Origin of the sequence: Mesorhizobium sp. B2-6-4, assembly GCF_006441495.1 — a bacterium.
In the GTDB taxonomy this organism is placed as follows: Bacteria; Pseudomonadota; Alphaproteobacteria; order Rhizobiales; family Rhizobiaceae; genus Mesorhizobium.
Map to the genome: position 1 here is coordinate 112,945 of NZ_VFUE01000012.1, position 55,505 is coordinate 168,449.

General features: G+C 63.6%; 57 protein-coding genes, 1 tRNA gene and 1 pseudogene (2 of these 59 only partly in view). 36 read left to right on the forward strand and 23 right to left on the reverse strand.

What is annotated here, in order from left to right; genetic code table 11:
- Window positions 1-455, forward strand: the 3' portion of a protein-coding gene (locus FJ426_RS18065) for a heme ABC transporter permease (protein WP_140560555.1). It extends 310 nt beyond the left edge of the window; only the last 455 of its 765 coding nucleotides appear in the window; the start codon falls outside the window, past its left edge; its stop codon occupies window positions 453-455.
- Window positions 456-480: 25 nt separating this feature from the next.
- On the opposite strand, the gene FJ426_RS18070 is transcribed toward FJ426_RS18065, so the two are convergent.
- Window positions 481-1,539, reverse strand: coding sequence for a D-TA family PLP-dependent enzyme (locus tag FJ426_RS18070; protein WP_181172758.1), 1,059 nt, complete (start codon window positions 1,537-1,539; stop codon window positions 481-483).
- Window positions 1,540-1,725: 186 nt separating this feature from the next.
- On the opposite strand from FJ426_RS18070, the gene FJ426_RS18075 reads away from it, so the two are divergent.
- A complete protein-coding gene (locus tag FJ426_RS18075) occupies window positions 1,726-2,412 on the forward strand; it encodes a D-lyxose/D-mannose family sugar isomerase (RefSeq protein WP_140560557.1) in 687 nt (228 codons plus the stop codon).
- A gap of 93 nt (window positions 2,413-2,505) precedes the next feature.
- On the opposite strand, the gene FJ426_RS18080 is transcribed toward FJ426_RS18075, so the two are convergent.
- The 4 genes from FJ426_RS18080 to FJ426_RS18095 all read right to left on the reverse strand — a co-directional run bounded on the left by FJ426_RS18080 (window position 2,506) and on the right by FJ426_RS18095 (window position 5,636).
- Complete coding sequence (locus tag FJ426_RS18080; protein WP_140560605.1) at window positions 2,506-3,510, reverse strand: L,D-transpeptidase; 1,005 nt, start codon at window positions 3,508-3,510, stop codon at window positions 2,506-2,508.
- A 350-nt stretch (window positions 3,511-3,860) separates the two neighbouring features.
- Entirely contained in the window at window positions 3,861-4,355 is a 495-nt protein-coding gene (locus tag FJ426_RS18085; protein WP_246675573.1) for a hypothetical protein, read from the reverse strand.
- A gap of 151 nt (window positions 4,356-4,506) precedes the next feature.
- Window positions 4,507-4,580, reverse strand: a tRNA-Gln gene (locus FJ426_RS18090).
- A 123-nt stretch (window positions 4,581-4,703) separates the two neighbouring features.
- The gene (locus FJ426_RS18095; protein WP_140494126.1) at window positions 4,704-5,636 is read right to left on the reverse strand and encodes a lysylphosphatidylglycerol synthase domain-containing protein; all 933 of its coding nucleotides are present in this window, start codon (window positions 5,634-5,636) and stop codon (window positions 4,704-4,706) included.
- 427 nt (window positions 5,637-6,063) lie between these two features.
- Here FJ426_RS18095 and FJ426_RS18100 point away from each other — a divergent pair, with 427 nt between their 5' ends.
- A complete protein-coding gene (locus FJ426_RS18100; protein WP_140560558.1) occupies window positions 6,064-7,413 on the forward strand; it encodes a Ppx/GppA phosphatase family protein in 1,350 nt (449 codons plus the stop codon).
- A gap of 343 nt (window positions 7,414-7,756) precedes the next feature.
- Complete coding sequence (locus FJ426_RS18110) at window positions 7,757-8,554, forward strand: RlmE family RNA methyltransferase (protein ID WP_140494122.1); 798 nt, start codon at window positions 7,757-7,759, stop codon at window positions 8,552-8,554.
- 6 nt (window positions 8,555-8,560) lie between these two features.
- Here the strand turns inward: FJ426_RS18110 and FJ426_RS18115 are convergent, their stop codons facing one another.
- Complete coding sequence (locus tag FJ426_RS18115; protein ID WP_140494120.1) at window positions 8,561-9,982, reverse strand: MFS transporter; 1,422 nt, start codon at window positions 9,980-9,982, stop codon at window positions 8,561-8,563.
- A gap of 209 nt (window positions 9,983-10,191) precedes the next feature.
- Here FJ426_RS18115 and FJ426_RS18120 point away from each other — a divergent pair, with 209 nt between their 5' ends.
- From FJ426_RS18120 to FJ426_RS18140, 5 genes and pseudogenes are all read left to right on the forward strand, one after another.
- On the forward strand, window positions 10,192-10,437 hold the full coding sequence (locus FJ426_RS18120) for a type II toxin-antitoxin system prevent-host-death family antitoxin (RefSeq protein WP_140521745.1): 246 nt from the start codon (window positions 10,192-10,194) through the stop codon (window positions 10,435-10,437).
- The gene (locus FJ426_RS18125) at window positions 10,434-10,883 is read left to right on the forward strand and encodes a PIN domain-containing protein (RefSeq protein ID WP_140494116.1); all 450 of its coding nucleotides are present in this window, start codon (window positions 10,434-10,436) and stop codon (window positions 10,881-10,883) included. The genes FJ426_RS18120 and FJ426_RS18125 overlap by 4 nt, the downstream gene beginning before the upstream one ends.
- 137 nt (window positions 10,884-11,020) lie before the next feature.
- Window positions 11,021-12,523 (forward strand): IMP dehydrogenase, encoded by a 1,503-nt coding sequence (guaB, locus tag FJ426_RS18130; protein WP_140494114.1) that lies wholly within the window; start codon window positions 11,021-11,023, stop codon window positions 12,521-12,523.
- Complete coding sequence (locus FJ426_RS18135) at window positions 12,474-13,103, forward strand: hypothetical protein (RefSeq protein WP_140494112.1); 630 nt, start codon at window positions 12,474-12,476, stop codon at window positions 13,101-13,103. Before guaB ends, FJ426_RS18135 begins: the two co-directional genes overlap by 50 nt.
- Window positions 13,104-13,131: 28 nt before the next feature.
- A pseudogene (locus FJ426_RS18140) lies at window positions 13,132-13,416 on the forward strand (MAPEG family protein); the annotation flags it as partial.
- 50 nt (window positions 13,417-13,466) lie between these two features.
- Here the strand turns inward: FJ426_RS18140 and rnd are convergent.
- The 3 genes from rnd to FJ426_RS18155 form a co-directional block, all read right to left on the reverse strand.
- Entirely contained in the window at window positions 13,467-14,618 is a 1,152-nt protein-coding gene (gene rnd, locus FJ426_RS18145; RefSeq protein ID WP_140494108.1) for a ribonuclease D, read from the reverse strand.
- 75 nt (window positions 14,619-14,693) lie between these two features.
- The gene (locus FJ426_RS18150; protein ID WP_140557032.1) at window positions 14,694-15,938 is read right to left on the reverse strand and encodes an MFS transporter; all 1,245 of its coding nucleotides are present in this window, start codon (window positions 15,936-15,938) and stop codon (window positions 14,694-14,696) included.
- A gap of 99 nt (window positions 15,939-16,037) precedes the next feature.
- Entirely contained in the window at window positions 16,038-17,042 is a 1,005-nt protein-coding gene (locus FJ426_RS18155; protein ID WP_318012625.1) for a DMT family transporter, read from the reverse strand.
- Between FJ426_RS18155 and FJ426_RS18160 the strand changes: the two genes are divergently transcribed.
- Entirely contained in the window at window positions 17,042-17,908 is an 867-nt protein-coding gene (locus FJ426_RS18160) for a LysR family transcriptional regulator (protein WP_140560559.1), read from the forward strand. The genes FJ426_RS18155 and FJ426_RS18160 overlap by 1 nt on opposite strands.
- A 179-nt stretch (window positions 17,909-18,087) precedes the next feature.
- Window positions 18,088-19,878, forward strand: coding sequence for an aspartate--tRNA ligase (gene aspS / locus FJ426_RS18165; protein WP_181167403.1), 1,791 nt, complete (start codon window positions 18,088-18,090; stop codon window positions 19,876-19,878).
- A gap of 123 nt (window positions 19,879-20,001) precedes the next feature.
- On the opposite strand, the gene FJ426_RS18170 is transcribed toward aspS, so the two are convergent.
- Window positions 20,002-21,192, reverse strand: a complete 1,191-nt coding sequence (locus FJ426_RS18170; protein ID WP_140560560.1) for a hypothetical protein — start codon at window positions 21,190-21,192, stop codon at window positions 20,002-20,004.
- Window positions 21,193-21,504: 312 nt separating this feature from the next.
- Here FJ426_RS18170 and parC point away from each other — a divergent pair, with 312 nt between their 5' ends.
- Together parC and FJ426_RS18180 are read left to right on the forward strand one after the other, a co-directional pair.
- Window positions 21,505-23,757, forward strand: a complete 2,253-nt coding sequence (gene parC / locus FJ426_RS18175; protein ID WP_140557024.1) for a DNA topoisomerase IV subunit A — start codon at window positions 21,505-21,507, stop codon at window positions 23,755-23,757.
- Window positions 23,758-24,000: 243 nt separating this feature from the next.
- On the forward strand, window positions 24,001-25,200 hold the full coding sequence (locus FJ426_RS18180) for an AI-2E family transporter (protein ID WP_140515657.1): 1,200 nt from the start codon (window positions 24,001-24,003) through the stop codon (window positions 25,198-25,200).
- Here FJ426_RS18180 and FJ426_RS18185 read toward each other — a convergent pair.
- The 3 genes from FJ426_RS18185 to FJ426_RS18195 all read right to left on the reverse strand — a co-directional run bounded on the left by FJ426_RS18185 (window position 25,188) and on the right by FJ426_RS18195 (window position 27,584).
- Complete coding sequence (locus FJ426_RS18185; RefSeq protein WP_140560561.1) at window positions 25,188-26,084, reverse strand: DMT family transporter; 897 nt, start codon at window positions 26,082-26,084, stop codon at window positions 25,188-25,190. The two genes, FJ426_RS18180 and FJ426_RS18185, sit on opposite strands and share 13 nt — an antisense overlap.
- A 126-nt stretch (window positions 26,085-26,210) precedes the next feature.
- Window positions 26,211-26,975: an arginyltransferase gene (locus FJ426_RS18190; protein ID WP_140494092.1), complete on the reverse strand. Its 765-nt coding sequence runs from the start codon at window positions 26,973-26,975 to the stop codon at window positions 26,211-26,213.
- Window positions 26,976-27,113: 138 nt separating this feature from the next.
- Window positions 27,114-27,584 carry an RDD family protein gene (locus tag FJ426_RS18195; protein WP_140560562.1) on the reverse strand — a complete coding sequence of 157 codons (471 nt, stop codon included), beginning with the start codon at window positions 27,582-27,584 and terminating at the stop codon, window positions 27,114-27,116.
- Window positions 27,585-27,785: 201 nt separating this feature from the next.
- On the opposite strand from FJ426_RS18195, the gene sthA reads away from it, so the two are divergent.
- Window positions 27,786-29,174: a Si-specific NAD(P)(+) transhydrogenase gene (gene sthA / locus FJ426_RS18200; protein ID WP_140494088.1), complete on the forward strand. Its 1,389-nt coding sequence runs from the start codon at window positions 27,786-27,788 to the stop codon at window positions 29,172-29,174.
- 24 nt (window positions 29,175-29,198) lie between these two features.
- Here the strand turns inward: sthA and FJ426_RS18205 are convergent, their stop codons facing one another.
- Window positions 29,199-30,389: a TCR/Tet family MFS transporter gene (locus FJ426_RS18205; protein WP_140560563.1), complete on the reverse strand. Its 1,191-nt coding sequence runs from the start codon at window positions 30,387-30,389 to the stop codon at window positions 29,199-29,201.
- A gap of 80 nt (window positions 30,390-30,469) precedes the next feature.
- On the opposite strand from FJ426_RS18205, the gene FJ426_RS18210 reads away from it, so the two are divergent.
- Window positions 30,470-31,090: a TetR/AcrR family transcriptional regulator C-terminal domain-containing protein gene (locus FJ426_RS18210; RefSeq protein ID WP_140494084.1), complete on the forward strand. Its 621-nt coding sequence runs from the start codon at window positions 30,470-30,472 to the stop codon at window positions 31,088-31,090.
- Window positions 31,091-31,114: 24 nt separating this feature from the next.
- On the opposite strand, the gene FJ426_RS18215 is transcribed toward FJ426_RS18210, so the two are convergent.
- Window positions 31,115-31,774 carry an alpha/beta hydrolase gene (locus FJ426_RS18215; protein WP_140560564.1) on the reverse strand — a complete coding sequence of 220 codons (660 nt, stop codon included), beginning with the start codon at window positions 31,772-31,774 and terminating at the stop codon, window positions 31,115-31,117.
- Window positions 31,775-31,975: 201 nt separating this feature from the next.
- Here FJ426_RS18215 and FJ426_RS18220 point away from each other — a divergent pair, with 201 nt between their 5' ends.
- The gene (locus tag FJ426_RS18220; protein WP_140560565.1) at window positions 31,976-33,154 is read left to right on the forward strand and encodes an OpgC family protein; all 1,179 of its coding nucleotides are present in this window, start codon (window positions 31,976-31,978) and stop codon (window positions 33,152-33,154) included.
- Between the two features lie 15 nt (window positions 33,155-33,169).
- Here the strand turns inward: FJ426_RS18220 and FJ426_RS18225 are convergent, their stop codons facing one another.
- Window positions 33,170-34,246, reverse strand: coding sequence for a substrate-binding domain-containing protein (locus tag FJ426_RS18225; RefSeq protein ID WP_140560566.1), 1,077 nt, complete (start codon window positions 34,244-34,246; stop codon window positions 33,170-33,172).
- Window positions 34,247-34,410: 164 nt separating this feature from the next.
- Here FJ426_RS18225 and FJ426_RS18230 point away from each other — a divergent pair, with 164 nt between their 5' ends.
- Window positions 34,411-34,554 carry a hypothetical protein gene (locus tag FJ426_RS18230; RefSeq protein ID WP_140494076.1) on the forward strand — a complete coding sequence of 48 codons (144 nt, stop codon included), beginning with the start codon at window positions 34,411-34,413 and terminating at the stop codon, window positions 34,552-34,554.
- 64 nt (window positions 34,555-34,618) lie between these two features.
- Entirely contained in the window at window positions 34,619-34,768 is a 150-nt protein-coding gene (locus FJ426_RS31410; protein ID WP_181165119.1) for a hypothetical protein, read from the forward strand.
- Between the two features lie 15 nt (window positions 34,769-34,783).
- On the opposite strand, the gene FJ426_RS18235 is transcribed toward FJ426_RS31410, so the two are convergent.
- Window positions 34,784-35,149: a DUF423 domain-containing protein gene (locus tag FJ426_RS18235; protein WP_140521759.1), complete on the reverse strand. Its 366-nt coding sequence runs from the start codon at window positions 35,147-35,149 to the stop codon at window positions 34,784-34,786.
- Between the two features lie 36 nt (window positions 35,150-35,185).
- Window positions 35,186-36,439, reverse strand: a complete 1,254-nt coding sequence (locus FJ426_RS18240) for a multidrug efflux MFS transporter (RefSeq protein ID WP_140521761.1) — start codon at window positions 36,437-36,439, stop codon at window positions 35,186-35,188.
- 118 nt (window positions 36,440-36,557) lie between these two features.
- On the opposite strand from FJ426_RS18240, the gene FJ426_RS18245 reads away from it, so the two are divergent.
- Both FJ426_RS18245 and FJ426_RS18250 read left to right on the forward strand, forming a co-directional pair.
- The gene (locus FJ426_RS18245) at window positions 36,558-37,223 is read left to right on the forward strand and encodes a GntR family transcriptional regulator (protein WP_140494070.1); all 666 of its coding nucleotides are present in this window, start codon (window positions 36,558-36,560) and stop codon (window positions 37,221-37,223) included.
- A gap of 130 nt (window positions 37,224-37,353) precedes the next feature.
- The gene (locus FJ426_RS18250; protein ID WP_246670991.1) at window positions 37,354-37,587 is read left to right on the forward strand and encodes a DUF982 domain-containing protein; all 234 of its coding nucleotides are present in this window, start codon (window positions 37,354-37,356) and stop codon (window positions 37,585-37,587) included.
- 27 nt (window positions 37,588-37,614) lie between these two features.
- Here FJ426_RS18250 and FJ426_RS18255 read toward each other — a convergent pair whose 3' ends face one another.
- Both FJ426_RS18255 and FJ426_RS18260 read right to left on the reverse strand, forming a co-directional pair.
- Window positions 37,615-37,761 carry a hypothetical protein gene (locus FJ426_RS18255; protein WP_140560567.1) on the reverse strand — a complete coding sequence of 49 codons (147 nt, stop codon included), beginning with the start codon at window positions 37,759-37,761 and terminating at the stop codon, window positions 37,615-37,617.
- A gap of 80 nt (window positions 37,762-37,841) precedes the next feature.
- A complete protein-coding gene (locus FJ426_RS18260; RefSeq protein WP_140560568.1) occupies window positions 37,842-38,885 on the reverse strand; it encodes an aldo/keto reductase in 1,044 nt (347 codons plus the stop codon).
- 241 nt (window positions 38,886-39,126) lie between these two features.
- On the opposite strand from FJ426_RS18260, the gene ppk2 reads away from it, so the two are divergent.
- Window positions 39,127-40,047, forward strand: a complete 921-nt coding sequence (gene ppk2 / locus FJ426_RS18265) for a polyphosphate kinase 2 (protein WP_140560569.1) — start codon at window positions 39,127-39,129, stop codon at window positions 40,045-40,047.
- A 43-nt stretch (window positions 40,048-40,090) separates the two neighbouring features.
- On the opposite strand, the gene FJ426_RS18270 is transcribed toward ppk2, so the two are convergent.
- The 3 genes from FJ426_RS18270 to FJ426_RS18280 all read right to left on the reverse strand — a co-directional run bounded on the left by FJ426_RS18270 (window position 40,091) and on the right by FJ426_RS18280 (window position 42,932).
- Window positions 40,091-40,738 (reverse strand): dihydrofolate reductase family protein, encoded by a 648-nt coding sequence (locus FJ426_RS18270; RefSeq protein WP_140560570.1) that lies wholly within the window; start codon window positions 40,736-40,738, stop codon window positions 40,091-40,093.
- Between the two features lie 243 nt (window positions 40,739-40,981).
- The gene (gene hemB / locus FJ426_RS18275; RefSeq protein ID WP_140515685.1) at window positions 40,982-42,013 is read right to left on the reverse strand and encodes a porphobilinogen synthase; all 1,032 of its coding nucleotides are present in this window, start codon (window positions 42,011-42,013) and stop codon (window positions 40,982-40,984) included.
- A gap of 88 nt (window positions 42,014-42,101) precedes the next feature.
- Window positions 42,102-42,932 (reverse strand): DUF2066 domain-containing protein, encoded by an 831-nt coding sequence (locus FJ426_RS18280; RefSeq protein WP_140560571.1) that lies wholly within the window; start codon window positions 42,930-42,932, stop codon window positions 42,102-42,104.
- Between the two features lie 195 nt (window positions 42,933-43,127).
- On the opposite strand from FJ426_RS18280, the gene FJ426_RS18285 reads away from it, so the two are divergent.
- The 15 genes from FJ426_RS18285 to FJ426_RS18355 all read left to right on the forward strand — a co-directional run.
- A complete protein-coding gene (locus FJ426_RS18285; protein WP_140494054.1) occupies window positions 43,128-44,171 on the forward strand; it encodes an enoyl-CoA hydratase/isomerase family protein in 1,044 nt (347 codons plus the stop codon).
- Complete coding sequence (locus FJ426_RS18290; protein WP_140557009.1) at window positions 44,168-44,590, forward strand: DUF6163 family protein; 423 nt, start codon at window positions 44,168-44,170, stop codon at window positions 44,588-44,590. Before FJ426_RS18285 ends, FJ426_RS18290 begins: the two co-directional genes overlap by 4 nt.
- 237 nt (window positions 44,591-44,827) lie before the next feature.
- Entirely contained in the window at window positions 44,828-45,343 is a 516-nt protein-coding gene (locus FJ426_RS18295; protein WP_013896002.1) for a winged helix DNA-binding protein, read from the forward strand.
- Between the two features lie 350 nt (window positions 45,344-45,693).
- A complete protein-coding gene (locus FJ426_RS18300; RefSeq protein ID WP_140494050.1) occupies window positions 45,694-46,947 on the forward strand; it encodes a murein L,D-transpeptidase in 1,254 nt (417 codons plus the stop codon).
- A gap of 163 nt (window positions 46,948-47,110) precedes the next feature.
- Window positions 47,111-48,739 (forward strand): Na+/H+ antiporter, encoded by a 1,629-nt coding sequence (locus FJ426_RS18305; RefSeq protein WP_140560572.1) that lies wholly within the window; start codon window positions 47,111-47,113, stop codon window positions 48,737-48,739.
- 181 nt (window positions 48,740-48,920) lie between these two features.
- Entirely contained in the window at window positions 48,921-50,234 is a 1,314-nt protein-coding gene (glyA, locus tag FJ426_RS18310; RefSeq protein WP_140560573.1) for a serine hydroxymethyltransferase, read from the forward strand.
- A gap of 81 nt (window positions 50,235-50,315) precedes the next feature.
- On the forward strand, window positions 50,316-50,900 hold the full coding sequence (locus FJ426_RS18315; RefSeq protein WP_140560574.1) for a hypothetical protein: 585 nt from the start codon (window positions 50,316-50,318) through the stop codon (window positions 50,898-50,900).
- A gap of 139 nt (window positions 50,901-51,039) precedes the next feature.
- Entirely contained in the window at window positions 51,040-51,519 is a 480-nt protein-coding gene (gene nrdR, locus FJ426_RS18320) for a transcriptional regulator NrdR (RefSeq protein ID WP_010915593.1), read from the forward strand.
- Between the two features lie 2 nt (window positions 51,520-51,521).
- Window positions 51,522-52,646, forward strand: coding sequence for a bifunctional diaminohydroxyphosphoribosylaminopyrimidine deaminase/5-amino-6-(5-phosphoribosylamino)uracil reductase RibD (gene ribD, locus FJ426_RS18325; protein ID WP_140560575.1), 1,125 nt, complete (start codon window positions 51,522-51,524; stop codon window positions 52,644-52,646).
- An 11-nt stretch (window positions 52,647-52,657) separates the two neighbouring features.
- Window positions 52,658-53,275, forward strand: coding sequence for a riboflavin synthase (locus FJ426_RS18330; RefSeq protein WP_140556999.1), 618 nt, complete (start codon window positions 52,658-52,660; stop codon window positions 53,273-53,275).
- 49 nt (window positions 53,276-53,324) lie between these two features.
- Window positions 53,325-53,627 carry a DUF1778 domain-containing protein gene (locus FJ426_RS18335; RefSeq protein WP_140556998.1) on the forward strand — a complete coding sequence of 101 codons (303 nt, stop codon included), beginning with the start codon at window positions 53,325-53,327 and terminating at the stop codon, window positions 53,625-53,627.
- A gap of 2 nt (window positions 53,628-53,629) precedes the next feature.
- Complete coding sequence (locus FJ426_RS18340) at window positions 53,630-54,142, forward strand: GNAT family N-acetyltransferase (protein ID WP_140556996.1); 513 nt, start codon at window positions 53,630-53,632, stop codon at window positions 54,140-54,142.
- Between the two features lie 187 nt (window positions 54,143-54,329).
- Entirely contained in the window at window positions 54,330-54,824 is a 495-nt protein-coding gene (ribH, locus tag FJ426_RS18345; RefSeq protein ID WP_140494037.1) for a 6,7-dimethyl-8-ribityllumazine synthase, read from the forward strand.
- A complete protein-coding gene (nusB, locus tag FJ426_RS18350) occupies window positions 54,821-55,321 on the forward strand; it encodes a transcription antitermination factor NusB (protein ID WP_140494035.1) in 501 nt (166 codons plus the stop codon). The genes ribH and nusB overlap by 4 nt, the downstream gene beginning before the upstream one ends.
- Window positions 55,318-55,505 carry the 5' portion of an MFS transporter gene (locus FJ426_RS18355; protein WP_140521779.1) on the forward strand. It continues 1,027 nt past the right edge of the window, so the window shows 188 of its 1,215 coding nt (coding positions 1-188); its start codon is at window positions 55,318-55,320; its stop codon lies off the right edge, out of view. The genes nusB and FJ426_RS18355 overlap by 4 nt, the downstream gene beginning before the upstream one ends.

Here is a 55,505-nt window from a genome sequence, read left to right on the forward strand (position 1 = left end):
TAGGTGCCGTCTTCACCGCGCTGGCGCTGGTCACCGGTTCGATCTGGGGCAAGCCGATGTGGGGCACCTGGTGGGTGTGGGACGCGCGGCTGACTTCGGTTTTCGTGCTGTTCCTGATGTATCTCGGCATCATCGCGCTGACCCGCGCGCTCGATGATGCCGGCCGCGCCGCCTGGGCCGCCGCCATCATCACGCTGGTCGGCTTCATCAACATCCCGATCATAAAATTCTCGGTCGATTGGTGGAACACGCTGCATCAGCCGGCCTCGGTGTTCCGCATGGGCGGATCGACCATCGACCCCTCGATGCTATGGCCGCTGCTGGTGATGGCCATCGGCTTCACGGTGCTGTTCTTCGCGCTGCACCTGATGGCGATGCGTACCGAAATCCACCGGCGGCGGGTGATTGCGATGCGCAGGGTCGCGGCCCGGCAGGCTGAGCGTCAGCCGGCTTGAATCACCCGCGGCCTGGCCAAAGAAGTCATCCCATCCGCCCACGTGCGGCCACCGGCAGGGTTTCCAGCACCGTCTCGCCGTCGATCAAATTGACCTCATTGAACAGGTTGGTGACGACGCAGCAATGGTCGGGCACCACGCGCACGCGCTCGCCGATGCGAAGCTTGCCATCGCCTGAGAGCGTGACCGTGCCGTGTTCCTCGCTCAGGCCCGTCACCCGCGCTCCCGCAACGCCGAGCAACTCGCCGAAATCGGCGAGCCCCAGCGTATCGCTCGACAGCGCCTTGCTGCCGGCGTCGAGGATGGCACGCGTCCGCGTCGGATGGCTGACCACGGTCGACAGCACGCTCAGCGCGCAATCGTCGAGGCTGCCGACGCCCTTGGCGACCTGGTAGCGGTCGAGATAGATGTAGGTGCCGGGGCGGTATTCCGTGACGACGCTGTCTTCGCCCGAGCGCCACATGTCGGGCGTGCCGCCGCTGGAGATGCGCGCGCAGGCGAGACCGCAGGCGGCCAGCGCCTGCCTGGCGCCGGCGAGCCAGGCTTCGGCCTCCCCCGCACGGCCCGCGGCCGGATAGGTCATCAACCCGCCGAAGGCGAGGCCCTTTGCCGTCTCGATCTGTCTTGCCAGGCCAACCGCTTCACCGGCCGTCTGCACGCCGCAGCGCCCCATGCCGGTGTCGCATTCGACCAGCACCGGCAGGGGATGGCCGGCATCGGTGAAGGTGGCGGCCAAGCCTTCGATCGTCTCCATGCTGTCCGCCGTCACCGACAGGGTGACGCGCCCATGCAGCGCCTTCAGCCGCTCCAGCTTGGCGCGGCCAAGGATGTTGTAGGGGAGAAAAATGTCGGTCAGCCCGGCATCGGCCATCACCTCGGCCTCGCCGATCTTCTGGCAGGTGATGCCGACCGCGCCCGCCGCCACCTGCTTCTTCGCCCAATAGGGCAGCTTATGCGTCTTGATGTGCGGCCTGAGCTTCAACCCGTGGCGGTCGGCATGCGCCTGCGCGCGGGCAATATTGGCTTCGGCGCGCGCGGCGTCGATCAGGATCGATGGCGTATCGAGGTCGTGAATGGTCGGCATCATCTGTCACCCTGTGGAATCCGCAGGGGTTATGGCCCTGAAAGCGCCTTATGTCACGCGGCCAGCCGAGCGGATCCGTGGTTCCATGCGTCCGCGCTGCAAGCCGGGGCGAGGCAATACGGATCGACACCGCATCGTCGTTCGGCTATGCGATTTGTCGGAAAAGTCGACACGAGGACCACGATCATGAAACGCTCCGCCATCAACGACATCATCCGCGAAGCCGACGCTTTCATCCGCTCGTTCGGTTACATCATGCCGCCCTTCGCCTACTGGTCGCCGGAAGAGATGAAGGCGCGCCAGGTCGATTCTTCGGCCATCTTCACCTCGCGGCTCGGCTGGGACATCACCGATTACGGCCAGGAAAAATTCAAGGAGCTTGGCCTGTTCCTGTTCACAGTGCGCAACGGCCGCTACGAGGACATGAAGAAAGGCATGGGCATGCTCTATGCCGAGAAGATCATGATCTCGCGCAAGGACCAGCTCTCGCCGATGCACCGCCACAACATCAAGGCCGAGGACATCATCAACCGTGGCGGCGGCAAGCTGGTGCTGGAACTGTTCATGCACGATCGCGACGGCGGCATCGATCCCAAGGCCGAGGTGTCGGTGCCTGTCGACGGCACCATCCACCGGTTGCCGGCGGGCGGGCTGCTGAAGCTTGATCCGGGCCAGAGCGTCACGCTGCTGCCCGGCGTCTGGCATGCCTTCTGGGCCGAAGGCAAGGACGTACTGATCGGCGAGGTGTCGACCGTCAATGACGATCTCACCGACAATGTATTTCGCGAGCCGATCGGTCGCTTCTCCAACATCGACGAGGACGTCGCCCCGCTGCACCTGCTGGTGTCCGATTATGAGAAGTGGCTGGGGTGATTTCGCCGTGAATCGAGGCGCCGGCCGGCTGACGGCAAGGCCGGCAGCGCCTCAATGGCAGCAGCCAAGTGAAAGTGAGTCCCCCGGTTGCCTCTACGGCGATCCCTGGTCGATCGATCCCACCGCTTCGCCGGTGAAGATGACCTTCGTGCCCTCGTGCACTTCGGAGGCGAGGTCTTCGGCGTCCCAATTGGTCAGCCTGATGCAGCCATGCGAGAAGGTTTTCCCGATCTTGCTCGGGTCCGGAGTCCCGTGAATGCCGTAACTTTCGATGGACAAATCGATCCAGACCGATCCCACCGGATTGTTTGGCCCGGCGGCGATCTTGAAGGGGCGTTTGGTCCTGACTCCCTTGAAGGCGAAGTCGGGATCGTAGTGATAGGTGGGGTTGTGCACCACGCGTTTGACCTCTGCCTGGCCGCTCGGCGCCGGCTTCTCCTGGCTGCCGATCGAGGCGGGGTACACCGCAAGCACTTTGCCGGACGGGTCGAGCACGCGAAGCTGGCGCGCGCCCTTGTCGACCTCGACCTCAGCAACACCCGCGGGCGGATCGCCTCGGGTGACGGCAGGCACCAGCACCTTTTGCCCGGCCTTCCTGAAGCCGACGCCAGGGTTGAGCCGTTGAAGCAACTGTTGGCTGACGTGGAAGCGCTCCGCTATTTTTTCCGCCGCGTTGTGGTAGCCGAGCCTGCGCAGGCGGGCCATTTTCTCCATGCGCGCCGGAATTCGCCTGGTAAACGGTCCGCGCACATCCTTGCGCGTCAGCTCGTACGTCTCGAGCGCCGGGCTCGGGGAGGTCGCGACCAGCTTGTCCCAGGTCTGGCGGGTGAGCTTACCATCGGCGGGCAGCCCGTTGGCTGCCTGAAACGCCCGGACCGCCTTGGCGAAGTTCTCTGCTGCGCGGCCGTCGATCAGGCCCGGCGAGAAGCGCGCGCGATCCAGAAGGATCTGTGCCTTCAGCACGGTCGCACTGACGCCTTTTGCTTCGCTGTCGTCGAATTGCGCGTTGTTGACGGCTGCGACGTCCAGCTTTGCCGCCGCCGATACGTCACATGCCATGGCGAGCACGACAGCCGCGACGAGAAGGAGCCTGGTCATCGACGTCACACTCCTGCATGAGCACCTGCTTCTATGACGTTGCAGGGCCGATCTGGTTCCATTCCCCCCTGCATTTGAGCCGCGATCACCGACCGCCAGTATGAGGAATACGGATCGGGACGTCCGGCGGTCGCGCGGATGCATGTGATGATAGACTTAACGGCAAGAACTCGGCGCCGGCTGCACGCTCGTCCTGCACAGGCATGACGAGCTGATTGGTACATCCATCTTGGCCAACCTTGCTTGCAGCGCCGGCAACGCCTCGCTTCGCCGCGCCGTGTCAGGCATTCCACCAGCCCGTGCAGCGCCTATGGCAACGCCGGGCTCACCCGCACCGGTGTCGAACGCCATTAACTGCCAGGCCTGGCCTTGTTTTGTTTGCGGGCATAGACGACGCATGCGTCGACGGCGCTGACACACAGCCCATCGCGGCGGTTTGGAAGGTTGTTGTCGCCCGCATAGGCGACCTCAGCCACACGGCCATCGACGATGCGAACCTGTGTGTTGCAATAACCTCCCGGAGCGACATTCAACGACCCGCCGACGGAAGGGATGGGGCCCACCGCGAAGGTAGGAAGCACGACATTGACATTGCCCCGCTGCACCGCGCGCTCATAGCTCCAGATTTGCCCCGATGCTCCTTCGTCGGCGGTGGCGGTGGGGAACCCCGCGCACATTCGCAGGTCCGCTTCGCTGAGGCCGACCATTTCCTTTTGGGCGGCAGCCGTTGTGGGATCCTCTTTCGCAAGCTTGGACGTATCGTCGGGAACGACGCAGGACCAGAGCGCGCCCGTGCCGGTGAGAAGAAACAGGATAGCCGGTAGTCGAATCCCGCGAGACGCCAAAACCGCTCTCCGATCTGCTGGATTGTTCGCCCGCCCTTCACCGAGGTAAGAGGCCGCCCCGATATTTCAACCCGTGATGATCGGGCTGCCTGTTCGATCGCGAGACGGCGGATCAGGCTGGTTGGTCTGGTGCGGACGGTGGGAGTGAAGCTGGCTGGGGAACCTGGATTCGAACCAGGACTAACGGAGTCAGAGTCCGTGGGTCTACCGTTAACCTATTCCCCAGCAGGCGAGGTCATAAACCGCGCGGGCCGAGCGGGCGAACCGCTGTGAGCGCTGCCTTGTAGCCGCCAGCAGAAAATAGTCAAGCCTGCCGGTGTTTCAATTGTGATGTTTCGGCGCGGCTTTTCAATTGCCTGTCCGCCCGAACTGCGAGCGCTCGAAATAGAGCACGATGCCCAGGCCCAGAAACAGCGGGACGATGAGATAAAACAGCCGGAATACCAGCAGGGCCGCCAGCACGCCCACGGGGTCCATGTCGGAGAGCCCGGCCAGGAACACCACCTCGAACACGCCCAGCCCACCCGGCGCGTGCGAGATCTGCGCGATCGAGAAGGAGACGAGGAACACGCCGAGCACCACGAAATAGCCGGGGTTATGGGTCCCGGGGAGGGCAAAGAAGATGATCGCGGCTGCCGCCAGGAGTTCGATCGGGCCGATCAGTAATTGTCGCGCCACGATCGGCAGGGCCGGATAGTGAATCTGAAAGCTGCCGATCTTCAGCGGCCGCAGATGCAGCCAGCTGCCGAAGATATAGGCGGCGACGACGGCAAGCATGACGATGCCCGCAGCCCGCGACAGGCCGTGATGGGCTATGCCGGAGAAGCGGTCGATGATCTGCGGTTCGAGCACCAGAACGAGGCCGGAGGCAAGTACCGTCGACAGCACGAAGGTAATCCAGCAGATCGCCACCAGCACGCCGACGTCCTGTCCGCTCAATCCCCTCGTGCCATAGGCGCGATAACGGATGACGGCGCCCGAAAACACCGAGCCGCCGATATTGTGCGACAGCGCGTAGGTGGTGAAGGAGCACAGCGTGACGAACAGCCACGACACGCGTTTGCCGATATGCAGGAGCGCGATGTGGTCGTAGCCGGCGAGCGAGGCATAGGCGACAACCGAGCTCAGCCCCGCGAGGATCCAGCCGCGGGCCGGGATCGCCGCAATACCGTCCCAGACATCATCCAGCGAAATGCCGCGCAATTCGTGCCAGAGCAGCAGGAGCGAGAAAATCACCGCCCCGACGCCGACGACCGGCCAGAAATAGCGTCTCCAGTTCATTGCCTGACTGCCATGCGTTGCGGGCCCGTTGCCTTCGCTGTCATTGCGGGAAAGCGGTCGGCGATTCCGATCGCTTTGCCCCCTCTATTTCAGAGATGCCTCATCGAAGCCGGCTATTCAACCGCCGGCCCTTGCCGCCATGGCAAGCCGCAATCGTTATCGTCGTCGAGAGGCGGAAAATCGACAGCCGAGCGGGAATATCGGCCCGGCCATGCGACCGTCCCCACACGCATTTGTGCTGAAAGTCGCTGTTTACCCCCACTTTGCGTAAGACGCGGCAGCGGGCGGTTTGCGGACAGCCCGGCAAAATTCGTGCCACGCGGCACTTGGTGATCCGGGCCGGCGCTGTTAGTCTGGCGGCAACTTGAAACAAAGAAGCGCCTGCTGCGTCCGTTCGCCGGTTCGCGCGGCGCCGGAAGGAACGACAGTGGAAGACCGCGACACCGGCGCCGGCGCGCCGGAGGTGGGCGCGTCCAGCGCTTCCCCGAGGCCGGCAGGCCCGGGGACCGCCAAATGGCAGCAACGCCGCCCGACGGAGCCACGCTCCGCCGACGGGCAGGCGAGCGACGCGAACCACCACCAAAAGGGCAAGGCCAAGAAAAGGCGCAAACGCCGGCGCGGGCGCAAGGTTTTTGCGCGCGACGATATCCGTCCCGCGGCGAGTGGGGCGCCGGCGCCACGCGCCGCCGCGGCTGGCGCGGCGCCTGCAGGCATAGCCACACCGCCCATCGCGGTGGCTCGGCCCGAACCGGGGGCCCGTCGCCCGACGATGCCGGAATTGCCGGTATTTGCCGCGCTCGATCTCGGCACCAACAATTGCCGGCTGCTGGTCGCCGTGCCGGCGCGTCATGGCCAGTTTCGTGTCATCGACGCCTTTTCGCGCATCGTGCGACTGGGCGAGGGGCTCACGGCCAGCGGCCGCCTCGGCCAACCGGCGATGGACCGCGCGGTCGAGGCCCTGAAGGTCTGCGGCGAGAAACTGCGCAACCGCAAGATCAGGAAGGCGCGGCTGATCGCCACCGAGGCCTGCCGCTCGGCGGCGAACGGCGTCGAGTTCCTGGAGCGCGTCGAGCGCGAGGCTGGCCTCAAGCTCGAAATCATCGACCGACAGACCGAAGCGCGGCTGGCGGTGTCCGGCTGCGGTTCGCTGGTCGAGCGCGACACGCAGGGCGTCGTGCTGTTCGACATCGGCGGCGGCTCCTCCGAGATCGCGCTGATCGATCTCACCGGCCGCCGCTCGCCGCGGCTCGCCAACCATATAGTGTCATGGACGTCGTTGCCGGTCGGCGTCGTCTCGCTGGCCGAGCGTTTCGGCGGCCGCACGGTGACGCGCGAGATTTTTGGCGCCATGGTCGACGACGTCGCCGCCCGGCTCGCCGCCTTCGATGGCCGCGATCGGCTTAGCCACCTCAAGGCCAGCCCGAAATTTCATCTGCTGGGCACTTCCGGAACGGTGACGACGCTTGCCGGCGTCCATCTCGATCTCGAGCGCTACGACCGCCGCCGCGTCGACGGCCTGTGGATGGACAGGGACAGCGTCGACCGCATGGTGGAAAAACTTGTCGGCTGGGATTTCCAGCAGCGTGTCGCCAATCCCTGCATCGGCGCGGACCGCGCCGACCTGGTGCTGGCCGGCTGCGCCATCCTGGAAGCGATCCGCGCCGTGTGGCCGTCGGAGCGGCTGCGCGTTGCCGACCGTGGCTTGCGCGAGGGCATATTGAGCGAGCTGATGGCCGATGACGGCGTCTGGCGCAACGATGGGCGCGGCAGAACATGATCCCGAACCGCAGAACCGCGTCAGCTAAAAGTGGCGACCGGTTTTCGCGGACAAACGGCTCCGTTTGTCCAGAAGTCACGCTCGGGCAAGCTGGCGCAAGCGTTGCTCCGGTGAGCAGTCGACCCCCACTCCGTCGAGCTTCGCTCGACACCTCTCCCCCGATCGACGGGGGAGAGGAATGGCGCGAGCTAGCCAATCTTGGCGCCCTTCCTCTCCCTCCGGAGGGGGGAGAGGTGGCGCTGCGAAGCAGCGACGGAGTGGGGGAAGCCGTTTGCCAAACGCGCTGCCGCCGAAAAGCGGCCACAACCCGGCAAGCGAGAAAACTTGGACAAGAAGTCAACCAATGACCAAGAAACCGGAAAAGCCGGGCTCAGCCGGCATTCGCGTGCTGAAGACGCGGATCAAGAAGAAAAGCGGGCTGAAGGAATCGTCGCGCCGCTGGCTGCAGCGCCACATCAACGATCCCTACGTCCAGCGCTCCAAGGCTGACGGCTACCGCTCGCGCGCGGCCTACAAGCTGATCGAGATCGACGACAAGCACCATCTGCTGAAACCCGGCATGAAGGTGATCGACCTTGGTGCGGCCCCCGGCGGCTGGTGCCAGGTCGCGGCCGCGCGGACCAAATCGACCGCGGAAAATCCGCATGTCGTAGGCATCGACTATCTGGAGATGGACGCGGTGCCCGGCGCGCCGGTGCTGTTGATGGATTTCCTCGATCCCGAGGCGCCGCGGAAGCTGGCCGAGGCGCTTGGCGGCGATCCCGATGTCGTGCTGTCCGACATGGCGGCGCCCACCACCGGCCACAAGCGGACCGACCACATCCGCACCATGCATCTGTGCGAGGTGGCCGCCGATTTCGCGCTGTCGGTGCTGAAGCCGGGCGGCCACTTCCTGGCCAAGACGTTCCAGGGCGGCGCCGAAAACGAGCTGCTCTCGATGCTGAAGAAGAATTTCCGGTCCGTCCACCACGTCAAGCCGCCTGCGTCGCGCGATGAGTCGGTGGAGCTGTATCTACTGGCGAAGGATTTCAAAGGGCGAGAATCCGGTCCGCCATCAGGCGGATCGGAACGTCCAGTGGATGTCTCGAAGAACTTGAGCGCACGGAGCCATGGCGAAGGGCCGGCGGACGGCGACGGCTGAACCGTCTCACTCCCCCGGCGACCTCACCGGTTCCAGCGGCTTGGGCATGGTCAGGCGGCCGTGGCCCGATACGGCGTTGCCGGCATCGGGCGCCAGCCGCATGAACGACAGCGATGCGGCGGCGGAAATTGCCGCGACGATGAAGAAGGCGGTATGGAAGTCCGGCAATGTCAACGGGCCGCCGTGGATACCCGTCGATACTTCCAGGATGCCGCCGGCAACCGCCACGCCCAGCGCGATCGACAGTTGCTGGAACACGGCGGCGATCGGTGTTGCCTTGCTCGTGTCCTCGGCTGAAACCTCGGCGTAGGCGAGGGCGTTGATGCCGGTAAAGAACATCGAGCGGATGAAGCCGCCCACCAGCAGCATGGCCAGCATCAAGAGATAGGGCGTATCGGGCGTGAACAGGCCGTTGACGGCGATCGACGCGGCGGCCACCAGCGAGCCGACGATCAGCACGCGACGAAAGCCGACGACGCGGAAGATCAGCGCTGTGACGAATTTCATGCCGATGGCGCCGATCGCGGAGACGAAGGTAATCATGCCGGACTGGAACGGCGTCAGCCCGAAACCGATCTGGAACATCAGCGGCAGCAGGAACGGCACGGCGCCGATGCCGATGCGGAAAAGTCCGCCGCCAAGCACGGAGGAGCGGAATACCTGGTTGCGGAACAAGTCGAGCGCCAGCAGGGGGTTCCTGGCACGGCGCGCATGCATGAGGTAGAGAGCGCCCGACACCAGCCCGACGCCCACGGTGATGAAGCCGGTCGCCGGCGGCAGATAGGGCAAGCTGATCACTGACAGGCCGAACACGACGCCGGACGCCGCCAGCCCGCTCAGCACGAAGCCGACGAAATCGAGCGGCGGCGTCTCCATCGATTCGGTTTCCGGCAGGAAGCGGGTGGCCAGCCAGATGCCGATCAGGCCGATCGGCACATTGATCAGGAAGATCCAGTGCCAGGTGAAGTAGGTGGTGATGAAGCCGCCGATCGGCGGTCCGACCAGCGGGCCCACCAATGCCGGCACGGTCAGCCAGGACATCGCCGCGACAAGTTCGCTCTTGGGCGTGGCGCGCACCAGCACCAGGCGCCCGACCGGCGTCATCATGGCGCCGCCTATGCCTTGCAGAAAGCGCGACACCACGAAGGCCGGCAGCGAGCCCGAAACGGCGCAGGCGACCGAACCGACGATGAACACCGCGATCGCGGCGCGGAAAACGTTCTTGGCGCCGAAGCGATCCGCCATCCAGCCGCTGATGGGAATGAAGATCGCCAGCGACACAAGATAGGAGGTCAACGCCAGCTTGAGCGCGATCGGGCTGGTGTGGATGTCGAGGGCGATCGCCGGCAGCGATGTGGCGATGACGGTCGAATCCATGTTTTCCATGAAAAGAGCGACCGCCAATATGAGCGGAATGGTTCGGTTCAAAGGAACGCGTCCGGGCTTGATTCCAGATGTTGCCGACCGGGAGTTTGCCGGCAGGCAGGGCGGTTATCACGGCTGGACACCAATGTCGTGTTAAATTGCTGTCACTTTTATGCGACCGCAACCTCCGGTGGCGGCTGCGATACACGATTGCTTGCAAAAAGCGGACACTATCCCTATTGTAGTGAAAATAACTACAGGACGTTATGATCATGGAAGAGGCCGTTTCGGCAGCCGATGCCAATCGCAGATTTTCTCGCATCCTGCGTGAGGTACGCGAGGGCCAGAGCTACGTCGTGACAAGCCATGGTCGGCCGGTGGCACGGATCGTGCCTGCGGAGAGGCACGAGGGTGTGGCCTCCCGCTCGCGCGCGGCATTGCTGTCGCGACTCGAACGGCAGCCGGTTGCCGATGCAGGACGCTGGACCCGCGATGAGCTCTACGAGGATGACCTGTGAGGGTCGCGCTCGACACCAACATTCTTGCCTACGCAGAGGGCGTTAACAACGTAGCCAAACGCGACCACGTTCTCGAACTGCTGCGCAAGGTTCCACAAGACGCTGCCATTGTTCCGGTCCAGGTGCTGGGTGAACTGTTCAAGGTCCTTGTCCGCGAGGCTGGAAGGTCGCCCAAGGAGGCTCGGGATGCGCTGCTTAGCTGGCGCGACGCGTTCCCGGTTGCCGGGACGACGCCGGAGGTGATGACGATGGCTGTCGATCTTGCGGCGGACCATCGCTTCGGCATCTGGGATGCCGTCATTCTTTCGGCTGCATCCCAAACGGGTTGCCGGCTGCTTCTGTCGGAAGACCTGCAGGACGGCTTCACCTGGGGCGGTGTAACCGTCGTCAACCCCTTTGCATCGCCGCGTCACGCTTTGCTGGATGCTTTCCTTGGTTCGCAATAGAAGCTGAAGCGTCCGCAACGATCGGCTTTTCTTCCGTGCCGGGACGTGGTACCAGCCACCGCCAATCCTGAAAGGGAAGAAGAGAGTCGCGCTGTCCATCCCGGTCCAGCGCTTTTCCCGCATTCAAAGGGCTGGCCATGGCAAAAATCATCGAAACGTCCACCGGCGCGCTGGCGCTGACCTTTGACGACGTGCTTTTGCAGCCCGGCCATTCCGAAGTCATGCCCGGCCAGACCGACATCCGCACCCGGATTGCCGGCGACATCGACCTCAACGTGCCGATCCTGTCGGCGGCCATGGATACCGTCACGGAGGCAAGGCTTGCCATCGCCATGGCGCAGGCCGGCGGCATCGGCGTCATCCACCGCAATTTCTCGCCGGCCGAGCAGGCCGAGCAGGTGCGGCAGGTGAAGAAATTCGAATCCGGCATGGTGGTCAACCCGGTCACCATCGGTCCCGACGCGACGCTGGCCGACGCGTTGTCGCTGATGCGCACCTACTCGATCTCGGGTATTCCGGTGGTCGAGAATGGCGGCTCCGGCGGCCACAAGAGCGGCCGGCTGGTCGGCATCCTGACCAATCGCGACGTGCGCTTCGCCTCCGATCCGGCGCAGAAAGTCTATGAATTGATGACCCGTGAGAACCTGATCACCGTCAAGGAGAATGTCGACCAGGACGAGGCCAAGCGGCTTCTGCATCAGCACCGCATCGAAAAGCTCGTCGTCGTCGACAAGCAGGGCAATTGCGTGGGGCTGATCACCGTCAAGGACATCGAGAAATCGCAGCTCAACCCGCACGCCACCAAGGACGCGCAGGGGCGTCTGCGCGCAGCAGCCGCCACCAGCGTCGGCGACGACGGTTTCGAGCGCGCTGAGCGGCTGATCGAGGCAGGCGTCGACCTTCTGGTCATCGACACCGCGCATGGCCATTCGCAGCGCGTTCTTGATGCCGTCACGCGGGCGAAAAAACTGTCCAACTCGGTGCGCATCCTGGCCGGCAACGTCGCCACCGCCGAGGGCACCCAGGCGCTGATCGATGCCGGCGCCGATGCCGTCAAGGTCGGCATCGGCCCCGGCTCCATCTGCACCACCCGCATCGTCGCCGGCGTCGGCGTGCCGCAGCTGTCGGCCATCATGTCGGCGGTGGAAACTGCGCACAAATCGGGCGCCTCGGTGATCGCCGATGGCGGCATCAAATATTCCGGCGATCTGGCCAAGGCGCTTGCCGCCGGCGCCAGTGCCGCCATGATCGGCTCGCTGCTTGCCGGCACCGACGAAAGCCCGGGCGAGGTCTATCTGCACCAGGGCCGCTCCTTCAAGGCCTATCGCGGCATGGGTTCGGTCGGCGCCATGGCGCGCGGCTCGGCCGACCGATACTTCCAGGCGGAGGTTCGCGACACGCTGAAACTGGTGCCGGAAGGCATCGAGGGGCAGGTCCCCTACAAAGGACCTGTGTCTGGCGTGCTGCATCAGCTTGCAGGCGGCCTGAAAGCCGCTATGGGTTATGTTGGTGGCCGCGACCTTGCCGATTTCCGCGAACGCGCCACCTTTGTGCGCATATCCAACGCCGGACTTCGTGAAAGCCACGCCCATGACGTCACGATCACCCGCGAAAGCCCCAACTATCCCGGCGGAGCCTGATCGGCCCGACCAGTACACGTTCTGGCGCAATTTGGCCGCGACCATCTTGCGGCTATCGCGCCACGCTGCCGCCCTTTGCACCGCATCGGTGGCGGTTTTCATCGCCATGACGCTCATGGAGTTCTTCTATTTCCGCCAGTTGAGTGGCGGTTTGCCGTCGCTCGACATGCGCGTTTTTGGCTTCACGCCGGATGAAGGCATGGCCTGGCTGACGGCGCTCGGCCGGCGCGGCGGCGAGATCATCCTGGTCTGGCACTATCTGACCTTCGATCTTCTGTTCCCCGCGCTGTTGTCGGTGACGCTGGTCAGCCTGATCCTGGCAACGGGAAGGCGGTTGAGGAATTTCCGCGTGCTTCCGGGCCAGATGCAATCGATCTTCGCACTGATCCTGGTGCTGCCCTACACGATCGCCAACTACGCCCAGAACATCGCCGTGGCCCGCCTTCTGTCGGATTTCCTGTCGGCCAATCCCGATTCCCTGGGTCTCGCCTCGGCGCTGATCGTCACCAAATTCGCGCTGCTCGCAATTCCGGTGATCGTCATCGCCGTCTTCTGGCTGGCGGGTCAGAAACAGAATTGATCTGACCCGGCACCGGGCGGGAGGGTTCATGAACCAGACATCGATTTTCTGGCCTGTTCTGGCGCACGTGTTGCTGGTCTACATCGTCTATGGCGCCATGGCCCGGCGCAGGTATGTCGCCATCCAGTCGGGCGAAGCCAAAGTCAGCCAGTACAAGGCGCGCTCGACCGAGCCGGCCTCCTGCGTGACAGTTGCCAGCAACCTCAGCAACCAGTTCGAACTGCCGGTGCTTTTCTATGTGCTGTGCCTGATGTTGCACCTGACCAACGGCGTCAACTATCTGACCTTGGCCCTGATGTGGATCTTTGTCGCGACCTGCTCCGGGTGGTTTGAGCAGTACTCCCCTTCGTTGGGGCGCTCCGCCTACAAATCGAACACCGCTATTTTGCGCTTGTCGAACTTGATGCCGATCTCGCCGCGCACCAGCTTCAGCGCCGCCTCGCCGAAAACGGCGCGGCGCCAGCCCTGCAGCGCCGGCACGTCGGCGGCTTCGCCTTCGGCAGCGATGCGGTCGATGTCGTCGCTGGAAGCCAGGACCTTCGATGCGACGCCTTGCTTTTCGGCCACGATCCTGAGCAGCACCTTCAACAGCTCCGCGGCGGCGCTCGATCCCTCGGGCGGCTGAAAACTCTTTGGCAGCTTCGGCAATTGCTCCTTGGGCAGAGCTAGTGCGGTGTTGACCGCGCCAAGCAGCGCCGCCGCGGTCGAGGAGCGCTCCCAGCCCTTCGGTATCGTGCGCAGCTTGGCCAGCGCGGCCGCGTCGCGCGGCGCCTGCTGCGCCACCTCGTAGATGGCGTCGTCCTTGAGCACGCGGCCGCGGGGTACGTCGCGTTCGCGCGCCTCGCGCTCGCGCCATGCCGCCACGGCCTGCACGATCGCCAGCTCCTGCGGCTTGCGCAGCCGCATCTTCAGCCGCTTCCAGGCATCCTCGGGGTGCGGATCGTAGGTTTCGCGCGAGGTCAGGACGTCCATCTCCTCGTTCAGCCAGTGGGCGCGGTTCTCCCGCTCCAGTTCGGCGCTGAGATGCTGGTAGACCTCGATAAGATGGGTGACGTCGGCAAGCGCATAGTCGAGCTGCTTTTCGGACAGCGGCCGGTGGCGCCAGTCGGTGAAGCGCGAGGACTTGTCGAGCCGCGCGCCGGTGACGCGCTGCACGAGCTGATCGTAGGAAACGCTGTCGCCGAACCCGCAGACCATCGCCGCAACCTGGGTATCGAACACCGGATGGGGAACGAGATCGCCCAGATGGACGATGATTTCGATGTCCTGCCGCGCGGCATGGAAGACTTTGACGACAGATTCATTGGCCATCAGCCTGAAAAACGGCTTCAGGTCGATGTCTGGCGACAGCGGATCGATCAGCGCCGTTATTCCGGGCGCCGCCATCTGGATCAGGCACAGGATCGGCCAGAAGGTCGTTTCCCGGATGAATTCGGTGTCGACGGTGACGAAATCCGATTTTTCGAAAGCGGCGAGAACGGTCTCGAGTTCTTTTTGGGTGGTGATGACGTGCATCAAATCGCTTTTGGCAGGAGTAGGGTTTTCCTAGATTTCAGCCGGGAAGGCTTTCGTCAAGCGCTGGCACTCGCATCACGGCCCGTCCGGCCCGTCCGGATCGCCGTTTCTTCTGGCCAGCCGGGCGAAAACCGTCGAGGTGCGCAACAGCGCGGTGAAGCGGCTGCGCTTGCCAGCCGGCACGCCCGATCGTGCCCGCATCCGATAGAGGATGACGGCGATGAAGATTGCATAGACCAGCGCGCTGAACACGAACAGCGCGCTTGGGCCAAAATACTGCATCGCCGTCGATGCGGCGAAAGGGCCGCCAATGGCGCCGAAGGAATAAAACAGCATCAAGGCGGCGTTGATCAGAACGAACTCGCCCGCGCCGGCGCGGTCGTTGGAGTGCGCCGCCGACAGCGAGTAGAGCGGCATGGCGAAACAGCCGAAGATGAAGATGATGAGGAAGTTGAGAAACGGGTCGGCTCCCGCCACGAACGCAAGCGCCAGCGCTGCCAGCATGGCGCAGCATGTCGTCGCCAGCAGCACCGAGCGCCGGTCCCAGCGATCGGAGAGATAGCCTAGCGGGTATTGGATGAGTGCGCCGCCGAAGATACCGACGCTGACGAAGGTGACGACATCGGCGACAGACATGCCGATCTGCTCGGCATAGACCGGCGACAGCGTGCGGAACGCGCTGTTGGTCACGCCGACGGCGATGCAGCCGAAACAGCCGAGCGGCGAGATGCGCCAGACCCGCGCCAGGTCGAGCTTGACGTCTTCCGGCGGCGTCGGGTTGGAGCGATCGCCCAGCGATACCGGCACCAGCGACAGCGTGATCATCATCGATATGATGGCGAATATGGCGAAGCCGCCCGCTCCGAAGATCGGGATGAGGAACTGCGCGCCGGTGACCGAGCCGATGTCGACCATGCGGTAGATGGCAAGCACGCGGGCGCGGTCCTTGTTGCTGACCCCGGAGTTGAGCCAGGCCTCCATCACCGTGAACAGGCCGGCGAAGCAGAAACCGCCGGCAAAACGCACCGCGCACCACATCACCGGGTCGATGACCAGAACCAGGAGCAATGTGCCGGCCGAGGCGGCCGCGGCCAGCGCCGAGAAGGTCCTGACATGGCCGACCGCCTTCAGGATGCGGGTGACGGCCAGGCAGCCGAGCAGGAAGCCGGCGAAATAGAACGTGCCCATCAGGCCGATGTCGGAAGCCGAAAAACCTTCCTGCGCGCCGCGCAGCGCGATCAGCGTGCTTTGCAGCCCATTGCCGCCGAGCAGGATGCCTGCGGCGATGAGGAGCGGGATCAGCGGACGGATGGAGGACATTAAGAGGCGATCACATGTCTGTGATCCCTTCTTGAACCATCGCTTCCGTCAATACCAGCGGCAATTCCCCGCGCCAACAGGATGTGTCCGCCTTTCCGTTCAAGGAAGTCGGCGCCTGCCTCCTCGACGTCCCACGGCGAACCGCCCGGCTGCTCCCGACGCGATGGCTATTCCCGCGAGGACAGCGATGAGCCCGACAATTAGGTTTGCATTGATTTGCTCACCGAGAAAGACGGCGCCGAAGATCGATGCCGTCACGGGGTTCACGGCAACTGAAACGGCAACCAGCGTTGGCGGCGCACGTTCAAGCGCGAACGCCCAGAGGAAGAAGATCAGGGCGCCGCAAATTACGGCCAGGTATCCGCTGGCAACCCATTGCGACGCCTCAAGCGCGGCAAGTCGCGTCAGGCCTCCAGTCAAAGTCGACAGCGCCAACAGGCAGGCCGTGCCGACGGCCATGCCAAACGCGGCGAATGATGTCGGCGCGCAGCGGGTGAGAAAAGGTCGCGACCAGACATTGTAGAGCGCCATGCAGAATGCCGCCGCGATCATCAGGAGGTCTCCGCGCCAGGCGCCCTGGGGAGCTGTCGTCAGGCTGCTGCCAAGCGCGACAGCCACTCCGGCCATCGCGACCAGGACGCCGACGATCTTGCGCGTCGTCGGCGGTTCGATCCCTAGAACCGCGCCTGCGAGCATTGTGAGCACAGGCAGCGTCGAAAGCGCCAGAGCTCCTCGCGCCGCCGTCGTGTAGACAAGGGCTCCGTTGAAGAGCACCGGGAATAGGCCGAAGAACAGCAGGCCCAATGCGGCGGCGCCCGGCCAATCGCTTTTCGCAGGCCACTTGTCCCGCCGCAGAAGCGCTACGGCGGCGAGCACTAGAAAACCACCCCCGAACCGGATCGCGCCGATGGTGAGCGGATCCAGCGAACGCGCGAGATAGCGCGTTGCACCGACAGCGGTGCCGCCAAAGGCGCTGGAGAGAATCGCCGCGAGCACGCCTCCAGTTTCCATCGCTTCCCCTCTGCCAGTTCGGAGTCCAGCGGTATCGGGCAAACCGGGTAAAAGGAATCGAATAAATGCAATGAGCTTGATAAGCTTGCGCAATGAGCAGTCGGAGTCTCGATCCGGAATTGTTGCGGACTTTCGTCGTCGTTGCCGAGCGGCTCTCTTTCACGCGAGCCGCCGAGCAGCTCAATCGAACGCAAGCCACCGTCAGCTTGCAGGTGAAGCGCCTTGAAGAGCGCCTCGACATTTCGCTGTTCCGTCGATCGACGGCCCATGTCGAGCTTACGGCCGCCGGCGAGGGGTTTCTGATCGACGCACGCCGCATTCTTGCACTTAACGAGCAGGCGATTGCCCGTGTCTCCAACCAACGGGTAGCGGGACGCATCCGGATAGGCGTCATGGAGGACTACGGCACCAAGATCCTGCCACGCCTCCTCGCCGATATCGCCGTGCGATTTCCGCTCATGCAGGTCGAAATGGAGATCGGCCTCACGGCGCGGCTGCTGAAACGGCTCGGCTCATCATTTGACGCGGTCATCGCCATGCATCCGGAAGGTGTGGCCGAGGGCGATCTGATATGCCGCGAAAGAGCGATATGGGCGGCGGCGAGGACCCACTCTGTCGAAGAACTCGATCCGCTGCCCGTCGCGTTGTCGGACCCCGATTGCTTGTTTCGCGCATGGGCGATTGACGCGCTCGACAGAGCGGGCCGGCCGTGGCGACTGGCCTATGTCAGCCCGAGCCTTGCCGCGACGGAGGCGATCGTCGAGCAGGGCCTTGCGGTTACCGTGGTCAAGGGCAGCATGCTCGCGCCCGGCCTGCGCGATGTCCATCCTGGCCCTTATGTGCCGCCGCTGCCCGGGGCGGAGATCCGCCTTCATCGGGCCACAACGTCTTCCGCAAGCGCCGTATTGGTCGTCGATCACCTCGCGCATCGCCTGCGGCTGTCAAGCCTTGGTTCATAGGGCGACCTGCGCGCCGGCGAATGCTCCGAAAGAACCCGTCAACCCGGGTTCGTTGCCCTGGCCCTCCGCCCACTCGCCTTGACAAACCGGGCCTCCCATGCGCTTTTCGCGCAAATTTTTCAGGCCGGGCCGCGATGCTTCGGCCGGCAACCCAACATCCCGGACTTTTGCCCATGACAATGCACCGTTACCGCAGCCATACCTGTGCCCAGTTGAGAAAGAGCGACGTCGGCGCTTCCGTTCGCCTGTCGGGCTGGGTGCATCGCGTGCGCGACCATGGCGGCCTGCTGTTCATCGACCTGCGCGACCACTATGGCCTGACCCAAATCGTCGCCGATCCCGATTCGCCGGCCTTCAAGATCGCCGAAACAGTGCGCGGCGAATGGGTGATCCGCGTCGACGGCGAGGTCAAGGCGCGCCTGCCTGAAACCACCAATGCCAACCTGCCGACCGGCGAGATCGAGATTTTCGCGCGCGAGATCGAAGTGCTTTCGGCGGCCAAGGAATTGCCGCTGCCGGTCTTCGGCGAGCCGGACTATCCCGAGGACATCAGGCTGAAATACCGCTTCCTCGACCTGCGCCGCGAGACGCTGCACAGGAACATCGTGGCGCGCACGAAGATCATCGCCGAGATGCGCAAGCGCATGGGCGAGGTCGGCTTCACCGAATTCTCGACGCCGATCCTCACCGCATCGTCGCCCGAAGGCGCGCGCGACTTCCTGGTGCCGTCGCGCATTCACCCCGGCACTTTCTATGCGCTGCCGCAGGCGCCGCAGCAATACAAGCAGCTGATCATGGTCTCGGGTTTCGATCGTTATTTCCAGATCGCGCCCTGCTTCCGCGACGAGGATCCGCGCGCCGACCGCCTGCCCGGCGAATTCTACCAGCTCGACCTCGAAATGAGCTTTGTCGAGCAGGATGACGTGCTTTCCACCATGGCGCCGGTGATGACATCGGTCTTCGAGGCCTTTGCCAACGGCAAGCCCGTCACGAAGGACTGGCCGCGCATTCCCTATGATGTTGCGATGCGCAAATACGGTACCGACAAGCCGGATCTGCGCAACCCGATCGAGATGCAGGCGGTCTCCGACCATTTTCGTGATTCCGGCTTCAAGGTCTTCGCCAACATCCTGGCCAACGATCCCAAGGCCGAGGTCTGGGCCATTCCGGCCAAGACCGGGGGCAGCCGTGCCTTCTGCGACCGCATGAACAGCTGGGCGCAAGGCGAGGGGCAGCCCGGATTGGGCTACATCTTCTGGCGCAAGGAAGGCGAGAAACTCGAAGGCGCGGGTCCGCTTGCCAAGAACATCGGCGAGGAGCGCACCGAGGCGATCCGCCTTCAGCTGGGCCTTGCCGATGGCGATGCCGCCTTCTTCGTCGCCGGCGATCCCAAGAAATTCGTCTCCTTCGCGGGTGCTGCGCGCACCCGCGCCGGCGAGGAACTGAACCTGGTCGACCGCGACCGTTTCGAGCTGTGCTGGATCGTCGACTTTCCGTTCTTCGAGTGGAACGAGGACGAGAAGAAGATCGATTTCGCCCACAATCCGTTTTCGATGCCGCAGGGCGGCATCGACGCCCTCAACAACCAGGAGCCGCTCGGCATCAAGGCATTCCAGTACGACGCCGTGTGCAACGGCTTCGAGATTGCCTCGGGCGGCATCCGCAACCATTTGCCCGAAACCATGGTCAGGGCCTTCGAGATGGTCGGACTGGATCGCCAGACCGTCGAGGAGCGCTTTGGCGGCCTTTACCGTGCGTTTCAGTACGGCGCCCCGCCGCACGGCGGAGCGGCATTCGGCATCGACCGCGTCGTGATGTTGCTGGTGGGCGCCAAGAACCTGCGCGAGATCACCATGTTCCCGATGAACCAGCAGGCTTACGACCTGTTGATGAATGCGCCGTCGGAAGCCACGCCGCAGCAGCTTCGCGACTTGTCGCTGCGTGTCGCACCGATCAAGAAAGAGGCATGATGGCGCTTCGGACGGCGCTTTAAAGAAGCCTCCGAAGTGACTCGTTCGATTGAGAATCGCAGACAAAAGCCCGGCATCGCTGCCGGGCTTTTCGTATCTTGAAGCAAGTCGAGGTCGCTTCGATCAGTCTTCGTTGGCCTTGACGGTGACGCCGAGCGTCTTCGGCAGGTCGGTCGGATTGGACATGGCGCCCGCCATGATCAGTGCGAACGGCACCGACGCCGGCGGCTTAGCCGAGATTTCGAGGCTCTTCGGATCGTCGAGATATTTGCCGACCGCCGCCGTTACCTGCGCCGTCAGCTCGGGATTGTTGAGCTGCGCCATGCCGAACGGCACGATCGCCTTGGCCTGGTTGGCGATATCCTTGCCCGACATGCCTTGCTGCTTGCCGACATAGTCCAGCACCTTGCCCGTCAGCGAATCGTCGTCGAAACGGATCGAGGCGCTGTTGAAGGAAAGCTGCTGCAACAGGCCGAGCATGGCCATGCCTTGCGCCGAGTTGTCGGCCCCTTCGGGCTGCGCGGCCATCTTCTTCTGCATTTCCTGCAGCGACTTGATGAAGTCGAGCGTGTAGCCGCCGAGATCGAAGGTCATGCCGAGCGTGCCGGCATTCTCGACCGAAATGTTGTATTTCGACAGCTCCATCTTGCCGTCAGTGGGCTGCCAGGTGCCGGCCATCTCGAAATTGCCCGCAATGTTCTGGTAGCCGAGTGCGTTGATGACTTCCTTCGACTTGGGATCCTCGACCAGCGTCAGGTCGGCATTGAACTTCTCGGTGGTGCCGGTGAATTTCATCGCTTGGCCGTCGGCCGGCGGCGTGATTTCGATGGCAAGCCCGTCCATCGAGAAAGCGGTCTTGTCGGCGATCTTGACCCTCATGTTCGAGAGTTCGGCGGACTTGTACATCATCAGCGAGCCCAGCGGGCCGCTGGCGCCGCTGGCCGGAACCATCATGTCGTGGATGACGAGGGGGCTTAAATTGAGGGTGACGCCGTCCGTGCTATGTTCGAATGCCGAGGTCGACACGGTTGCGATATCATAGCCGCCATTGGCTTCGGTCACGCCTTCGAGTTTGACGTCGCCGATCGCAAGGGCTTCTTTTTCCGCGCCCGGTTTGATGGATACGCCCTGCAACACCATGCTGGCGTTGTCGCCGGTCACGCCGGTCCAGGAGATGTTGACGCCCTGCGCGGCAAGTGCCGCCTTCAGCCGGTCGGCGACCGCGGTGTCCTGGGCGAGCGCCGCGTTCAGCGGCAGTGTGAGCAAGAAGGTCGAAAAGGCGAATTTCCTGAGAGTCGAGCGTTTGATTGTCATCGCGAATGCCCCTGCGAGTGTCCTGAAAATTATTTTTCAATTTTTGGCGCCATCACCCTTCAGTGACGAACTGGACGGGAAAAAGGCGCATCCCGCCACAATGGTCAAAAATCGCGGCGAAAGGCAAACTCGATCCGAACATGCTGGAGACCGGGCCGCCCGGCGTCGTCGCGCTTCGCAATAGAGACGGCATGTAACGGATTGATGTTGGCTGGCGGGCTTGCCTGCGGCTTCGTGTTGCAGGGCAGGGCATGCACCCACTTCAAGGCTTGCCCTCTTGCCGCGAATCACCCGCTCGGCTAGTTCCAGCCCATGGGAAAAAGGCTTTTGCCGCCTGACAATGGTGGCGGCGATCACATCGAACCGGTCGATCTGAAGAAGGCGCTCGAAGAGCGCTATCTTGCCTATGCGCTGTCGACCATCATGCACCGGGCGCTGCCCGATGTCCGCGACGGGCTGAAGCCCGTCCATCGCCGCATCATGCACGCCATGCGCCTGCTACGCCTCAACCCCGACCAAGGCTTCGCCAAATGCGCCCGTATCGTCGGCGAGGTGATGGGCAAGTTCCACCCGCATGGCGACCAGTCGATCTACGATGCGCTGGTGCGGCTGGCGCAGGATTTCTCGATGCGCTACCCCTTGGTCGACGGCCAGGGCAATTTCGGCAACATTGACGGCGATAACGCCGCCGCCATGCGCTACACCGAAGCGCGCATGACCGATGTGGCGACCGAGCTGCTCGCGGGCATCACCGAGGATGCCGTCGACTACCGGCCGACCTACAATGAGGAGGACGAGGAGCCGGTGGTGCTCCCGGGCGCCTTCCCCAATCTGCTGGCCAATGGCTCGTCCGGCATCGCTGTCGGCATGGCGACATCGATCCCGCCGCACAACGCGGCCGAACTTTGCGACGCCGCCCTTCACCTGATCGAGCATCGGGACGCGCCGGTGGCCAAGCTGATGGATTTCGTCCAGGGCCCGGATTTCCCGACCGGCGGCATCATCGTCGATAGCCGAGCCTCCATCCTCGAATCCTATGAAACCGGCCGTGGCGGCTTTCGCGTGCGGGCAAAATGGAGCCAGGAAGACCAGGGCAGGGGCACCTGGAGCATCGTCGTCACCGAAATCCCCTATGGCGTGCAGAAGGCGCGGCTGATCGAGAAGATCGCCGAGCTCCTGATGGCGCGCAAATTGCCGCTGCTCGAGGACATCAGGGACGAGAGCGCCGAGGACATCCGCGTCGTGCTGGTGCCCAAGAGCCGTTCCGTCGATCCCGGCATCCTGATGGAATCGCTGTTCAAGCTCACCGAGCTTGAAAGCCGTTTCCCGCTCAACATGAACGTGCTGTCGCGCGGCAAGGTGCCCAATGTCCTGTCGCTGAAGGGCGTGCTGCAGGAATGGCTCGAGCATCGCCGCGACGTGCTGATCCGCCGCTCGAAACATCGCCTCGGCGAGATCGAAAGACGGCTGGAGATCCTTGCCGGCTACCTGATCGCCTATCTCAATATCGACGAGGTGATCAAGATCATCCGCGAGGAGGATGAGCCCAAGCAGGTCATGATGGCCCGCTGGTCGCTCACCGACACCCAGGCCGAAGCCATTCTCAACATGCGCCTGCGCGCCCTGCGCAAGCTGGAAGAATTCGAGATCCGCAAGGAATTCGACGGCCTCACTGCCGAAAAGAAGCAGATCGAGGCGCTGCTTGCGTCCGAAGCCAAGCAATGGGGGACGATCAAGTGGGAGGTTGCGAGCCTGCGGGACAAATTCGGCCCCGAGACCGAGCTCGGTAAGCGCCGCACCCAGTTCGCCGATGCGCCCGAGCATGACCTGACCGACATCGCACATGCCATGATCGAGCGCGAGCCGGTCACCGTGGTGGTTTCGGAAAAGGGCTGGCTGCGTGCGATGAAGGGTCATCTGACCGATCATTCGCAGCTTGCGTTCAAGGAAGGCGACAGCCTGAAACTCGCCTTCCATGCTCAGACGACCGACAAGATCCTGGTGTTCACCACCGGCGGCAAATTTTACACCATCGGCGCCGATCGGCTGCCGGGCGGGCGCGGCCATGGCGAGCCGATCCGCATCATCGTCGACATGGACAATGACCAGGACATCGTCACCGCCTTCGTCCACGATCCGAAGCGCAAGCTGCTGCTGGTCTCGCATGACGCCAACGGTTTCATCGTGCCGGAGGAAGAGGTCGTCGCCAACACCCGCAAGGGCAAGCAGGTGATGAACGTCAAGGCGCCCGACGAAGCCAAGCGCTGCGTGCCGGTCGGCGGCGATCATCTGGCCATCGTCGGCGAGAACCGAAAGATGCTGGTGTTTCCGCTGTCCGACATTCCGGAAATGAGCCGCGGCAAGGGCGTGCGGCTGCAGAAATACAAGGATGGCGGGCTTCTCGATCTCAAGCCGTTTACGCTGGAGACCGGCCTTTCCTGGCAGGATTCGGCCGACCGCACCTTTACAAGGTCGCGCGAGGAATTGGCCGAATGGATCGGCGCCCGCGCGTCGGCTGGCCGCATGGTGCCGAAGGGTTTCCCGAGGACCGGGAAATTTGGGTAATCTCCCCCCTCGAGGGGAGATGCCGCCGAAGGCGACAGAGGGGGTCGGTTCGACTGGACGCAACCTCATCGCTTTGAACAAAGAATGCTAGCGCCTTACGCGCGGCTACCCCCTCTGGCCTGCCGGCCATCTCCCCCTCGAGGGGGGAGATCCGCAGCTTCACCATCACCTTTTGAACTATCGTCACGATTGCTGCACTATATCAGAGCATAAGCTGCGGGATGGCCGGGGAGAGACGAGCGTTTGAAGGAAGCGAAAATCCAGAAACCGGGGCAGCGCCTGTTCGGTCTGTCGACGCCGCTCAGAGCCGCCGTCATCCCACCGCTCTCGGCGGCGCGCTGGCTGCTGGTGCTGATCGTTGCCGCCGGCGTCTATTTCTTCCACGGCTTCCTGTTCCCGGTGCTGGCCGCGCTGGTCATCGCCTTCGCAAGCTGGCCGCTTTACCGGCGGCTTTTGGCCGGTGTCGGCGGCAACCGCACCATCGCCGCCACCTTCGCCATATTGTTCATCCTTGCCTTCCTGGTCATACCGATCGCGCTCGCGGGCACCTACGCCATCAACGAGGTGCGCGAATGGGTCGGCTGGGCGATCGAGACCAACCGGCACGGCGCCCCGACACCGCACTGGATCGCCACGCTGCCTATCGTAGGAGAATGGCTGAACCAGCAATGGACGACCAATCTCGGCCATCCCGGCGGCATCGGCGAACTGATCCAACTGGTCAGCGGCGCCAATATCGGCAGCATCTATCGCGGCGTCCTTGCCGCTGGCGGCAGCGCCTTCGGCCTGCTTTTGACGCTTCTGTTCATGATGATCGCGCTGTTCTTCGCCTATCGCGACGGCGAGCATTTCGCCGGCCAGGTCGATCGCCTGGGCGAGCGCATCCTGCCGACGAGGTGGGAGCGCATCTCACGCGTCGTGCCGGCGACCATTTCCTCGACCGTGACCGGCATGACCGTCATCGCCATCGGCGAGGGATTGGTGCTCGGCATCGCCTACTGGCTGGCCGGCGTGCCGTCGCCCGTGACGCTTGGCGCGCTCACCGGGGTCATGGCGCTGATTCCCGGCGGGGCACCGCTGTCCTTCACGCTGGTTTCGATCTATCTCGCTGCCAGCGGCTCACCGGTGGCCGGCCTGGCTTTGTTCATCTGGGGGACGGTCGAACTGTTCATCGTCGACAAGACCTTGCGACCGAAGCTCGTCGGCGGGCCGATAAAACTGCCCTTCCTGCCGACCTTTTTCGGCCTGATCGGCGGCGTCAAGACGATGGGCTTTCTCGGCCTGTTCATCGGCCCGGTGCTGATGGCACTGCTGGTGGCGATCTGGCGCGAATGGCTGCGCGAGGTGGAAATGATGGACGAGATGCCTGCTTCCCCTGAACAGGAAGGCTCGCCGTCGCTGATCGAGATCGACGGCGAGGCGAAGAAGATTCAGGCCGGATGACGCACCGCAAGGGCGGCGCGGCGCCTGCGTCCGTCATGCAACTGCCACACCGAATGGACCACCAATGTGACGATCAGGATCGCGCCGCCGATCAGGCTGTTGCGTGATGGCGTTTCGGAGAAGATCAGCCATACCCACACCGGTGCCAGCACGGTCTCCAGAAGGTAGAACATCGCCACTTCCGGTCCGGAGATGTATTTGGGGCCGGCCGCCAGGCAGAAGAACGAAATCGGCATGATCACGGCGCCGTTAAAGATGATCCACCAGGGCGCGCTCACATGGACGCCTTCACCTGACACCATGAAGGCCGCCAGCACGAGCGACGGAACCACCCCGACGAGCGCCGTGAAGCCCATGTCCTTGCCGCTGGCCCGCGAAATGGTGATGGCCACGGAAATGAAGAAGGCCGAACACAGCGCCATGAAATTGCCGAACAGGTGTCCGGTGCCGACAGATCCGCCGACGATTACCAGCACGCCGAGGATCATGACCAGCATCGCCGCGAGCGTCACCGCCCGCGGCTTTTCCTGGAGAAACAACCAGGACAAGAGCGCGGCGAACACCGTGTTAAAGGCCAGGATGAACACCAGGTCGGCGGTCGAGGTGTAGAAGACGGCGGTGACGAACGTGATCGAGGTCAGCCCGTAGCATATCGCGGCCGCAAGTCCCGACCAGCCTGGAATGAGCTCGGGCGCGTTTCGGCTCAGCGCCCGCCAGACAGCCCATGTGATCATTGCGGCGATGAAGGTGGCGGCCCCGCGCAAGAGCAGGATCGTCCATGCGCCGCCATCGGCGAGGCGGATCAGCGGAATGTCGAGGGTCAGCGTCAGGCCGCCAATGGCGGTTATCAGAAGGCCCTTCTGGTGGTCGCTGTGGGACGTCATTTGCAAACTTTCGTAATGAAATACAGATGGGACAGCCGATCGGCGCAATGACGCACTCTCCCGCCAAGCGGCTGAAAGACCAGCATCCCCTGCGTTGAAACAGTTAAACGTGGATCTTGGAAAAACTCAGCGTGAGACCGCTTCGTTGGTGTAGCGCTCCCAGCCCTTCGGGCCGAGATGCTCCTGCGGCATGAAGCGCATCTTATAATTCATCTTGCGCGAGCCGTTGACCCAGTATCCCAGGTAGACATGGGGCAGCCCCATCGCCCTGGCGCGAGCGATGTGATCGAGGATCATGAACGTGCCGAGAGACCGCTCCTCGAAGTCGGGATTGAAGTAGGAATACACCATCGACAGGCCGTCGGCCATCTTGTCGGTGAGCGCCACCGCGATCAGCTCGCCCTGTCCCTTGCCGGTGATGAAAGTATCGGGCCCGCGCCGGCGATATTCGATGACCTTGGTGTCGACATGGGTGTCCTCGACCATCATGGCGTAGTCCAGAACCGTCATGTCCGACATGCCGCCGCGGCGGTGGCGGGCATCGAGATAGCTGCGGAACAGCGAATATTGTTCGGTCGAGGGCTCGGCATTGTGCATGGCGCCGACGAGATCGGAATTGTGCTGCAGCACGCGCTTCATGTTGCGGCTGGCGACGAATTCCTGCGCCAGGATGCGCACGGAGACGCAGGCGCGGCAGGTTTCGCAGGCCGGCCTGTAGGCGATGTTCTGGGAGCGGCGGAACCCGCCTTGGGTCAGGAGATCATTCATCTCTGACGCCTTGTCGCCGACCAGATGCGTGAACACCTTGCGCTCGAACTGGCCGTCGAGATAGGGGCACGGCGACGGCGCGGTCAGGAAGAACTGCGGCGACTGGGTCGGGTGCTGCGTCATCGAGTCTCGGAAACACTCCTTCGAATCGCTCTACCTTTGGCGCGGAAAGCGAAAAATTCAACAGGATTGTGAAGGCGTGGCCATGCGGACGCCTTCACATTTGTGCCGACGCCGCGGCGATGCTTGCGAAAATGCGCCTCAGCGGCCGGTGCGGCTGACCACCGTGCCGAGCAGCAGGTCGTGCAGCGTGCGCTTGCGATCGGAAAACAGCGTCACCAGCAGCACCAGCGGCGACAGGATGACGTTGCCGGCCCAGAACAGCACCGAATGGACCACTGCCGTGAGCCCGTCGATCGGCCTGCCGTCGAGCCGATCGAGCCGGATGCCCATCATCTTCATGCCCGTGGTCGCCTGGTTGGCGCTGCCAAGCGTGTTCCAGATGTAGAGAATCGCGACGGCCGGGACCAGGACGCCAAACAGCATCCAGCCAAGGCCGAGGGTCAAAAGTCCGAGGAAGAACACCAGGATGGCGACAGGGATGGTGAGCAGCGCGACAATGACATAGTCGATCATGACCGCCAGGACACGCCGCGTGCGTACCCCTTCATAGGCCCTCACGTCGTCGAGCCTGGTATTGATGATTTCACCGTCGAGAACGCGAGCGTTCATGTAATTTCCTCGTAACAGGGGCCTGCTTAGCCTGCGCCCCACCTGCTGGGAAAATGGTAAAGGCTGATGGCGGAATCAAGATCGAGCCTTTCCCGGTGCGCAAGGCGGGGGAAGCGGCCGGCGGGCCGGTTGAATTCGCGCCTGACATGGCGTTAGCTTGTTGCGGCGCACCAAAAGCGCCAAGGGGCAGGGACGGGCAGGATGGATTACGACATGCTGGTCATTGGCAGCGGCCCTTCCGGCCGTCGTGCCGCTGTACAATCGGCCAAACTCGGCAAATCGGTACTGGTCGTCGACAGGGGGCGGCGCCTGGGCGGCGTTTCCGTGCACACGGGCACCATTCCGTCGAAGACGCTGCGCGAAACCGTGCTCAATCTCTCGGGCTGGCGTGAGCGCGGCTTCTATGGGCGCGGCTATCGGGTTAAGCAGGACATCTCGGTCGGAGACTTGGTCGAGCGCCTGCACAAGACGCTCGACCACGAGGTCGAGGTGCTGCAGCACCAGTTCATGCGCAACACGGTCAAGAGCTCCCGCGCCGCGGTGAAATTTCTCGGGCCCAACAGGGTCAGCCTGACATCGGACAATGGCGACTACAGCGAGGTCGGCTTCGCCAATGCGCTGATCGCCGTCGGCACCAGGCCGCACCGGCCGGGCGACGTGCCGTTCGACAAGAGCCGCGTGTTCGACAGTGACGAAATGCTCGAGCTCGACCGCTTGCCGCGCACGCTGACGGTCATCGGCGCCGGGGTCATCGGCGTCGAATACGCGACGATCTTTTCGGCACTCGACGTGCCGGTGACGCTGGTCGAGCCGCGCAACACGATCCTCGATTTCGTCGACCGCGAGATCGTCGACGACTTCATCCACCAGATGCGCGACCGCGGCATGACCATCCGGCTGGGAAGCGCCGTGAAGGAGATTGCCTCCAGGCCCGACCATGCAGAGGTCACGCTGGCCGACGGGCGCACCATACGTTCCGAGATCGTGCTCTACGCCGCGGGCCGCACCGGCAATGTCGGTAGCCTCGGCCTCGATGCGGTCGGCATCGAGGCTGACTCCAGGGGACGCATCAAGGTCGATCCGCACACCTTCCAGACCAGCGTGCCCAACATTTACGCCGCCGGCGACGTGATCGGCTTTCCGAGCCTGGCCTCCACCTCGATGGAGCAGGGCCGGGTAGCCGCGTGCCATGCTTTCGGCGTGACATTGCCGCCGCCGCCGGAAACCTTTCCTTATGGCATTTACGCGGTGCCCGAGATCTCCACCGTCGGCCAATCCGAGGAACAGGTGCGCGAGAGCGGCGCCGCCTACGAGGTTGGCGTGGCCCGTTTCCGCGAGACCTCGCGGGGCCACATCATGGGCGTCAACACCGGCTTCCTGAAGCTTCTGTTCTCGATCGAGACACGCCGCTTGCTCGGCGCGCATATCGTCGGCGAGGGCGCCACCGAACTGATTCACATCGGCCAGGCGGTGATCAATCTGGGTGGCACGGTCGACTTCTTTGTCAACAATACATTCAACTATCCCACGCTGGCCGAGGCCTATAAGATCGCCGGGCTGGACGCCTGGAACAGGATGGGGCAGGGATAACCCTGTCGCCGGCCACTATTATCCTCACTCCGCCGCCTCCCGTTTGGCCGTGGGCGATCCGGTTGCGAGCAGCAGGGGCAGGCAGAGGACATAGAGCGTCGCGCCCGCGACCCACACCATGCCTGGGAAGACCATTCGAGTGCGAAAATAGAGCACGGCGATGACGAGTGGTCCGAGCACCGAGACCAGGCTCGTCATGCTGGTGAGCACACCTTGCAATCGCCCCTGGTGATCTGCCGCGACACGTGACGTCAGCAACGATTGCAGCGCCGGGGCTCCGATGCCGCCGAGACAGAAAAGCGGCAACAGCGCGAACGCCATCCAGCCTTGCCAGGCCAGCGCGATCGACACATAGGCCGTGCTGTCGGCAAGGATGGCGACCATGAGCGCTCGCCTTTCGCCCCAGCGCTCGGCGATCGGTCCGGCGACGAAACCCTGGGCCCCGGCATGGAAGAGGCCGAACAATGCCAGCGAGATGCCCACGGTGAAAAGGCTCCAGCCGAATTTGTCCTGCACGTAGAGAACCCAGACCGTGCCGCCGACTTCGCCGACAAGGCCGAGCACGGCAAAGGCGCCGAGCAGCGGCAGCAGGGCCGGAAAAGTCAGGGCCCAACGCAGCGGCGCCAGCGGGTTGAACGACAGCGGCTCGCCTGTGCCGCCGACCCGCTCCGGCTCCGGCAGCAGAAGGAAGGCCAGCACCAGATTGATGCCGGTGAACCCTGTCGCCGCCAGGAACGGCGCGCGCAGCCAGACATCGCCGAGCAGGCCGCCGAGCGCCGGACCGGCGATGAACCCGACGCCAAAAGCGGCGCTCAGATGGCCGAAGGCGCGGGCGCGCCGCTCTTCGCTGCTGATGTCGACCATATAGGCGGAGGCCACCGCCATGCTGGCGCCCGTTATGCCGGCGATCAGTCGGCCGACGAACAGCAGCGGCAGCGACGGCGCGAAGGTCATGAACAGATAATCGAGCATCGACCCGGCAAGCGACAGAAGCAGCACCGGCCGGCGGCCGTAGCGGTCGGACAACGCGCCGAGCAGGGGCGAAAACAGCACCTGCATCGCGGCATAGGCGGCGAGGAACGCGCCGAAAATCCAGCCGATGTCCTCGACATGGCCAACCTCGCGCAACAGCCCCGGCAGCACCGGCATGATCAGCCCGATGCCGGCCGCGTCCAGCGCCATTGCCGTCAGCACGACGAGATAGGCCCTTTTCATCGAGATGCTTCTTTCCTAAAGTTTATCGGTGATAAGGTAGCGTTTATCACCGATAAATTGGCTGGGCAAGCGAGGTGCATATGAAGCTGGACAAGGCGCTGATCGTGGCGCAGGCGCTCGAGCTGTTGAACGACGTCGGCATCGATGCGCTCTCGACCCGGCTGCTGGCGCAGCGGCTCAAGGTCCAGCAGCCGGCACTCTACTGGCATTTCAGGAACAAGCGCGCCCTGCTCGACGCAATGAACGAGGAGATCCTGCGGCGCGGCCATGGACATCAGGTACCGCTGCCGGGCGAGAGCTGGCAGGAATTCGTACGCAACAACGCCCGCAGCTTCCGCGGCGCCTTGATGGCCTATCGCGACGGTGCGCGCGTCCATGCCGGTACCGAGGCCGATCCGGGCGATCTCGAACATGTCGAACGGTTGCTCACTTTTCTGCGCGAGGCCGGCATGCCTTCCGTCATGGCCATGCGGTTGCTGATGATCGTCGGGCGCTACACGGTGGGCTGCGTCCTCGAGGAACAGGCAGAATATCCGGCCGGCCCGGGTCGAGGTGCAGCGCTCGATGCCAAGGCAAGCGGTTACCCGCTGCTCAGCCAGGCCCTGGCCGATTATCGTGCGGGCGGTCACGAGGCGCTGTTCGAAAGCGGCCTCGACTTGCTGATTGCCGGGGCGCAGGCCGGCATCGCTGAAGGAGGCTGAGCGCGGCGATCCGCGTCTTGCCCGTCAGGCGGCAGGAGCGGGCGGGGCAAGCCATTGCCGCACGATCGCGGCATCGGGGTCGCCGATTTCATGGCCCGAAGCGACGATACGCGCGTCGACCTCGGCGCCGCGCTGGCTGAGCAGCGTTACCAGGGCCGGCGCGAAGGGTCCGTAGGTCAGGTCGGCGGCGCCGGCGACAATCAGCGCCTTGATGCCGGTCAGATCGGTTGCCGGCGTCTCGTCCAGCACCGGCATCGGCCGCAGCAGTGCCGCCCGTCCGACAAGGCCGGGATGGAGCAGCATCAGGCTGGAAACCAGATTGGCGCCGTTGGAATAGCCGAGGAAAGCCGCGCGCTTCGGATCGATCCGGTGCCGCTTCATGGCCTCGGCCATGAAGCGTGCGAAAGCGGCCGTCTCGCGGCGGATGCTGGCCTGCTCGAAGCTGGTCGGCGTGATCCGCTCGAACCAGCGGAAGCCGTCGTCCTGGACGATGCGGCCACGCACGGCGACCAGGCAGGCATGCGGTGCGATCTGCCTCGCCAGCGGCACCAGGGTCGTCTCGTCGACACCTGATCCATGCAGCAGGAACAGGCATTCGTCGCTGGCCCCGCCGGATCCGAAGAAGCGATAGGAAAAGGCCAGATCCAGCCGCGGCAGGCTGTTTTCGACGCTTGTATCGCTCATGCCGTATCCTTTTGATTACATTTCGTTTCACTCAATTTGCCGGCTTCAAAACGCAATATTTTCATGCTCCGCGAAAGTTGATTGAACCGGGCGCATTTCAGTCCGTTTCTGCGCCGATATACTCCATCGCGGAGGAATCGAAGCGGTGCGCCGGGGGTCGCATTGCTGGGCATGAACAACCAGCTTTGAGGCCTTTTGTCGATGACCACCCCAGTTCCAACCGAGCGCGATACGCGCATCGATGTGCTGCGTGCGCTCGCGCTGCTGACGATCTTCGTCGACCATGTGCCGGGCACGGCTTTCGACACCCTGACCTACAAGAATTTCGGCTTTTCGGATGCGGCCGAGGCTTTCGTGCTGATATCGGGCATTTCGGTCGCGCTTGCCTATGGCACGAAGTTCCGCCCGGGAGGCCGGCTGCTCGCGACGCTGAAAATGTGGCGGCGGGCAGGCGTGCTCTATATCGCCCATATCGTCACCACGATGGCGGTAATGGCATTGTTCTGTGCCGCGGCGGTGTTCGGCCGGCGGCCGGAACTGCTGAAGCTGATCAACATCGAACCGCTGATGAAGGACACGCCCGAGGTGCTGGTCGGCATCGTCACGCTCGGCCACCAACTCGGCTACAACAACATCCTGCCGGTCTACGCGGTGCTGCTTTTGCTGGCGCCGGCCTTCTTGCTGTTCATCAGCTACAGGCCGCTTGCAGCGCTGACCGTGTCCGGCCTGCTGTGGCTTGTAGCCGGCATCTGGCAGATCGCCCCGCCGAACTATCCCGAGCCCGGCCTGTGGTTCCTCAATCCGCTGTCCTGGCAGTTCCTGTTCAACATCGGCCTTGCCGCCATGCTGCATGTCAGGCGCGGCGGCGTCATTCCAGCCAACCGCTGGCTGATCGGTCCCGCCGCTGCCTATGTGCTGGCCGCGTTGGCATGGGTGCATAGTCCGCTTTGGGGCCAGGTGACCTGGTTCGACCTGCCGGTGGTGCTGACCGGCTTCGACAAGACATTCCTGTCGCTCCCGCGGCTGCTGCACATCCTGGCGGTCAGCTATCTGGTGGTGGCACTGCCTGCGGTCTCGAACCTGTTCCGCACCGGACCCGACCATCCGCTGGCGATACTCGGCAAGCGCTCGCTGCCGGTGTTCATCGCCGGCACGCTGATCGCCATGGTCGCCCAGGTAATGAAGCTGATCAATCCCGGCGGCCTCGCCTATGACAGCCTGCTGCTCGCCGCCGGCATCGCCATGCAGTTCGCGCTCGCTTTCTACCTCGAATGGTTGTCGACCATCGGGGGTTCGGGGAAAGCCAGGACGACGCAAAAGGACGCCAAGCCCGTCCAGGCGTCGTTCGGTATCTCGGCCGTGGCTAGAGCCAACCGCTGAGGTCGGCGAGTCGGTTCAGCGGCGCGGTGGAGCCGAGGAGGCGCGCACAATCAGTTCGACCGGCAGCAATTGCCGACTGACCTTGCCGTCGTTTTCCAGGATCGCCTTGACCGCAAGCCGGCCCATCTCGGCGATCGGCTGTGCGACGGTGGTCAGTGGCGGCTCGGATAGCGCTGCTTCGGGAACGCCGTCGAAACCGATGACCGAAACATCATCGGGGACATTCAGCCCGCGCGCGCTCAGCCATTCAAGCGTTGCCAAGGCCATCCTGTCCGACATCGCCAGGATGGCCGTGGGTGGTTCGCCGGAAGCAAAGATCGTTTCCAGCCCCGCCTTTGTGGTGGCGGCATCGTTGGCGGTTTCGTAGACGGGCACTTTGGATGTATCGATGCCAACCCGCGAAAGCTCCCGGAAGTAGCCGGTGAGGCGATCGCGTGTCCCCGCATAGGCCGCGGCGCGAAGCTCCTCGGGCGAAATGATGCCTGTCCTGCCGTCGGCGAAAGGCAGCGCCAGCACGGCAAAGCGGCGATGCCCGAGTTCCGTCAGATGGCGCGCCGCCAGGCTGGCGCCGGCGATGTTGTCGACGCCGATCGCCGCGACGGATCCATCCTCCGAATCCAGGTCCAGCGCCACGAAGGGCAGTTTGCGCTCACGCGCCAATTCGACAAGGCGCGAGCCGCCTTCGATACAGAAGACGATGAAGCCGTCGACAAGGGCGCTCTGGATATTCCAGGCAAGCTGTTCGGTGTTGGCCGCCGAGACTAACGAGATACCGGCCCCGGTCGCATCGCAGGCCTGCGAGATACCGGCCATCATCACGCGCGCGAAGGGATCCTCGAAGAAATAGGAGAGGGGCTCCGCGGTGGCCACGCCGATGGCGTTGACCTTGCCGGCCCGCAGCAGGCGGCCCTTGGGATCGGGGCCGGCATAGCCCATCGCCTCGGCCGCCGCACGGACCCGTTCGCGGACTTCTTCGCGCACGATCTCGGGGCGGCTGAAAACGTTGGAGGCGGTGCCGTGCGAAACACCGGCTGCCTTGGCGATGTCGGCCAGCCGGACGGGTCGTCGATTGCCTGCGGTGAGTGACGCCATTTGCGCGTGCCTCCTGACATGCATTTAGCACGTTCCCGATTTGCATCTAGCACTTTCGTTGGATCGATTCAAATTTTGCTTGACCGGCGGCTTCCGTAGGCCTATCTTTGAATCGATCCAACTAAGATCTGCCTGCTGGATTAAACCTGGATGGGAGGTGCGCCATGCATCCTGTTAACTATCTGTTCGAAGACATCTACCGCAACGACTGGAGCATCGGGTCGGCCGCCAACAAGTCCAAGCGCCGCGGCGGAACAAGCCCGTGGATTCGCGATCTGCGCTTCCTGGTGGCGCGCAAGCGGAGCTGACTGGCGTGAATTTTTTGCGTCGGCCTATTGGATCGATTCAATTCAAATCAAGAGGAGAAGAGCCATGCATCCCATGAAGCATCTGTTCGACGACATTTATCGCAATTATTGGGGCATCGGCACGGCCGCGGAGCGGCCAGAGGCGCCGCGCCGCGCGACGCTCTCGGCGCGCAACCGCGATCTTTGGATCCGACTTGAACGTCGCCGGGATTGAAACCGGCCGCGCATCTCAGGGTCGCCGACGCACCACGGCGGAGACAGCTATGGTCAGCCAGCCTGCGATGAGCAGGGTGCCTCCGATCGGCGCCGACATCGGAAACAGCCTCGATCCGAGAAAATCGCGGGCGAGAAGATCGCCCGTGAAAAGCACGAGCCCGACGAGCAGCACCAGGCTGGCTAACCGCAGCGGGCGATTCGCGTCGAGGAGACCGACGGCGAGAAACACCGGTGCGTGCATCAGCAGGAACGATGCCGCCGTACCGGTGAAGGCGCCGCCGAGATGTGCGGCGGCCGCCGACAGCGCCACGCCGGCCGCGCCCACGATGCCGGCGGCGAGCACAAGCAGACGGCTGCCGGTCGTTTCGGTCAGGTTCATGTCGACGCTCCTTCGGTTGATCGGCTGGGCAGTTCGTCAGGGCTTGCCCGCTTCCATCAACATATTCCGCGTCCGCCGCGCCTGGACAATCCAGTTGTAGACCGCGCCGAGCGCCATCAGCACCGACGTGCCGAGAAACACCGCCCGCATGCCGAAATGGCCGCCGACGAAACCGCCGGCAAGCGGTCCGGCGACCTGGCCGACATATTGGGCCGAGATCGAAAGACCGAGCACGTTGCCGCCGACGCCGTCGGGAATGTTGTGGCGGATGACGCTGGTGATGCAAGGCAGCAAACCGCCGAGCGCCAGGCCCATCAGGAAGCGCAGCCCGATCAGTTGCCAGCCGTCGGTGACGAAGGCCTGCGGAATGAGCAGCAGCGCCGACACGGCCAGCGCGCCGACGACGACGTTCCAGTGACCGACGCGGTCGGCGAGCCTGCCAAGCCATGACGCCGACAGGATTGCGCCAAGGGCGGCCGCCGACATCACCACGCCGGCAACGAGCGTCACCCGGCTCTGGTCCTCGATCAGCTGCTGCACATAGACGGTGATGATCGGCTCGATCGACATGGTGGCGAAGGCCAGCAGCATGCCGGTCGTCAGCATGGCCACGACCGGACGCTTGTCGGCAATTTGCGACCAGCCGCTCTTCGGCTTTGCCGCCGTCGCGGCTTTGCTTGCTTGCGGGCGCTGGTTCTCCTTGATCAGGAATGTCGTCGCCAGAAAGGCAAGGAAGATGACGCCGCCGGACAACAGAAAGGTCGCGCGGATGCCGATTACCGGCGGCAGCGCGCCGCCGAGCAAGGGGCCGACCAGCGAACCTGCCGTGATGCCAGCGGACAAGACACCGAGCGCCCAGCCGGAGCGGTCCTTCGGCGTCTGCATGGCCACCAATATGGTCGAGCCGGAGGAATAGCCGCCGGCAAAGCCGATCAGCAGGCGCAGCAGCACCAATTGCCAGACCGTCTCGACCATTCCGGTCAGCGACATGCAGATCGCCATGCCGAAGGAGGCGCGCACCAGCATCAGCTTGCGGCCGTAGCGGTCGCCGAGCCGTCCCCATAACGGCGCAACGAGCGCCGCCGCGAAGAAGGTCGCCCCATAGGCGATGCCCGACCATTGCACGATCGCCGCATGGCCCTCGACGCCCAGTTGCTCGACATAGAGCGGCAGGAACGGCAAGAGCAGGGTCATGGCGATGAGCGTGCTGAACGAACCCGCGAAGCAGACGGCGAGATTGCGCCGCCAGTGGATATTGTAGCCGCCCTGTTCCGTATCGTTCTGCGTCATGCCGTGCCTGCGTGTGCCAGGGATTGTTGTGGATACCATTTTGGGATACCAAGTCGGTATCCGTCATGGACCCACAGCCCGACCGCTGTCAATGCGGGCACGTGAAAAGGCAACAACGATGTCGCAGATGCACAACGTCGAACGGCAGCTCCGCGAGATGATCCTTGGACTTGAGATCGGCCCGGGTGAGAAACTCACCGAGCGCTGGATCGAAAGCCGCTTCGGCGCCTCGCGCACGCCGGTCAGGGCTGCGCTGCTGCGGCTCGAAACCGAAGGGCTGGTCGGCAGGGACGGGCGCGGCTGGACGGTCTCGCCCATCAACCTGGCCGAACTCGAGCAGATCGCGGTCTACCGCGAAGCGGTCGAGGTCGCGGCCTTGCGGCTGACATGCGGGCTTGCCGACAGAAGTGCCGTCGATGTCATCGAGGCTATGCTCGTCTCCTGCGACGACGACACTCCGCGCGAGGAATGGCATCGCGTCGGCATGGATTTCCACATCGAGCTGGCGCGACTGTCCGGCAATGAATTCCTGTTTCGGGCCGTCCGCGACGCGATGACCAGGCTTTCGCGCGCCCGTTGGCTGGAGGTACGCGATGGAGCGGCCCTTGGCCGCGCCTGGGCCGAACATCATGCCATCCTGGCCGCCGTGCGGAGCGGCGATGCACAGGAAGCCGCGCGCTTGCTCTCGCAGCATATCGTGGGCAGTCGCGACCGTCTGTTGACGTCGCTGGCCAATGATCGCCGCGGCCTTCGCGCCAGGGGATTTGCCGTCGTGGCGGCATAATGCGGCCTGCAGGGCAGGCCACTCGCCGCCGAAAAAAGGACCACCGGCCCCGAGCCCCACTTTCGGCCTCGCTTCGCGGACGCCGATGGCGTAGGACCGGGCGATGGAAAACAACCGATTTGAAGTACCCGTGACCGTCAAATCAGTCACGGCGGGAAGTACACAGCTCTTACGCTCGGCCCGCGAGGCTTCCGACTATCTCATGAACAGCTGGCCCGGCAAGCGCACTCCCAAGCATCGCGCGGCGCTGCAGGCCTGCCACGATGCGCTGGCCGGCGACAAGCCGGCCATGAACGCAAGGCGCGCCTTTATCGCGGCGGCGCGTGAAGTGGACGTCTTCGTCAGCGACAAGGCGCCGGCCTGATCCAGGCCGGATTGCCGCCGCGCGCCGTCACTCCTCTGTTTCAGTCTCGGCGTCAGTCTCGGGTTTCTGACGCTCCCGCGCCGCAGCCTTGGCCGCCAGCTTTTCGGCCTTCTTGGCCGCCTTCTGGCGATCGCGTTCCTTGCGTTCCTGATCGTAATTTGGTGCTCGTGCCATAGCGGCTCCTTTTTTGCTGTTCTTGTGGGCTGACTACGCGTCGTTCGCCTTCCGACGTCTCGGAGCCGGCACCAGGGTTCCTATAAGCTGCTTCGGTCGATCACAAGGTCGGCGGCGCCGAAACGCTCCTTTGCCGTCAGCTGCTGATGCCAATAGGGATAGAGCAGGGGCGGGCGGCTGACCGCGTCGAGGCGATCACGTTCCTCGCCGGCCAGCGTCAGGCTGGCCGCCGCGATATTGTCCCTGAACTGGGCCTCGTTGCGCCCGCCGATCACAAGCGAGCTGATAGCCGGCCGGCCAAGCAGCCAGGCAAGCGCCACCTGTGCGGCGGACACACCGCGGGCCTTGCCGATTTCGACCAGCACATCGACGATCCGCCACAGCCGGTCCTCGTCGCGGATCGGCGGTTCGGACCAGCCGGCGACCTGGCGCGCGGTCGGGCTGTCACGGTGATACTTGCCCGACAGCAGGCCGCCCGCCAGCGGGCTCCACACCAGCACGCCCAATCCCTGGTCGACCGAGATCGGCAGCAGCTCGTATTCGGCTTCGCGTGCTTCGAGCGTGTAGTGGATCTGCTGGGTGACGAAGCGCGGCTGATGGCGGGTGTCGCTGATGGAGAGCGCCTTCATCACCTGCCAGCCGGAATAGTTGGAGCAGCCGACATAGCGGATCTTCCCCTGGCCGACCAGCGTGTCGAGCGCGGCGATGGTCTCTTCGAGTGGCGTCACGCCGTCCCATTCGTGCAGGAAATAGATGTCGATGACGTCGGTCTTGAGCCGCTTAAGGCTTTTCTCGCATTCGCGGATCAAATGATGGCGCGACAGGCCTTCGTCATTGGGACCGTCGCCGATGCGCATGCGCGCCTTCGAGGCGATCAGCACGTCGTTCCTGCGCTTGCCGCCGAGTGCCTCGCCGATGATCTCCTCCGACAGGCCGTCCGAATAGACATTGGCCGTGTCGATGAGATTGATGCCGGCATCGATGCACAGATCGATCATGCGCTTCGCCTCGGCGAGATCGCTGTTGCCCACAGCCGCGAACGGGCCGGCGCCGCCAAAGGTCATGGTGCCCATCGTCAGCGCCGAAACCTTCAGGCCGGAACGGCCGAGAGTGCGGTATTCCATGTCAGTCCTCGCGATTGAGAAGAATGGCCCGATCAGGTTGCTGGATTTGTAGGACAATCCGTGCGGCTTGTCGCCCTCCGGCCCCAGCACACCGATGAGCGGCCGTGGCGTGCCCCTGCAATAAAACCGTCATTGCCGGCCTATACTCAGTCGATCAGGGCGTTGCGCGCCGCCGTCAGGACGCGACCCAGTGCGCCCGGTCGTTGCCGGAGGCGGCAGCTTGCAGATGGAGGAACACCAGATGAATGAATCCATACCCAAGTCCGGCGCCCGGGACTGGCTGGAAGCCGAACTCGCCGACACGCTCGACGAGGACTATGAACTGGAGATGTCGGAACCGGCGCTGTCGCTGGAGATCGCCAGGATCTACAAGAACGCGCATCCGCCTTCTATCGACCGCATGCAGTATTTTCGCGACCTGATCGGGCTGCAATCCGAGCTGATCAAGCTGCAATCCTGGGTCGCCTACCACAAGAAGAAGCTTGTGGTGATCTTCGAAGGCCGCGATTCGGCTGGCAAGGGCGGCGTCATCAAGCGCATCACCCAGCGGCTCAACCCGCGCATCTGCCGCGTCGTGGCGCTTCCGGCACCGACCGAGCGAGAGACGTCGCAATGGTATTTCCAGCGTTATGTGCCGCACCTGCCGGCCGGCGGCGAGATCGTTCTGTTCGACCGCTCCTGGTACAACCGCTCCGGCGTCGAGCGGGTGATGGGTTTCGCCGGGGCCGATCAGGTGGAGGAATTCTTCCGTGACGTGCCGGAGTTCGAGCGCATGCTGGTCCGTTCGGGCATCACGCTGGTCAAATACTGGTTCTCGATCACCGACGAGGAACAACAGATGCGCTTCCTGATGCGCATCCACGATCCGATGAAGCAGTGGAAGCTGTCGCCGATGGACCTGCAGTCGCGGGTGCGCTGGGAACAGTACACCAAGGCCAAGGAAGAGACCTTCGCCCGTACCAACATTCCGGAGGCGCCCTGGTTCATCGTCGAGGGCAACGACAAGAAGCGCGCCCGGCTGAACTGCATCGACCACCTCTTGCAGCAGGTTCCCTACGAAGAGGTGCCGCACGAGGAGATCACGCTGCCCGAGCGCGTCTTCAATCCCGAATACGAGCGCCAGGTGCTGCCGCGCGAGCTTTACGTGCCGGAGAAGTATTGAGTGAGGCGAGCGGGTGTCGCTCGAGAGCGGCACCCGCGTCAGGCTAGGCTCGCTCGATAACCACATGTGTGGCGTCGGGCGTCGCGGTCTGTTCGGTACAGCGGTAGCCAAGCTTGACCATGTCGAGATCGGCGAAGAGGTGCTCGCCGGAGCCGAGCAGCACCGGCGAGATCGCCAGATGCATCTCGTCGATGAGCCTCTCCTGGAGGTACTGCCGGATGGTGGCGACGCCGCCGCCGACCCGCACATCGCTGCCATTGGCCGCTGCCCTTGCCTGCTCGAGCGCCGAATGGATGCCATCCGTAATGAAGTAAAAGGTCGTGCCGCCCTCCATGACGATCGGCTCGCGCGCATGGTGGGTCAGCACGAAGACCGGCACATGATAGGGCGGGTTGTCGCCCCACCAGCCCTTCCAGTTTTCGTCAGGCCATTCGCCGCGGATCGGCCCGAACATGTTGCGGCCGAGGATCCAGGCGCCGACATTCTCGAAGCTGCGCGCCGCGAACGCCTCGTTGATATCGGTTGTGCCGCCATCGTCTCCGAGCACCATCTTGCGGAAGGTGCGGGTACCGATCATCCATTTGTGCAGGGCTTCCCCACCGACGCCGAGCGGGTTTTTCAAATCCTGGTCGGGACCGGCGCCGTAACCGTCGAGCGACAAGGTGAATGCGTTGACGCGAAGTCTGGACATGGAAAGCCTCCTCAGACCAGTTGTATTTTGCAAGCAGTTACTTTCTAGCAAACCGATTGCAAATTGCAAGTAGTATTTTCCGCGATCGAAAAGATGCATATCCGTACTTCGCCTATGCGATGTCCAGAGTGTTGCCTGATGGTTGGTGCGGATGCCAAAATGGCGGTTGCCGAGACAGCCGCTATACCGGCTCATTTGCCGGTGGGTCCATGAAGAGCATATGGTTTGAAGGCGCTGGGGAAACTATGCTCTCAGCATCTCCGCCACCTCAGGGGCGAAATAGGTCAAAATGCCGTCGCAGCCGGCGCGTTTGAAGGCAAGAAGCGATTCCAGCATGACCTTTTCGCCGTCGATCCAGCCATTGGCGCCCGCCGCCTTGATCATCGAATATTCGCCCGACACCTGGTAGGCGAAGGTCGGCATCGCAAATTCGTCCTTCAGCCTGCGGATGATATCGAGATAGGGCAGGCCGGGCTTGACCATCAGCATGTCCGCGCCTTCGGCCAGGTCCTGCTCGGCTTCGCGCACCGCTTCGTCGGAATTGGCGTGGTCGATGTAATAGGTCTTCTTGTCGCCCTTGAGCAGGCCGGCCGTGCCGACCGCCTCGCGGTACGGCCCGTAGAAGGCGGAGGCGAATTTCGTCGCATAGGACATGATCGCCACGTCCTGAAAACCGTTTGCGTCGAGCGCGTCGCGGATCGCTCCGATGCGGCCGTCCATCATGTCGGACGGCGCGATGATGTCGGCGCCGGCCGCTGCTTGTATGACGGCCGCCGCGGTCACCTGTTCCACCGTCTCGTCATTGACGATGAGACCGTCGCGCAGAATGCCGTCATGACCATGGCTGGTGAACGGGTCGAGCGCGGCGTCGGTGATGACGCCGATCTCAGGCACCGCGTCCTTGATCGCGCGCGTGGCGCGGTTGATGACGTTGTCGGGATCGAGGATATGCGAGCCGGTCTCGTCGCGCAGCGAAATGTCCACATTGGGAAAGGTGGCAAGCGCGGGGATCCCTAGCTTCGCCGCGCGTTCGGCCTCCTTGACGGCAAGGTCGATCGACAGGCGGAAGACGCCCGGCATGGCGGCGATCGGCTCGCGCACTTGTCTGCCGTCGACGACGAAGATCGGCCAGATCAGGTCGTCGACGGAAAGCTTGTTCTCCTGCACCAGGCGCCGCGACCAGTCGGCCTTGCGCATGCGTCGCAAGCGGCGGCTGCCGGTGATGTCGTCGACGCTGCGCGCGCCGGCAGGTTTTGCGGGGGTGAATCTGTTCATCGCCAAAACTCTCGTTTGGCCGGCTTTTATCACGCACCCGTGGTGCTGACCAATGCGACACGTTTGTGCCAGCAATCCGGTCGGGTCCTTATTCGGGTTTCCCGTTGCCCGAAAGGATCTGCGCCGCACCGCGCATGCCGACACGGAACGCCTCGTCGAAGCCGACGCCGCGCACTTGCCAGGCGTAGGTCTTGCCGGCCTTCCCCAGCCGCCAGTCGGCGATCCAGCCCAACTCCTTGTCGCTCCAGACGATGCTGCCGGAAAGCGCTTGGTCGGCGCCGGCCATTTTCGCAACCGTGTCCAGCTTCGCCATGTCGGCGTCGCGCATGATCCTGTCGTCCAGCCCCGCCTTCGACAGCAGCGCTGCCGTGGGGAAGGTTACCTGCATGGCGATCGGCGCGGCGGCATTGCCGAACGACTCGCGCATCAGCACGCCGCGCTCGTCATCGGCATCGAGCGCGAAATGCCTGACGCCGCGCTCGGTCGACAAGAACACCGCCAGCCGTGGCCTTTCGGTCAGCCATGGCCTGCTGCCGAGCGAAGCCAGCACCGGATCGATCATCGCCGGGCTGTACTGGCAGTAGAGGTTGTGAGGCCGATCATACGTGCCCTGATCGTCATGGTTGGGAATGCCTTCCATGCGATCGCGGTAGCGAAAGGCCGTCACGAAGCTGCCGGCCTTGTCGCGCAGCGCCGCCATCTCCGGTTTCGCCGGCAGGCGCTGGTCGCCGGAAACCCGGACCAGAACCGCGTCGAGGCAACGTTTGAAGCCGGCCTGGCGGTTCTTCTCGTACCGACCGTTGACGATGGTCTGCGACTGGTAAAGATCGGCGAGGCTTGCCGCCAGGGTCGGTTGCAAAGCCAGGCAAATGACGATCAGCCCGATCGTCATCGGCACGAGGCGCGCAAATCCAGCCATGAGCAACACCCCATTGGAAACCCGCTACAGCTGCGCAGTCGCCGTGCGGTTCCCGGCGTTGCGGCGACAACGGCTCTTTTAGCACTAGGCTCCGGCACGAGCCAAGACGCGCTGCCGGCATGCCGGCATTGACGCGGCCATGGCCCACGCTTTAGCACTTCAGTCCCGGCGGAGCGGGGGAGGGATTCTTTCACGATGGATTTTGGCGGAGGCGACGAGATCCGCTTCGAACATCTGGGCCGGGCCGGCATCGTCACGTTGACGCGGCCGCGGGCACTCAATGCGGTCACGCACGGGATGGTCAACGCGCTCGCCAAGGCATTGCACGCTTGGGAGCGGGACTGGAGCGTCGATGTCGTCGTCGTCAAGGCCGAGGGTAGGGCGTTTTCGGCCGGCGGCGACATTCTCCACATCTATGAGGCCGGCCGGGCCGGTAAGCCGCCTGTCGAGTTCTTCGCCGACGAGTATCGGCTGAACGCCCAGATCGCGCGTTTCAAAAAACCCTATGTGGCGCTGATCGACGGCATCGTCATGGGCGGCGGCGTCGGCATCTCCTTTCATGGATCGCACCGGGTGATGACGGAAAATGCGCAGTTCGCCATGCCGGAGGTGGGTATCGGCTTTTTCCCGGATGTCGGCGCCAGCCATCTGCTGCCCGATCTTGGAGGTTCCTTCGGCATGTACCTGGCGCTGACCGGCAATCGTATCCGCTATGGCGACGCGTTGTGGTCCGGGCTGGCCACGCATACGATCAAGGCGCAGGACCAGGCTGGCTTTCTCGACCAGCTCGCCGCCACCGGCGATCCCGAATCGGTGCTGCGCGGCTTCTTCATCCCGGCGAAGCGCGAGACGGACAGGCAGGTGCTGGAGGCGATCGCCCATCACTTCGCGCAGGCGTCGCTTGCCGATATCATCGGCAGCCTGGAGCAGGCGGCAGGGAGCGATGAGTTTGCGGCAAGGACGCTGGCGACGATCCTGACGCGCTCGCCGACCAGCCTTCGTGTCGCCTGGCGCCAGATCACTGCCGGCCTGACGCTGCCGATGGATCAATGCATGAAGATGGAGTTCCGCATCCTCAACCGGATGCTCGCGGGCCACGATTTCTACGAAGGCATACGCGCCACCATCATCGAAAAGGGTTCCAAGCCGCAATGGCTGCCGGCAACCCTCGATGCGGTCGACGACGCGGATGTCGATGCCTATTTTGCCTCGCTCGGTGAACGGGAACTCGCGCTATGAGTGAGGTGACGTCCAGACGCGTCGTGCTTCAGCCTTCAGGGGTGGAGGTTATCTTCGCCTGGTTCCAGCGAATCATATCAGGATACTGCCTGCTGTTCGGTATCCTGTACTGGATCAGGCTTATCGGCTTCTATCCCGGCTCGCTGTGGCGCTTCGACCTGATGCCGGTCCACTGGCAGGTGACAGCGGTGATGCTCGCCGTGTTTTTTCCCTTTGCCGCAGCCGGCCTATGGATGCTGGCTTCCTGGGGGCCGGTGATTTGGTTCATCTGCGCCGCGACGGAGATCGTCATGTATGCCGGCTTTCCCGAACTCTTCGGCCGCCGCCCGCTCATCGTCGTCTCGCATGCGGGGGTGGCGCTGCTCTATGTCGTTTTCCGCCTCGTCATCTATCTGCAGAAGCGGTCGCCCCGGACCTGAAGCCGGCACGCGCCGCCGGCGATCCGGCGGATCGGATTTCGCCCTGAAATCATTGGCTAAATCTTTAGGTTAATTATCCTTGCTCGAGTGACCGTTCGTTAAGCGTCTTGCGAAACCTATTACCGGTAAGCTCTTGTTAGCCTTGGCGTTTAAGTCGAATTTTATGAGTATTCGATAGTGTCGCGATCAAGGTGAAAAACAAAAAATCACCAGGGCGACAAACGAGAGGCAAAGACAATGATCAATTCGCGTCCGGCGGCAAAGACCGCCAACGTTTCCGACGATCGCCGCGAGGCAATCCGTTCCCTTTACATGGAATCGCTCCAACTGGTCGAGCGCCTGCACCGCCGTCTGCTCGACGTGATCAAGGACGAGTTCGACCGCAATGGCCGTTCCGACATCAACGCCATCCAGGCGCTGCTGCTCTTCAACATCGGCAATTCGGAGCTGACTGCCGGCGAGTTGCGCTCGCGGGGCTACTATCTCGGCTCGAACGTCTCCTACAATCTCAAGAAGCTTGTCGATCTCGGCTTCATCAACCACCAGCGCTCGCGCATCGACCGTCGTTCGGTCCGCGTCTCGCTGACGCCGAAGGGCAACGAGGTGGCGGACGTGGTCGCCGGTCTCTATGAGCGCCATGTCGGCTCGATCGAGCAGGTCGGCGGCATCAACACCGACGAATTCAAGCAGATGAACCGCGCCCTCCAGCGCCTCGACCGCTTCTGGAACGACACCATCGCTTACCGGATGTAAGCCACATCCCCAATCAGAAGCCGCGCCACAGAAGCGCGGCCGCAACAGCGACCTCCAGTCAGGGCCGGTGCCGAAAAGCATCGGTCTTTTCTTCTCGTTGCGCTGGCCGAAGCAAATTGGGGGCCAAGGCCACGTTGCCGCCATATTCCAATGGAACCGAAGATGGCAGTGATGCTGTGGTGAAGACCATGAGTTCACCCGCAGCCGCGGTAGCCTTGCGCGTTTTTACACCGAGGTGATGCGGACCATGGTTGGCTAATTGTTAAGATTGCCAATTTTAGAGTGCGGGCGAGATCGCCCGATGATCAACGCAGCAAGTGTTCGAACTGCTACAAATGTCTGGAACGTCCATGAGAACCAGCCGCCGTTTCTTCCTTTCCGGAGCCTCCGCGCTCGCAGCCGCCGTTGTTGCCGGCCGCGCCAGCGCGCAGGATGTGATCGGGGACATCCTGAAGTCCTCGGCGCGCGGCAACTGGGACGATCAGTTCGACGCCCGCGCCAGCGCAGGCGGCAAGGTGGCCTCGACGCTGCCGATCTTCAGCCCGCAGACCGTGGCCTTCACCGAGCAGGCTGTGGCGCAGTACCAGAACATTGTCGGGCAGGGCGGCTGGGTCGAGGTTCCCGCGACCAAGAAACTGCAGCTCGGCGTCGACGATCCCGATGTCGTGCCGCTGCGCAAGCGCCTGATGGTCGCCGGCGACCTGTCGCAGAGCGCCGGCATCTCGACGGCCTTCGATTCCTATGTCGACTCGGCGGTCAAGCGCTTCCAATTGCGCCACGGCCTGCCGGCCGACGGAGCGCTGGGCAAATATACCTACGCGGCGATGAACGTTTCGGCGCAGATCCGGCTCGGCCAGTTGCAAACCAATCTCCAGCGATTGAAGGAGAAGGCGGGCACGCTTGGCAGCCGTTATGTGCTGGTCGATATTCCGGCAGCGCAGGTCGAGGCGGTCGAGAACGATCGCGTCGTGCTTCGCCATACCGCGATCGTCGGCAAGATCGATCGCCAGACACCGATCGTCAATTCCAAGATCAACGAGATCATCGTCAATCCATATTGGAACGCGCCGGTGTCGATCGTGCGCAAGGACATCATCCCATTGATGCGCAAGGACCCCGATTATCTCAAGAACAGCCATATTCGCCTGTTTGCGCCAGATGGCAGCGAAGTCGATCCGATGAATGTGGACTGGTCGACCGACGACGCGGCCAAGTACCGTTTCCGCCAGGATCCCGGTTCGGACAACGCCATGGCGTCGGTGAAGATCAATTTCCCGAGCCCGGACGGCGTCTACATGCACGATACGCCGCAGCAGAGCCTGTTCGGCAAGATGATGCGCTTCGATTCCTCGGGTTGCGTACGCGTGCAAAACGTGCGCGACCTCGTCACTTGGATCCTGCGCGACACGCCCGGCTGGGACCGTCAGCATTTCGAGGCTGCCATCAAGACCGGCGAAAACACGCCGGTCCAGGTCACCAACCCGGTGCCGGTGCATTTCCTCTATCTCTCGGCTTGGTCGACGGGCCCCGGCGTCGTCCAGTTCCGCGACGACATATATGGCCTCGACGGAAACAACGAGCTGCAGATCACTTCGTCGCTTTAAGCGATTGATTATTCAGGAAAAAGGCCGCTCTTGAGCGGCCTTTTTCTGTCGCCGTCGCCAAGCCGTTCACACCGCCGCTGACCTCCAACTCTGCGTAGGCGCGCTCCGGCTGGACGAAGCGCGGGCGATTGCGCATGGTCGGCAAAACTGCCGGAATCGGACCATGCAAGTTGCCGTCTTCATCCTCGTCGTGCTCGTCCTGGTGGCGCTTTCCGGTGCATTGGTGCGGCTGGTGCGGGTGCCGCTGCCGGTGCTGCAGATCGCCATGGGTGCTGCGCTGGCCTGGCCGGCGCGCGGGCTGCATGTCGAGATCGATCCGGAACTGTTCCTGCTCGTATTCATTCCGCCGCTTCTGTTCGCCGATGCCTTTGCTGCGCCCAAGCGCGAGCTTGTCGCCTTGCGTGGCCCCATCCTCGACCTTGCCATCGGACTGGTCTTCTTCACCATCGTCGGATTTGGCTACGCCTTGCATTGGCTGGTGCCCAGCATCCCGCTCGTCGTCGCTTTCGCGCTCGCCGCGGTGCTGTCGCCGACTGACGCGGTGGCGGTGTCTTCCATAGTCGACAGGAACATCGTTCCGGCGCGGCTGATGCATATATTGGAAGGCGAGTCGCTGCTCAACGACGCCTCGGGCCTAGTCATGTTCCGCTTTGCCGTGGCGGCGGCATTGACCGGCAGCTTTTCCTTCGCCGCGGCCTCGCTGAGCTTTCTCTATGCCGTGGCTGCCGGCATCCTCGCCGGCATGGCGGCGCTGTTCGTTGCCGCCAAGGCGCTGCAACTGCTCAACCGCATCGGCGGCGTGCCGGCGGAGGCGCAGGTTCTGGTCATGATCCTGGTGCCTTTCGTCTCCTATCTCGGCGCCGAGCATATCGGCGCCTCGGGCATCCTGGCGGCGGTCACCGCCGGCCTGTTGACCGGAGTTTCCGGCATGTTCCGCTTTCTCGGTGTCTCGGCGCGCATGCAGACGATGTCGCTGTGGTCGACGCTGTCCTTCGTCTTCAACGGCGCGCTCTTCATCCTGCTTGGCCTGCAATTTCCCGATATCATCCGTAAGGTGCCGCCGGAGTTGTCCAGCCGGCACTGGATCATCGAGCCGGTGCTGACAGTCCTGCTGCTGACCCTTTGCCTGATCGGCCTGCGTTTCCTGTGGATATGGATCGGCGCCATGGCGGCGCGGCTCGGCAAGCGAAAGGCCGAGCCGTTCGGCCTGCGCGTGCGGCTCGCCGGATCGGTCGCCGGCGTGCGCGGAGCGATCACGTTGGCCGGTATCCTGTCGCTGCCGCTCACCTTGCAGGACGGCTTGCCGTTCCCGGCCCGCGACGTGGTGATCTTCCTCGCCGCCGGGGTCATCATCTGCTCGCTGGCCATCGCCAGCCTCGCGCTGCCGAAGATCGCTCGCGGGCTGGTCGAACCGGGCGAGGACCCGGCAGCGGCCGAGGAGCGCCGGGCGCGGGTCGGCGTAGCCAATGCGGCGACCGCCAGGATCGAGAGCATCGCCAATGAGGCAGGCGAGGGCGGGGCCGTCGAGGCACGGCTCGCCGTTGCCGACAGCATCGTCGCCGGCTACCGGCGCCGCATCGCCGCCTCCGACGAGGCCGACGAAGCGCGTGCCGAGGCGCGCGAGGCGAGCCGTCTGGAGCTTGAACTCAGGGCGGCCGGCATAGAAGCCGAGCGCGCCGCGCTACGCGCCATGTTTCTCAGCCGCGAGATCAATGACCATACGATGCGGGCGCTGTTTTCCGAGATCACCTTGACCGAGGCTCTTCTGAAGCAGCGGCGCGACAGGAAATAACGGTTCGCCGCTCTGCTTGCCGCAATCGGGCCAGCAAATTTCGCGCCGCAAACGTGGCGAGGCGAAAACAACTGTGTTAATGGCGCGGCGAACCCAATCCTGTCACACAAAAATGTGCAGGGGTTTGGGACAACGGCATGCGCAAGACAAAACCGACCTCCGGACCTAAGGAATTCAGGCCATGGCAACAGCAGCGGCAGCGTCGAACAAATTCGAATCCTTCTTCGAAACCACGCTGGAAGATGCCGATCCGGAAATTTTCGGCGCGATCCGCAACGAACTCGGACGCCAGCGCCACGAGATCGAACTGATCGCGTCTGAGAACATCGTCTCGCGCGCCGTGCTCGAAGCGCAGGGTTCGATCATGACCAACAAATACGCCGAGGGTTATCCGGGCAAGCGCTACTATGGCGGCTGCCAGTTCGTGGACGTCGCCGAGGAGCTGGCGATCGAGCGCGCGAAAAAACTATTCGGCTGCAACTTCGCCAACGTGCAGCCCAATTCCGGCAGCCAGATGAACCAGGCGGTGTTCCTGGCTCTCTTGCAGCCGGGGGACACCTTCATGGGCCTCGACCTCAATTCCGGCGGGCATTTGACGCACGGCTCGCCAGTCAACATGAGCGGCAAATGGTTCAAGGTCGTGTCCTACGGCGTGCGTAAGGACGACCACCTGCTCGACATGGACGCCATCGAGAAGACGGCGCATGAGACGAAGCCGAAGCTGATCCTGGCCGGCGGCACCGCCTATTCGCGCATCTGGGACTGGAAGCGCTTTCGCGAGATCGCCGATGCGGTCGGCGCCTTCCTCATGGTTGATATGGCCCACATCGCCGGCCTCGTCGCCGGCGGCGTGCATCCCTCGCCGCTGCCGCATGCCCATGTGGTGACGACCACCACGCACAAGTCGCTGCGCGGCCCGCGCGGCGGCATGATCCTGTGCAACGACGAGGAGATCGCCAAGAAGATGAACTCGGCGGTGTTCCCCGGCCTGCAGGGCGGACCGCTGATGCATGTCATCGCCGCCAAGGCGGTTGCCTTCGGCGAGGCGCTGAAGCCGAGCTTCAAGCTTTATGCCGAGAGCGTCGCCGCCAACGCCAAGGCGCTGGCGTCCAGCCTACAGGAGACTGGCCTCGACATCGTGTCAGGCGGCACCGACAACCACCTGATGCTGGTCGACCTGCGCCCCAAGAATGCCACCGGCAAGCGCGCCGAGGCAGCGCTTGGGCGCGCCCACATCACTTGCAACAAGAACGGCATCCCCTTCGACCCGGAAAAGCCCTTCGTCACCTCCGGCGTGCGGCTCGGCACGCCCGCCGGCACAACGCGCGGCTTCGGCCAGGCCGAGTTCCGCGAAATAGGCAAGCTGATCGCCGAGGTGCTGGATGGCCTCAAGGCCGCCAATTCCGATGAGGGCAATGCCTCGGTCGAGGCCGCGGTCAAGGCCAAGGTCGTGGCGCTGACCGATCGATTCCCGCTCTACCCTTATCTCGGTTGACCTCGCGCCACGCGTCATCTCTTATCCGCCAGCGGCGCGCCGACCCCCGATCGATCGACGCGCCGAACTGGAGACCAGACGATGCGTAATTTCCGTCCCGCCATCCTTGGCGCCCATGGCTTGCTGGCCGTTTCCCTGACATTGCCCGGGACTGCCCTTGCGCAGACCGCCCCTGAAGTGCCCGCCACCGCTACCTTCGGCAGATGGACAACCATCGTCGATACGCTCGACACCGGGCAGGATGCGCGCAAGACCTGCGCCGCTTCGACTGCCTTTTTCGATGCCAGCGGCAATTCGGGCACGCTGACGCTGTCGATCTCGAACGGCGACGCCATGCCGCCGGACGCCTACCCGGCCATCATGCTTATTGTCGACAACCGGAACCTGCCCACTGGCAAGAAGATCGCCGCGACTTTTGGTGATCCTGGCGTCAAGGTTTCCGCCACCGTCTATTCGAACGATGCCGTCAACGGCCGTCCCAGCTGGACGGTCGACAACCAGCCCAAGACCAGTCTCGCGCTCTTGCGAGCCATGCGCAAAGTCACCTCGCTCGATGTCGCTTTCGGCAAAGAGGCTTTCGCCAGCATTTCGATGGACGGCTTCACTAAAGCCTACCGCAACCTCGGCACATCATGCGGCTTTCCGACCAAGGACGTTGCACCCTAGCCAAGCGCGCGAAGGCGGGTGCTGGCAATCTGTCTCGCGGCTCGCTATCTCTGACGCGAAAGGGTCTGCGTGCCTTGCCATCGTGGCAAAAGGCTCTAAGCCTTTTCGCCTCACCAGATTCGTGAACCCAAGGCTCTCAATGCGCTGTCCCTATTGCCAGTCCGAAGATACGCAGGTGAAGGATTCGCGCCCCGCCGAGGATGGCGCGGCGATCCGCAGGCGTCGCGTCTGCCCCGATTGCGGCGGCCGTTTCACCACCTTCGAGCGCGTGCAGTTGCGCGACCTCGTGGTGGTCAAGAAGTCGGGGCGAAAAGTGCCTTTCGACCGCGACAAGCTCTTGCGCTCCGTCGAGATCGCGGTGCGCAAGCGCAATGTCGATCCCGAGCGCATCGATCGTGCCGTGACCGGCATCGTGCGCCAGCTGGAAAGCTCCGGCGAGACCGAAGTGGCCTCGGGCGAGGTTGGGCGGCTGGTCATGGAAGCGCTGAAGTCGCTCGACGACGTCGCCTATGTTCGCTTCGCCTCGGTCTACCGCAATTTCCGCGAGGCCAAGGATTTCCATGAACTGCTGGGGGAATTGAAGGGCGACGAGGACAAGAGCGAAGAGGACGCCGGCTGAGCATGGCGGGACGCAGCGAGGCCGAACAGGCAGCCCTTGACCGCCGTTTCATGGCAGCCGCACTCAGACTGTCGCGCAGGAATGCGGGCCGGACCTCAACCAATCCTTCCGTTGGCACACTCATCGTGCGCGACGATGGCTTGGGCCCGATGATTGTCGGCACCGGCGTCACCGCTGTCGGTGGCCGCCCTCATGCCGAGACCGAGGCGCTCGCCGAAGCGGGCGAACTGGCGCGCGGCGCCGCCGCCTATGTCACGCTGGAGCCTTGCGCGCATCACGGCCGCACGCCGCCTTGCGCTAATGCACTGGTCACTGCCGGCATCGCGCGCGTCGTTGGCGCCGCCAGCGACCCCGATCCGCGCGTGTCGGGCCAAGGCTACGCGATCCTGCGCACCGCGGGCGTCGAGGTTGTGGAGAATGTCCTGGCGGCGGAGGCCGCCGAGCAGATGGCCGGCTATCTCATTCGATCGCTTAGGAAACGGCCGGAAGTGACTCTCAAGCTAGCGCTTTCCAGCGACGGCAAGATCGGCATGGAAGGGGCTGGGCAGGTGTCGATCACAGGCGACATTGCGCGCCGTGAAGTCTATCTAATGCGCGCCGAGGCTGATGCCATCCTGATCGGCATTGGCACGGCGCTGGAGGACGACCCGGCGCTGACGGTGCGCTTGCCCGGACTGGAGAACCGGTCGCCGGCGCGCATTGTGCTCGACAGGCAGATCAGGCTGCCTGAGACTTCGAAACTGGTATCCGGTGTCGACCGGGTGCCGCTCTACGTCGCGGCTTGTCTGGAAGCGGATCCTCTGCGGCGGGCAACGCTCGAACGCGCCGGCGTGCGTTTCATCGGCACCGAGACGCATGAAGGCGGCGTGGCGCTGCCGGAACTGCTCGAGGATCTTGCCGCGCTCGGCATGGCCAGCGTGCTGGTCGAAGGCGGAGCCAGGGTGGCCAGCGCCTTCCTGTCGGAAGGCCTGGTCGACCGCATCGTGCTGTTCCGGGGGCCGGCGGCGATCGGCAAGGGGGGCATTGCATCGCCCATCGATGCCAACCATGTCCCAGCGGGATTTCGCAAACTGCGCGAGATGCGGTTCGGCGAGGACAGCTACGCCGAGTGGATAAGAGACTTTTAGGATCAACACCGATGTTTACCGGCATTGTTACAGACATAGGTACCGTCGCGGCCGTCAAGCCGCTGCGGGAAGGCGTGGGATTGCGTATCGACACCGCCTATGATCCCGAAACCATCGCCATCGGCGCCTCGATATCATGCGGCGGCGTTTGCCTTACCGTGACGGCCTTGCCCGACAGCGGCTCGAACGCGCGCTGGTTCGAAGTCGAGGCCTGGGAGGAGGCGCTCCGGTTGACGACGGCGATGGGCTGGAAATCGGGCACGCGGATCAATCTGGAGCGGGCGTTGAAGATCGGCGACGAGCTTGGCGGCCACATCGTGTCGGGCCATGTCGACGGGACCGCCGAGATCGTCGAGCGCAAGGACGAGGGCGATGCGGTGCGCTTCACGCTGGAAGCGTCGCGCGAGCTGGCGAAGTTCATCGCGCCGAAAGGCTCCGTCGCGCTCGACGGCACCTCGCTCACCGTCAACAAGGTGGAAGGCACCCGCTTCGACGTGCTTCTGATCCACCATTCGCTGACCGTCACCACCTGGGGTGAGCGCAAGGTCGGCGACCGCGTCAATCTCGAGATCGATACCATGGCCCGCTATGCGGCGCGCCTGGCGGAAGCGGCGAAAGAGGGGCTTTGAGCCACTTGAAATTGCCGGCCATTGGCCGTACACTGTCTTCGGGAGAAAGATGATGACAGCACATGCTCACCCAACTCGCAGCCGTGTCCGTGGCGAACGCCTGGAGGCACGTATTACGGCCGACCAGAAGAGTCTTATCGAACACGCCGCCGCCCTTCAGGGCCGGACAGTGACAGATTTTGTGCTGACCAGTGTCCAAGAAGCAGCCACCCGAGCCATCGAGGAGCATCAGCGCCTCGATCTTTCCGTCCGCGACAGTCGCGCCTTCGTCGATGCTTTGATCAATCCGCAACCCGTGAATGATCGTCTGCGCGAAACGGTGCGCCGCTATCGTCAAGCCACTGGTACCTGAAGGTGAGCAGTTCGGCCGGAAGTACTCTTCGGGTCGAAGTGCTTGGTCTCCAGCACGACAGGGCATCCTTCGAGAGCGGCGTAGAGGCGCTCGATCGGTATCTCAGGGTGCAGGCTGGGCAGGATGCGCGCAAGAACATCGCGGCACCCTTTGTTCTTGTTTTGCCGGACGGAACTGTGGCCGGGTATTACACGCTGTCCGCAACCGCCGTAGCTATCGGCGATTGGCCTGCCCAAACCGTTCGCAAGCTGCCCCGCTACCCACTCATTCCGGCCACGTTACTGGGACGTCTTGCCGTCGACCGGCGGTATCGGGGACAGGGCTACGGCCGCTATCTCCTGGCCGACGCTCTGTCGCGTTGCCTCAAGAACGAGATAGCTTCGTTTGCCGTTGTGGTCGATGCCATGGATGAAGACGCACGCGGTTTCTACCAACGCGAAAGTTTTCTGCCATTCCCGGATCAGTCGATGAAGCTCTTTCGGCCGATGGCCGACATCGCAGAGCTGTTCGAATGAGATGACTGGGGTGGAAAGGAGAAACTCCAAACAGCAGGAGCGCCTCCGCGGGAAGCCTTGGTCGATATAGATGCAGGCCGTTGGTAGATCACGAAGCCATTGTTGTCTGGACTGAGAGCCTGAGGCAATCTTGTGCTTGCGATCAATCCGGCTTCGGCCTAAGTCACCGGCGATCCCGGAGACATTTATGGCTGGCACATCCCAACACGGCAAAGCGTTCATTCGCCCGAAGAAGAAGGCCCACCTTCTCGTTATCGAGGCACGCTTCCACGACGATCTTGCCGACGCGCTGCTCGAAGGCGCGACGAGCGCGCTTGACGAAGCGGGTGCGACCTACGACGTCGTCACCGTTCCAGGTTCGCTCGAAATTCCCGCCGTCATTACCTTCGCGCTGGACGGCGCGGCGGAAGGCGGCATGAACTATGACGGCTTCGTCGCGCTTGGCACCGTCGTCCGCGGGGACACCTATCACTTCGATATCGTCGCCAATGAATCCAGCCGCGCACTGATGGACCTGTCCGTGCAGGACTCGGTCTGTATCGGCAACGGCATCCTGACCACGGAAAACGACGCGCAGGCCTGGACGCGAGCCAAGCGTTCGGAGGGCGACAAGGGTGGCTTTGCCGCGCGCGCGGCGCTGACCATGATCGCGCTCAAGGAACGACTGGGAGCGCGATCGTGAGCGACCCCGCTTCGCCCGGACAGCCCACGGTGCGCCACGCCAACAAGCGCGGCGCGGCGCGGCTTGCCGCCGTGCAGGCCCTCTATCAGATGGATGTCGCCGGCAGCGGCGTCTTCGAGATCACTGCCGAATACGAAGCGTTTCGCCTTGGCAAGGAAGTCGATGGCGCGCTTTACCGCGAGGCGGATGCCCAATGGTTCCGCGCCATCCTCACCGGTGTCGTCGAGGACCAGAAAACCATCGATCCGGTTATCCGCCAGGCGCTGACCGATGACTGGCCGCTGTCGCGCCTCGATTCGACACTGCGCGCAATCCTGCGCGCCGGTGTCTACGAACTGATGAAGCGCGAAGACGTGCCGGTGGCGGTGATCGTTTCCGAATACGTCGATATCGCCAAGGCTTTCTACGAGGAAGACGAGCCGAAGCTGGTCAACGCCGTGCTCGATCGCGTCTCCCGTCGGGTGCGTGGCGAGGGACGCGGCAAGGACGCTTCATGACGGCGGTCGCCATCGAGGCGGCCAGGGAGGCGAGGCGCACCGCGTTGATCCTCGCCGCCTCGCAGGCGATCATCGGTTCGGCAGCGCCCATCGCCATCTCCATGGGCGCGCTTGCCGGTCAATATCTGCTCGGCCCGGACAAGTCGCTGGCGACGGCGCCGATCACCGGCTTCAATCTCGGCGT

Coding starts and splice junctions, on each gene's coding strand:
- FJ426_RS18070 (WP_181172758.1), bottom strand. CDS start 1,539: ATGCCGACCATTCACGACCTCGATACGCCATCGATCCTGATCGACGCC.
- FJ426_RS18075 (WP_140560557.1), top strand. CDS start 1,726: ATGAAACGCTCCGCCATCAACGACATCATCCGCGAAGCCGACGCTTTC.
- FJ426_RS18080 (WP_140560605.1), bottom strand. CDS start 3,510: ATGACCAGGCTCCTTCTCGTCGCGGCTGTCGTGCTCGCCATGGCATGT.
- FJ426_RS18095 (WP_140494126.1), bottom strand. CDS start 5,636: ATGAACTGGAGACGCTATTTCTGGCCGGTCGTCGGCGTCGGGGCGGTG.
- FJ426_RS18110 (WP_140494122.1), top strand. CDS start 7,757: ATGACCAAGAAACCGGAAAAGCCGGGCTCAGCCGGCATTCGCGTGCTG.
- FJ426_RS18120 (WP_140521745.1), top strand. CDS start 10,192: ATGGAAGAGGCCGTTTCGGCAGCCGATGCCAATCGCAGATTTTCTCGC.
- guaB (WP_140494114.1), top strand. CDS start 11,021: ATGGCAAAAATCATCGAAACGTCCACCGGCGCGCTGGCGCTGACCTTT.
- FJ426_RS18135 (WP_140494112.1), top strand. CDS start 12,474: ATGACGTCACGATCACCCGCGAAAGCCCCAACTATCCCGGCGGAGCCT.
- rnd (WP_140494108.1), bottom strand. CDS start 14,618: ATGCACGTCATCACCACCCAAAAAGAACTCGAGACCGTTCTCGCCGCT.
- FJ426_RS18150 (WP_140557032.1), bottom strand. CDS start 15,938: ATGTCCTCCATCCGTCCGCTGATCCCGCTCCTCATCGCCGCAGGCATC.
- FJ426_RS18160 (WP_140560559.1), top strand. CDS start 17,042: ATGAGCAGTCGGAGTCTCGATCCGGAATTGTTGCGGACTTTCGTCGTC.
- aspS (WP_181167403.1), top strand. CDS start 18,088: ATGCACCGTTACCGCAGCCATACCTGTGCCCAGTTGAGAAAGAGCGAC.
- FJ426_RS18170 (WP_140560560.1), bottom strand. CDS start 21,192: ATGACAATCAAACGCTCGACTCTCAGGAAATTCGCCTTTTCGACCTTC.
- parC (WP_140557024.1), top strand. CDS start 21,505: ATGGGAAAAAGGCTTTTGCCGCCTGACAATGGTGGCGGCGATCACATC.
- FJ426_RS18185 (WP_140560561.1), bottom strand. CDS start 26,084: ATGACGTCCCACAGCGACCACCAGAAGGGCCTTCTGATAACCGCCATT.
- FJ426_RS18190 (WP_140494092.1), bottom strand. CDS start 26,975: ATGACGCAGCACCCGACCCAGTCGCCGCAGTTCTTCCTGACCGCGCCG.
- FJ426_RS18195 (WP_140560562.1), bottom strand. CDS start 27,584: ATGAACGCTCGCGTTCTCGACGGTGAAATCATCAATACCAGGCTCGAC.
- sthA (WP_140494088.1), top strand. CDS start 27,786: ATGGATTACGACATGCTGGTCATTGGCAGCGGCCCTTCCGGCCGTCGT.
- FJ426_RS18205 (WP_140560563.1), bottom strand. CDS start 30,389: ATGAAAAGGGCCTATCTCGTCGTGCTGACGGCAATGGCGCTGGACGCG.
- FJ426_RS18210 (WP_140494084.1), top strand. CDS start 30,470: ATGAAGCTGGACAAGGCGCTGATCGTGGCGCAGGCGCTCGAGCTGTTG.
- FJ426_RS18215 (WP_140560564.1), bottom strand. CDS start 31,774: ATGAGCGATACAAGCGTCGAAAACAGCCTGCCGCGGCTGGATCTGGCC.
- FJ426_RS18220 (WP_140560565.1), top strand. CDS start 31,976: ATGACCACCCCAGTTCCAACCGAGCGCGATACGCGCATCGATGTGCTG.
- FJ426_RS18225 (WP_140560566.1), bottom strand. CDS start 34,246: ATGGCGTCACTCACCGCAGGCAATCGACGACCCGTCCGGCTGGCCGAC.
- FJ426_RS18230 (WP_140494076.1), top strand. CDS start 34,411: ATGCATCCTGTTAACTATCTGTTCGAAGACATCTACCGCAACGACTGG.
- FJ426_RS31410 (WP_181165119.1), top strand. CDS start 34,619: ATGCATCCCATGAAGCATCTGTTCGACGACATTTATCGCAATTATTGG.
- FJ426_RS18235 (WP_140521759.1), bottom strand. CDS start 35,149: ATGAACCTGACCGAAACGACCGGCAGCCGTCTGCTTGTGCTCGCCGCC.
- FJ426_RS18240 (WP_140521761.1), bottom strand. CDS start 36,439: ATGACGCAGAACGATACGGAACAGGGCGGCTACAATATCCACTGGCGG.
- FJ426_RS18245 (WP_140494070.1), top strand. CDS start 36,558: ATGTCGCAGATGCACAACGTCGAACGGCAGCTCCGCGAGATGATCCTT.
- FJ426_RS18255 (WP_140560567.1), bottom strand. CDS start 37,761: ATGGCACGAGCACCAAATTACGATCAGGAACGCAAGGAACGCGATCGC.
- FJ426_RS18260 (WP_140560568.1), bottom strand. CDS start 38,885: ATGGAATACCGCACTCTCGGCCGTTCCGGCCTGAAGGTTTCGGCGCTG.
- ppk2 (WP_140560569.1), top strand. CDS start 39,127: ATGAATGAATCCATACCCAAGTCCGGCGCCCGGGACTGGCTGGAAGCC.
- FJ426_RS18270 (WP_140560570.1), bottom strand. CDS start 40,738: ATGTCCAGACTTCGCGTCAACGCATTCACCTTGTCGCTCGACGGTTAC.
- hemB (WP_140515685.1), bottom strand. CDS start 42,013: ATGAACAGATTCACCCCCGCAAAACCTGCCGGCGCGCGCAGCGTCGAC.
- FJ426_RS18280 (WP_140560571.1), bottom strand. CDS start 42,932: ATGGCTGGATTTGCGCGCCTCGTGCCGATGACGATCGGGCTGATCGTC.
- FJ426_RS18285 (WP_140494054.1), top strand. CDS start 43,128: ATGGATTTTGGCGGAGGCGACGAGATCCGCTTCGAACATCTGGGCCGG.
- FJ426_RS18290 (WP_140557009.1), top strand. CDS start 44,168: ATGAGTGAGGTGACGTCCAGACGCGTCGTGCTTCAGCCTTCAGGGGTG.
- FJ426_RS18295 (WP_013896002.1), top strand. CDS start 44,828: ATGATCAATTCGCGTCCGGCGGCAAAGACCGCCAACGTTTCCGACGAT.
- FJ426_RS18300 (WP_140494050.1), top strand. CDS start 45,694: ATGAGAACCAGCCGCCGTTTCTTCCTTTCCGGAGCCTCCGCGCTCGCA.
- FJ426_RS18305 (WP_140560572.1), top strand. CDS start 47,111: ATGCAAGTTGCCGTCTTCATCCTCGTCGTGCTCGTCCTGGTGGCGCTT.
- glyA (WP_140560573.1), top strand. CDS start 48,921: ATGGCAACAGCAGCGGCAGCGTCGAACAAATTCGAATCCTTCTTCGAA.
- FJ426_RS18315 (WP_140560574.1), top strand. CDS start 50,316: ATGCGTAATTTCCGTCCCGCCATCCTTGGCGCCCATGGCTTGCTGGCC.
- nrdR (WP_010915593.1), top strand. CDS start 51,040: ATGCGCTGTCCCTATTGCCAGTCCGAAGATACGCAGGTGAAGGATTCG.
- ribD (WP_140560575.1), top strand. CDS start 51,522: ATGGCGGGACGCAGCGAGGCCGAACAGGCAGCCCTTGACCGCCGTTTC.
- FJ426_RS18330 (WP_140556999.1), top strand. CDS start 52,658: ATGTTTACCGGCATTGTTACAGACATAGGTACCGTCGCGGCCGTCAAG.
- FJ426_RS18335 (WP_140556998.1), top strand. CDS start 53,325: ATGATGACAGCACATGCTCACCCAACTCGCAGCCGTGTCCGTGGCGAA.
- ribH (WP_140494037.1), top strand. CDS start 54,330: ATGGCTGGCACATCCCAACACGGCAAAGCGTTCATTCGCCCGAAGAAG.